Raw genomic sequence first — 51,504 nt, forward strand, 5'->3', positions numbered from 1 at the left:
GTGGGACCGGCTTTAGCCGGGAAGACGTCGGCATTCACACTGCAGAATTGAGGGTGCCCACACCGGCCCCTTCCCGGCTGAAGCCGGTCCCACTATCTGACCGCATGTATATGCCAGTCCGTGATGATCATGCAGGACTGGCTTTAGCCGGTCCCACTAATCCTCCGTATACCCCAGCGATCCACCCTCCCTCTCGCGAAAGTGCCAGAAAAGCACAGTCCTAAAACGTCAATTGGATGACGCATAATACCATAGAAATGTGCCGATCGTCACAAAACGACGGTTTCCCGACATACGGCTACAACTTTTCCGTTGAGTTAGGTCATACCTGCTGCAGTGCCGATTGGAAATTGGCACGCAGCGTGACCTCAGCCTGTGAACGGAGATAAGTACATGATTTTTAACGTCCAAAATTTTGGCGCCAAGGGAGATGGCGTCTCTGACGACACCGCGGCCATTCAACAAGCGATTGATGCGGCAGCGGCGGCCGGCGGAGGACAAATCTATGTACCCCCCGGGACCTACATCGTGTCGGGCGGTGAAGAACCGTCCGACGGCTGCCTCATGCTCAAAAGTAACGTCTACATGTACGGCGACGGCATGGGCGTCTCGAACATCAAGGTGGCAGACGGTTCCGACACAAAAATCACCGGCGTGATTCGCTCTGCCTACGGCGAAGAGACCCACGATTTCGGGCTGAGCAACCTGACCATCGACGGCAACCGCGACAACACCACCGGCAAGATCGACGGCTGGTTCAACGGTTTCATCCCCGGCCAGGCAGGGTACGATTCCAACGTCACCCTCGACGGCGTGGAAATCAAGGACTGTTCCGGTTACGGCTTCGACCCCCACGAACAGACCGTGAACATGGTCATCAAGAACAGCGTGTCCCATGGCAACGGCCTGGACGGCTTCGTCGCTGACTTCCTGAGCGACAGCACCTTCGAAAACAACGTCGCCTACGACAACGATCGCCACGGTTTCAACGTGGTCACCAGCAGCCACGACTTCACCCTCAGCAACAACGTCGCCTATGGCAACGGCGGTGGCGGCATCGTCGTGCAGCGCGGCAGCGAGAACATCCCTTCGCCGAACAACATCACCATCACCGGCGGTGAGGTCTATGGCAACGGCGCCGAGGGCGTGCTGATCAAGCTTTCGAGCGAGGTCACCATGACCGGTGTCGACATCCACGACAACGCCAGCGCCGGCGTGCGCATCTACGGCAGCAACAACGTCGACGTGATCAACAACACCTTGAGCAACAACTCCCTGGGCGGCGGCGTGCCGGAAATCATCATTCAGTCCTACGACGACACCAACGGCGTTTCCGGCAAGTATTTCAACGGCAGCGACAACACCGTTCAGGGCAACACCATCAACGGCAGCGCGCTGTCCACCTATGGCGTGGCCGAGCGCAACGAAGACGGCACCGACCGCAACGCCATCATCGGCAATACCATCAGCCACACCACCAAGGGCGACACGCTGCTGTACGGCGATGGCAGCTACGTCAGCGCCACCGTACCTGTCGTGGCGGTGCAAGGCACCGATGGCAACGACACCCTGCTGGGCAGCGACGCCAACGAGATCTTCTACGCCGGCGCGGGCAATGACACCGTGAACGGCGGCGGCGGCAGCGACATCCTCATCGGCGGTGCCGGCGTCGACAAGCTGACCGGCGGCGCAGGCGCGGACATCTTCCGCTTCACCAGCGAAACCGACAGCTATCGCACCGCTACAACCAGCTTCGACGACACCATCACCGACTTCGACCCGACCCAGGACAAAATCGACCTCGCCGGCCTGGGCTTCACCGGGCTGGGCAACGGCCGTGGCGGCACCTTGCAGGTGAGCTACAGCGCCAGCAACGACCGCACCTACATCAAGGATTACGATGCCGATGCCAATGGCAATCGCTTCGAGCTGATCCTGGCCGGCAATCTGGTCAGCGCACTGACCGCCGACAACTTCATCTTCAACCGCACCCTCACCGGCACCGTCGGCAACGACTCGCTGCAGGGCACTGACGGGGCCGACACGCTGTTGGGCCTTGCCGGCAATGACAGCCTGGCAGGCGGCGGCGGTGACGATCGCCTCGACGGCGGCGCCGGGCAGGACACCCTGAGTGGTGGCGCTGGCGCTGACACCTTCGTGTTCTCCAGCCGCATGGACAGCTATCGCAACTACAACGCCGATGGCGCGAATCTGGGCGACGTGATCACTGATTTCGACGTCACCTCTGACAAGATCGACCTTTCCAAGCTGGGCTTCACCGGCCTCGCCGACGGCATGAACAATACCGTCTACGCGGTGCTCAACGACGCGGGCGACAAGACCTACATCAAGTCGCTGAACGCCGATGCCGAGGGCAACCGCTTCGAAGTCGCGCTGGTGGGCAACTACCTCGACAAGCTGACCAGCGCCAACTTCGTGTTCGCCACCGCACCGACGGTGAATCAGGCGCCGGTCGTGGCCAACCCGCTGCTGGACCAAAACGCTACCGAGAACACACCGTTCAGCTACGTCGTCCCCGGCACCAGCTTCACCGATCCGGACAACGACAACCTCAGCTACACCGCCACCCTGGCCGACGGCACTGCCCTGCCAGCGTGGCTAAGCTTCGATGCCGTGACCCGCACGTTCAGCGGCACCCCGGGCACCACCGCGTCGGGCACCTACGCAATCAAGATCACCGCGAGCGACGCCAGCAACGCCACTGTCAGCGACAGCTTCACCCTCGCCGTCCAGGACGTGCCAGTGACGCCGGGCGAGATCAACGGCACGCCGGGCAATGACACCCTCACCGGCACCACCGGCAACGATCAACTCTTCGGCGGCGCGGGCAACGACACCCTGAATGGCGGCGACGGCAACGACGTCCTCATCGGTGGCGCCGGTGCCGACAAACTCACCGGTGGGGCGGGTTCGGACGTGTTCCGCTTCACGTCCACCCAGGACAGCTACCGCACGGCGACCACCAGCGCCAGCGACCAGATCCTCGATTTCGATGTGGCTGCCGACAAGATCGACGTCTCGGCCCTGGGCTACAGCGGGCTGGGCAACGGCCTCAACGGCACGCTGCAAGTGACCTATAACGCCAACACCAACCGCACCTACGTCAAAGACAACGTCGCGGACGCCAGCGGCAACCGTTTCGAGCTGTCCCTGGCGGGTAATCTGGCCGGCAGCCTCAACGCCAGCCATTTCGTCTTCACCAATCAAAACGTGCCTATCAACGTCGCGCCGGTGGTGGTGATTCCGCTGCTGGACCAGAACGCGACGGAAAACTCGCCATTTACCTACGCGGTCACCAGCAACAGCTTCTCCGACGGTAACAACGACACGCTGACTTACACCGCGACCCTGGCCGATGGCAGCGCCCTTCCCGACTGGCTCACCTTCGACAGCACCCGCCTGACCTTCAGCGGCACGCCCACCAGCACCGCCTCCGGCAATTACACACTGCTGATCAAAGCGACTGATCCGTCGGGCGCGTCAGTCAGTGACAGCTTTGCCCTGGCCGTGGCCGATGCGCCGGCCAGCACCATCACCGGCACCGACAATGGCGAAGCGATCGCGGGCACCGCAGGCGCCGACCTGATCCTCGGGCTGGGCGGCAACGACACCATTCGCGCCGGCGCAGGCCCGGACATCATCGACGGCGGCGCAGGTCGCGACTCGCTTTACGGCGGCGAAGGTGCCGACACCTTCCGCTACACCAGCGTCCAGGACAGCTACCGTGACTACACCACTGGCGGAGTGACGGCCACCGACACGATCTACGACTTCACCCACGGCGTGGACAAGATCGACGTGTCGACCCTGGGCTTCCTCGGCCTGGGCGACGGCAGCAACGGCACGCTGTACCTGAGCCTGAACGCGGCCGGCGACAAGACGTACATCAAATCCAGCGTGCCTGACGCCGACGGCCATCGCTTCGAGATCGCCCTGAGCGGTAACTACCTGAACACCCTCACCGCAGACGACTTCGTGTTCGGCTCGCGGGCCGACCAGGACATCCTGTTCCTGCCGACCCTAGGCCAGTCCAACGCCCGTCTGTTGCGCATGACCGAAGACGACAGCCAGTCCGGCACCACCATGCTGGTGGACGGCCTGAGCAAGTACACCACCTACGACGTGCGCAGCCAGTTCAACGACGCCGACGGCAATGGCATCGACATCGCAGTGGGCGGCAGCACGGTCAACGGTATGTCGACCCTCGGCGCCGAAGAGCTGAAGTTGTGCTGGTGGCTGACCGACACCGACCAACCGGGCCCGGCCCTGTTGCGCGCGGTGGCGCTTTTGAACGACCAGCTCACCGAGCTGAAAGCGGTCGACAACGTGACCATGGGCATCATCTGGGGTCAAGGCGAGGAAGCGGCGCAGGAAATCGCCCGCGCCTCGGACAAGGAGGCCGCCGCGGCGGCGTACAAGGCGGCGACCTTATCGGTCTTCGATTACCTGCACGCTCAGTTCGGCAACTTCAACGTGTACATGATGGAAACCGGTCACTACGACCAGGACGCCGCCCGCGCCCGTGGCTTCTCGGAAGAGAAGATCGCCGGCATCGTCGAGGGCGTGGGCTATGTGCGCGCCACCCAGGAAGCGATTGCCGCCCAGCGTGACGACGTGAAGATTGCAGTCGACTACACCGACCTGCCGTTGCGCCACGAGGTCGACCCGCTGGTCTATCCCGATGACGTCTGGCACTTGCACGAAGAGTCTGCCGAGATCGTCGGCCAGCGTCTGGCCGACTACATTGCCGATGATCTGGGCTTCAAAGGCGACCCCAGCGACAACAATAGCGTGCAGGCGATTTTCGACGGGGTGCAGAACGAAGGCGGCCTGATCTTCGGTACCGACCAGGCCGACACCCTGGTGGGCTCGTCCGGCAATGACACCCTGGACGGTGACCTCGGCGCCGACAGCATGAGCGGTGGCGATGGCAATGATATTTACATCGTCGACAACGCCTTCGACAGCATCACCGAAAGCAGCGACTCGCCGTCGCAGATCGACACCGTGCAGGCGTCGGTCAGCTGGACCCTCGGCGCTAATCTGGAAAACCTGGTGCTCACCGGTGTTTCAGCCATCGACGGCAACGGCAACGAGCTGCGCAACTTCATCACCGGCAACGCGGCGGCCAACGTGATCGACGGCGCAGGCGGTGCCGACAGCATGAGCGGCGGCAACGGCAACGACACGTACTACGTCGACGACAGCGGCGACAGCGTGATCGAAACCAACGCCGATCGCGTCACCGGCGGCATCGACAGCGTGCACAGCACCCTGGCGACGTTCACCTTGGGCAATAACGTCGAAAACCTGTACATCGACAGCATTGACGCGGCCAACGGCATCGGTAACGCCCTGGACAACGTGCTGTTCGCAGGCAGCGGCGATAACGTGATGGACGGGCGCGGCGGCAACGACACGGTGTCCTACTACGGCGCGCAGGCCGGCATCACCGCCACCCTGTCGACCTCGGCGCAGCAGAACACCGTGGCCTCAGGCCTGGACACGCTGAAGAGCATCGAGAACCTGATCGGCAGCGCCTTCGACGACAGCCTGACCGGCAACAGCGGCGCCAACGTGCTCAACGGCGGTGCCGGCAATGACACGCTGATCGGCGGCTCGGGCAATGACCGTTTGATCGGCGGCGCTGGCACTGACTCGCTCACCGGCGGCACCGGGGCGGACACCTACGTGTTCGACTCCATCGCCGACATGGGCGTCGGTGCATTGCGTGACGTGATCAACGGCTTCAAGAGTGCCGAGGGCGACCTGCTCGACTTCAGCGCCCTGGACGCCAATCCGCAGACCACGGGGATCGACGCGTTTACTTTCATCGGCAGCAATGCCTTTGACAGCAATGACGCGACCGGGCAGATACGCTTCGCTGACGGGATCCTCTACGGCAGCATCAACGCCGATGCGACCCCGGATTTCGAAATCCAGCTGGTCGGCGTCAAGGAGCTGCACGTCACTGACCTCGTTGCCTGAGTAATCGCGTAAACACAAAAACGGCCTCCGCAATGGAGGCCGTTTTTTTGCACGACCGGTACGCCCGCGTAGACCCCGAAACACACCCAGGTTGCGCACCTACAGGTTTTGCGGACACCGCGACTATCCGGTTGGGCGAAGATCAATGGTAGGAGCGTGGCTTGTCCCGCGATCGGCTGCGCAGCAGTCGTAAAGCCTGACGCCTCGGTTTTACCGCGATACCGCGACTACCGGATTACTGCCGCTTCGCGCCAGATCGCGGGGCAAGCCACGCTCCTACGGGTTATTCATTCAACGCGAATCTTCGGCTGGATAGCCATCCACTGTAGGAGCGCGCTTGCCCGCGAAGACGTCGGTATAGACGACAAATATGCGTCGGATGTACCGCCCACTCGCCAGCAAGTCCGATGTACCACCTCTTCGCCAGCAAGCCGGCTCCCACAGGTTATCTGTCCCGCGCGAATCTCCGGCTGGATAGCCATCCACTGTAGGAGCGCGCTTGCCCGCGAAGACGTCGGTACAGGCGATAAAAACGCGTCGGATGTACCGCCGATTCGCCAGCGAGCCGGCTCCCACAGGTTATCTGTCCCGCGCGAATCTTCGGCTGGATAGCGATCCACTGTAGGAGCGCGCTTGCCCGCGAAGACGTCGGTACAGACGATAAAAACGCGTCCGATGTACCACCTCTTCGCCAGCAAGCCGGCTCCCACAGTAAGCCCCGGCAACACCCAAAATCAGAGGCAGACGCAAACCCGCAGGGGCCGGGTTGTTGTGACGGCTACATTTGCGGCGATCGAGTCGACCTGTACGATTTTCAGGCCACGCGGCGTCGAATGAATCGAAACCCCGGCCGCTCATCCGTCACAGGTGTCGATCATCGACTGACCTGCAACTCGATGGAATTTTAGCGAACTGCCTCCCTCTGACCTACATATCAAGAAAAGTCAGCAGGCTAGTCATGACCTCTTTACAGCTACTTTCCGAGCGTTCTGCCACGGCGCATCTATCCAACGGCGCCCACTACTCGCTGTACTCCCGTCTCCTGCGCGGCCAGGTGGAAGCCGAGCGGGACAACGCTCGTGATTTTCTCCAGGAGCAACTGGAGATCGCGAAAACGCTGCCGTCAAACCTGCCTGCTGACCTCAACGAACTGTCGACCTGGGTGGCCAGTAACAGTCATTCCGTGGCCGAGCAATATCGCGTCTATCTGGAGGAACGCCGCGCCGGCGGGCCTCGGAAGTTCTTCACCAACAAAGCCCACGCGCTGTATTTCCTGCAAAGCGTCGCGCCGAGCAAGCTGGTAGATGGGGCCTGGCTGTACGGCACGGTGAAGTATGCCAACGACTGGCGCTACCACGGCCTGATCCGCACCTACCTCGAAGAACTGGGAGACGGCGAGCCTGCACTCAACCACGTCGTGCTGTACCGCAATCTGCTCACCGAACACGATTGCGCGCCCATCGCGCAGCTGGACGATTCGCTGTATTTGCAGGGCGCCATTCAGCTGGGTCTCGGCCACTTGAGCGATGAGTTCTTGCCGGAAATCCTCGGCTACAACCTGGGTTATGAGCAACTGCCGCTGCATCTGCTGATCACTTCGTTCGAGCTGAGTGAACTGGGCATCGACCCCTATTACTTCACCCTGCACGTGACCATCGACAACGCCAGTTCGGGCCACGCCTACAAGGCGGTCCAGGCCGTGCTGGATCTGTTGCCGAACGACGACAGCAAGGGTGAATTTATCGAGCGTCTGCGCGCGGGCTATCTGCTCAATGATCTGGGCATAGGCTCGACCGATATCGTCCGCGCCTTCGATCTGGAAGAAGAAGTGGTCTCGATGCTGGAGACCAAAAGCACCTTCGGTCAGCACATGCATTCTGATTACTGCCGCCTTGAGGGTCGCACGATCAATGACTGGCTCGCCACGCCCGGCCAGAGTCGTCAGTTGCTGAGTGCGCTGGAAGATCGCGGCTGGATCAAGCGCAATCAAGACCCGCAGGACAGCCGATTCTGGCAACTGATCGACGGCCCCGGCGCGGTGATGTTTGGCGTATTCAGTGGCTATGAAATGCAACTGCTGAAAGACTGGATCGCCGGTGACTGGCAAGCCTCCGAGCAGAGCAACCCTTTCCGCACGCGCTTCCGTCGCCGCCCCGTGGCGACCACCGACACCGAACAGTCGCCGCGCAGCGCCCCCTCCCTGCCATTCGAAAAACTGGTTGAGCTCATCGCTCCCGATTCCCATCCAACGCCCGAAGGCCTGGCGGCCACCCGAATCTATGCTCGCCAACTGGCGCAAGGAAGCCTGACACGATGAACCCGCAGACGTTGCTCGATCCCGCACTCGACACGCCCGAAATGTCCGAAATGTCCGAAATGTCCGACAAAGACCACGACCTGGCCCTGCTGCAACTGGGCCAGCGCCTCCAGGACGGAGGCTATCGCTTCATGACGGTCACACCGTTGACCCATCAGCGGGTCAATGCGCGTGAGCAGAATCGCACGGCGCGCAGCCTGCGCGACGTCTTCGGCTGGAGCCGCCCGTTCGAAACCGGGCTGCTGGATGAGGTCGATCTCGAGACGCTGCTTGGCGCCGGTGTGCTGCGTGCCCACGCCGGCATGTGGGTCAGTGACGTGCGCTGGTCGAGCCTGGATGACGTGCTGTTCGTCCACTCCGCCTTCCCCACCGTGGCCCACGATTCTGTGTTCTTCGGCCCCGATACCTATCGCTTTGCCCAAGCCATTGAAGATCATCTGCGCAGTTCGACGCACCCCATCCGTACCGCCGTCGACATTGGCTGCGGAAGTGGCGTCGGGGCGATTTTGATCGGCCGTGCACGACGGGACGCCAGTGTGCTGGCCGTGGACATCAACCCCACTGCCCTGCGCTTTACCGCAGTGAATGCTTCGCTGGCCAAGACCGAAAATGTGGTCGCCTACCACAGCGACATTCTGGCGGGCACCACGGGCGAGTTCGATTTGATCGTCGCCAACCCGCCGTACATGAAAGACAGTCAGGAGCGCGCCTACCGCCACGGTGGCGATCAGCTCGGTTCGGAGCTCTCGGTGCGCATTCTGGCGCAAGCCATCGAGCGACTGGCCCCGGGCGGCAGCGTGTTGCTGTATACCGGCGCGCCCTCGGTCGATGGCGTCGACCTGTTCCTTGAGCAGGCACGCAAACGGGTCGATCGCCCTGATCTCGCCTGGTCTTATCGCGAGATGGACCCTGACGTATTCGGTGAAGAGCTTGAAACCGAGACCTATCAGGAAGCTGACCGCATCGCTGCGGTGGTGCTGACGGTGACGCGGATCCAGTGATGTATCCGACGACGCCGGACGGTCGCTATTTCGTCGTCAAGGGCCAATTGTGGCGCTGCAGCAACCCGGCCCTCGGCGAAGAAGAACGGCAGCAGTGGGTCAACGCACTGATGAAGGCGCGGCAGGCCGTCAAGGCCGCCAATCGCGTCGAGGATTCCGCCGCGCTCAAGGCGGCTCGCGCTTCGGTTAATGCGGCGAAGATTGCACTGGGTGAGCGCGGTCCGGTGTGGTGGTCGGACGGAGCAGCGGATTTCAATCGCTGCAAGGTTTTGAATACGCCCTATCGGGAGTGGTTTGAGTCCCTGCCACAGTGAGTGGCAACTCATTAAAGACCTGCGAAAGATGACCGGATAGCGGCGCAAACTTAATTTCCCTGAACGATTTACGCGACAAGTACGTCGGAACAAGTACGGGCACTTCAGCCCCGTCAAGGACAGAAGAGGAACTTCACTATGGCAAATCTAATCCAGACTTCCGCACTCGCATTGTTGATGGCCATCGGCAGCCAAGGCGCTTTCGCTGCCCAGGATAATGACGACTTTGTTGAAGATGCATCCGCCAAAGGCGTGGCTGAAGTTGAAGCCGGCAAACTTGCCCTGGAAAAAGGCACTTCGGCCGACGTCAAAGCGTTCGCGGAGATGATGGTTAAAGATCACACCGCCGCCAATGCCAAGCTGAAAGGCATTGCTGACACCAAGAAGCTGGAAGTGTCTGACAACGCCATGCTGATGGACAAAGCCAAGGCGATGATCCTCGAGCTGCGCAGCTCGAAGTCGTTTGATCAGGCGTATGCGAACAACCAGGTTGTCGCCCATGAAAAAACCATCGAGCTGTTCAAGAAAGAAGCCGCTGAAGGCAAAGACGCTGATCTGAAAGCGTTCGCGACCGCGACGCTGCCGAAGCTGGAAGAGCACCTGACCCGTGCCAAGGCCCTGGCCAAAGCACACGGCGGTGACGCGGCCAAGTAATTCGGATGATGCCTGTAATGGGCTGATGCGAATCTTTAGTTGATGAAGGCAGGGTTTAAACACCCTGCCTTTTTCATGTTTGTCAGTGTTTCATTACGCGACCCGCCCCTGTCCCTAGTAACGCGAGGCCCGACATGAGCAATGCAACCCGTAATCAAATGGCCGTTGTGCTGAATCAACTTAACGAACTTCGCAGCACCGTGAATGAACTGTTCCGCCTTGAGCTTTCCGAAGTCACCGAGCTGACCGGCCACCAGACGGTGGACGACAAACAGAGCATCGCCCAATGCTTCGCCACCCTGGAGGCTTCCATCGTCGACATGGAGCAGACCCTGGCGATGCTGGCGGAAGCGACCGAGCAGCGTGGGGCTGTTTAGCCACGCCACCACCAAGGCCTGAACAGTGATTTTGCAGTGTCTCCACTGACGCCTTCCCGGCTAAAGCCGGTCCCACTATCAGACCGCGCCTCACCTGTGGGACCGGCTTTCAGAACACGCTTCACCTGTGGGACCGGCTTTAGCCGGGAAGAGGCCCGAGCAGGCGCCATCTTATTGCAGTGTCTTCTGCGACGCTTTCCCGGCTAAAGCCGGTCCTACCAGGGGAGCGCAATCATTTAGTGGGACCGGCTTTAGCCGGGAAGAGGCCCATTCAGACGCCATCATTGTTGAGGGTGTAAGAAGAGGTTCGACCGGGTCTCGGAACTCCGCCCTCGCCGCGAACTCTGCGTTTAACAGACACATGCACCAAGGGTGAGGGATTTCCATGAGCGCCGGACTGGACGAATACAACCGCAAGCGCGATTTCGACGCCACGCCGGAGCCTTCAGGCAACACGAAGAAAAAACGCGCTTCGACCAAAAAAGCAGCCCATGCCTTGCAGTTCTGCATCCAGAAGCATGACGCCTCCCGTTTGCATTACGACTTCAGGCTCGAAATCGATGGCACCCTGAAAAGCTGGGCCGTGCCCAAAGGCCCTTCGCTGGACCCCAAGGCCAAGCGTCTGGCGGTTCACGTCGAAGATCACCCGGTCGAGTACGCGACCTTCGAGGGCAGCATTCCCGAAGGGCATTACGGTGCGGGCGACGTCATCGTCTGGGACCGCGGCGTGTGGACACCCCTCTCCGACCCTGCCGAAGCCTACGCCAAGGGCAAGCTTAAATTTGCCCTCCAGGGTGAGAAGCTCGGCGGCGTATGGAACCTGGTCAAGACTCACATTCCCGGCAAGCAGGAGCAGTGGTTTCTGATCAAGCATCAGGACGAGTTCGCCCGCTCCGAAAGCGACTATGACGTGGTCAAGGAGTCGCCCGACAGTGTGCTCAGCGAGCGCACCCTGATTCCCAAAAAGCGCGGGAGCAAAACGGCGGCAACGTCCAAGTCTGCAACGTCCAGCACGGCAGAGCCCAAGCCTGACAAGCCCAAGCCCGTAGAAAAAGTCCCTGCCCCTCGGAAGCATTCCGCCAAGGCGCAACTGGTGGGCGCCGAGCCCGCAGAGCTGCCGGACCTCATCAAGCCGGAACTGGCCACGCTGGTGGAGTCGGCGCCGGAGGGCGACTGGCGCTACGAGATCAAATTCGATGGCTATCGGGTCATGGCGCGGGTCGCCGACGGCAAGGTCCAGCTGTTCACCCGCAATGGCCATGACTGGACCCACAAACTGCCGCACCAGGCTGAAGCCATCGCCGGGCTGGGCCTTGAGTCGGCCTGGCTCGACGGCGAAATGGTCGTCGCCAACGACGAAGGTGTGCCCGATTTCCAGGCCCTGCAAAATGCCTTTGAGGCCGGACGCAGCGCCAACATCATCTATTACCTGTTCGACATGCCTTTCCTGAACGGCATGGACCTGCGCGAAGTGCCGGTGGAACAGCGACGCGCCGCGCTGTCCAGGGTGCTCGAACGGACCGACGACGAGACCCTCAGGTACTCCGAGGACTTCGCGGAAGTGCCGGAAGTCCTGCTCAACAGCGCCTGCCAGATGAAGATGGAGGGCCTGATCGGCAAGCGCGCCGGCAGCCCTTATGCGTCGCGCCGCAGCGGTGACTGGATCAAGCTCAAGTGCAAACGCCGCCAGGAATTCGTCGTCGTCGGCTACACCGATCCCAAGGGCGCGCGCAGCAAATTCGGCGCATTGCTGCTGGGATTGCATGACACCGACAGTGGCGAGCTGAGGTACGCCGGCAAGGTCGGCACCGGGTTTAATGAAACGACATTGGGCACGATTTACGAGCAACTGACGCCGCTTCACGCCAGGCAGGCTGCCGTGGTCAATCCGCCCACCGGTTTTGAAGCCAAGGGCGTGCACTGGCTCAAACCGGTGCTGCTGGCGGAAGTCGCCTTTGCAGAACTCACCAAAGAGGGATCGGTGCGGCACGCGGTGTTCCATGGCCTGCGCACCGACAAGCCAGCTGAATCGATCACCGAGGAGCTTCCGGCTCCGGCACCTTCTGCCAATCAAAAGTCAAAGCCAGCACAGAAACCAATAGAGCCAGAAGAGCCAGAAGAGGCACCCAAACCCTCGGCCACGCGCAAACGCGCAACAGCATCAAAGGCAGTCAAGCCTGAACAAAGCCGGCCGGGATCGTCAGGCCCAACCGATGCCACAACGGGAAAGATCCGTCTGACTCACCCCGAGCGATTGATCGACCCCACCAGCGGCGCCACCAAGCGCGACCTCGCCGATTACTACATCCGCATTTCCGACTGGCTTCTGCCACAACTCGCCCAACGCCCGGTGGCCCTGGTGCGTGCGCCGGAAGGCATTGGCGGCGAGCTGTTCTTCCAGAAAAACGCCGACCGCCTCGCGATCCCCGGCATCGAGACCATGGGCAAGGAATACACCGGCCACCCCGTGATGCTGATCAACAATATCGAAGCGTTGATCGGTGCCGTGCAGATGAGCGCCATGGAGCTGCACACCTGGAACGCCGTCGCCAAGGACCTTGAGCGGCCGGACCGTTTCATTCTCGACCTTGACCCTGATCCGGCGCTGCCCTGGAAAACCATGGTGGAAGCCACGCAGCTCACCCTCGCCGTGCTGGATGAACTGGGGCTCACATCGTTCCTGAAAACCAGCGGCGGCAAAGGGATTCACGTGGTTGTGCCGCTCACGCCGAAAGCGGACTGGGACGCCGTGAAGGATTTCAGCCACGCCATCGTCAAGCACATCGCCAGGCTGCTGCCGGACCGGTTTTCGGCGGTGTCGGGGCCGAAGAACCGCATTGGCAAGATCTTCATCGATTACCTGCGCAACGGCCTGGGCGCCACCACCATCTGCGCGTATTCGGTGCGCACCCGGGAAGGCCTGCCGGTGTCAGTGCCGATTTATCGCGAAGAGCTGCTGGAGATCAAAGGCGCCAACGCCTGGGACATCAACACCGTCCACGAGCGCCTGGCGGAACTGGACAGCGACCCGTGGGCTGACCTGGGCAAAACCCGGCAGACCATTACCGCAGACATGCGCAGACGGGTCGGGCTGAAATAACCCATTCTGGCGCGGACTTCCTTGTGGGACCGGCTTCAGCCGGGAACGCGTCAGTGGCCACACCGCAAAAATAGTGGTGTGCACACGGGCCTCTTCCCGGCTAAAGCCGGTCCCACAGAAGCACCGCGATGACGCAGTGGGACTGGCTTCAGCCGGTCCCACCGAAGCACCGCAGGCACCGCTAATCCCCCACCCTTGCAAAGTCCTGAACTAAACCCCTCGCTGCCTGCTCCGCTACTTAGTTGCCCCTAATTAACCGCGGAGAAAAATCACAATGAGAGCACTCACCTACCACGGCGCCCATGATGTGAAAGTGGACACCGTCCCCGATCCGGTCATCGAACAAGCGGACGACATCATTCTGCGCGTGACTGCCACGGCGATCTGCGGCTCCGACCTGCACCTGTACCGCGGCAAGATCCCCACCGTCGAACATGGCGATATCTTCGGCCACGAATTCATGGGCATCGTTGAAGACACCGGCTCCGCCGTGACTGCCGTGCAGCGAGGCGACCGGGTGGTGATCCCCTTCGTCATTGCCTGCGGCGAATGTTTTTTCTGCAACATGGACCTGTACGCCGCCTGCGAAACCACCAACACCGGTCGCGGCGCGATCATGAACAAGAAGGCCATTCCACCAGGGGCCGCGCTGTTCGGCTTCAGCCACTTGTACGGCGGCATCCCCGGCGGACAGGCCGAATACGTCCGCGTACCCAAGGCCAACACCGGCCCGTTCAAAGTCCCCGGCACGCTGTCGGATGAAAAGGTGCTGTTCCTCTCCGACATCCTGCCCACCGGCTACCAGGCGGTGCTCAACACCGGCATTGGCCAGGGTTCGAGCATCGCCATTTACGGCGCGGGTCCTGTGGGGTTGATGGCGGCCGCCGTTGCGCGGATGCTCGGCGCCGATCAGATCTTCATGGTCGACCATCATGCCTACCGGCTGGCCTACGCCCAGGCCACCTACGGCGTGATCCCGATCAACTTCGATGAAGACGACGACCCCGCTGACACCATCATTCGGCAGACCAAGGGCATGCGCGGCGTCGACGGCGTGGTCGATGCGGTAGGGTTCGAAGCCAAGGGCAGCACCACCGAAACCATTCTGACCAACCTGAAAATCGAAGGCAGCAGTGGCAAGGCCTTGCGCCAGTGCATTGCCGCGGTGCGCCGTGGCGGCGTGGTCAGCGTGCCGGGTGTGTACGCCGGTTTCATCCACGGCTTCCTGTTCGGCGATGCGTTCGACAAGGGCCTGACCTTCAAAATGGGCCAGACCCACGTGCAGCGCTACCTGCCGGAATTGCTCGAACGCATTGAAGCCGGCCGTCTCGCGCCCGAAGCGATCATCAGCCACCGCATGTCCCTGGAGAAAGCCGCCGAGGGTTACAAGATTTTCGACAAGAAACAGGAAGACTGCCGCAAGGTCATCCTGACTCCGGGCAGCCCTGAAATCCCTCTCACCGCATCCGTCACTGAAACGGAAACGGTCACCGGCATCCCTGCCATGTGATCCCCCTACAACGAGGCCAATGAAATGGAAACGCTGTTCTCGATCGCTATGGCGGTCATCATCCTGCTGATAGACGTGTGGGCCATCGCCAGCGTGTGGCGGACCAGCCGATCGGTCGGCACGAAGATCGGCTGGTCGGTGCTGATCTTCATCTTCCCGGTGATCGGCGTTGCCATCTGGGGCATCGCCGGGCCGCGGGGGATCGCCGAAGCGCCCACATCCAGGGAGCACAGCAAAGGCTGAAAAGATGAAGGGCTGCACAGGCAGCCCTTTTTTTTGCCGCGAAGCGGTTCGGCGCGCGTGCTGATCGCAACGCAACCGCCCCTCTACGATCAGTTACAGAATCGGCTTGCCGCCGGTCACGCCATAACGAGTCCCGGAGATATAACTGCTTTCGTCGGAGCCCAGCAGGACATAGATCGGTGCCACTTCAACCGGTTGGCCAGGACGGCCCAACGGCGTTTCTTCGCCAAAGCTTTTCACGTCTTCGTCGGTCATGGTCGACACAATCAGCGGCGTCCAGATCGGGCCGGGCGCGACGCTGTTCACGCGGATGCCACGCTCACCGAGCAATTGCGCAAGCCCGGCGGTGAAGTTGGCAATGGCGCCTTTGGTGGCTGCATACGGCAGCAGCGTCGGCTTCGGCGAGTCGGAATTGACCGAACTGGTGTTGATGATCGAACTGCCCGCCGCCATGTGCGGCACCGCCGCCTTGCAGATGCGAAACATCGCAGTGACGTTGATATCGAAGGTTTTCACCCACTCCTCGTCGGAGATTTCCTCAAGGGCCTTGTGGGACATCTGGAACGCAGCGTTATTGACCAGCACGTCGATGCGGCCGAACTTTTTCACCGTCTCATCGACGATGGCCAGGCACTGCGCCTTCTCGGCCAGATCGCCCGGCAGCAGCAGGCACTGACGGCCCGCCTCCTCCACCCAGCGAGCGGTTTCCTTGGCGTCTTCGTGTTCATCAAGGTACGAAATCGCCACGTCAGCGCCTTCACGGGCGTAGGCAATCGCCACTGCGCGGCCAATGCCGCTGTCGCCGCCGGTGATCAACGCAATCTTGTTGCTCATGCGGCCGGAGCCCTTGTAGCTCGTCTCGCCGCAATCCGGGTAGGGATCCATTCTGCTCTGATCGCCGGGCACTGTTTGCTGCTGAGGCTTGAACGGCGGTTTCGGGTAATCAGTCATGGGGCTCTCCTTGAAATAGTCCAACGCAAACGGTCAGCGTCAAGGGTGGACTGAGGGCGCGAGGCATGAGTTCGGAGTTTTTTTGACAGCCGTGCCAGGCGGCTTCATCGGGCATCGATGCGATCTCGATTCTTTCCACATCCGCAATACTGTATTGCCAAATGTTAGCTAGCTAACGGAATTCACCACTGCTACTTTCAATCGCGTTGAATCCGCCGATTTGACAACCCCCCCGGAGCCGCCTTCGCGTCAGAGATAACGTGAAGGCGGCTTGCTTTTTTATGCCGCCCCCCTGGTGCGTACGCATGATGTCTTGATCGGCCAGGCTGCTCACCCGGCCCGCCGCAACACTGTCAAGCCTCCCATTTCCCTCCCGAGTCGGACATCATGACCGCCGGCCGTTTCCCGGCCTGTCATCCCTACACTCGGAGAAGACCATCCCATGGCAAACCACGACATCACCTTCACGCCGGATCCTGACGCCGATTCCATCTCCTCGGACGTCGCCGGCTTCGGCGGCCTGCTGGTTTCCACGCAGATTCCGACACGCGCCGACGGCAGCCTGGAACTGGGCGGTATCGTCGAGCAGAGCGAATGCACGCTGCAGGCGCTTAAGGTGGCGCTGGAACGGGCCGGCAGTTCCATGGACCGCGTGCTGCACCTGACCATCTACCTCACCGACATGGCCGACCGTGCCGCGTTCAACGAAGTCTACACACGCTTCTTCGCCAAACCCTGGCCCGTGCGCGCCGCGGTTGGCGTCGCCGCACTGGCCGTCGAAGGCATGCGCGTAGAAGTCACGGCGATGGCCGCCAGGGCCTGATCACGCGGGTTTCCTGAAGCCCCTCTCATCCAGGCACGCGCCATCGGGCAGCAGACGGGTGCCGGTCAGGCGTTTCGCCGCTACAATGCGCGCCTTGACCGTGACCGTGCCGAATAAAAAATATGTCTCTGCCCAAACATCACCTGGAATTGCTCAGCCCTGCCCGCGACGTGGCCATTGCCCGCGAGGCCATTCTGCATGGCGCTGACGCGATCTACATCGGCGGCCCCAGCTTCGGTGCGCGCCACAACGCGGCCAACGAGGTCAGCGAAATCGCCCAACTGGTCGAGTTCGCCCGCCGTTACCACGCCCGCGTCTTCACCACCATCAACACCATCCTTCACGACAACGAGCTGGAGCCGGCGCGCAAGCTGATCCATCAGCTCTACGACGCAGGCGTCGACGCGCTGATCGTGCAGGACCTCGGCGTGATGGAGCTGGACATTCCGCCCATCGAGCTGCACGCCAGCACCCAGACCGACATCCGCACGCTGGAGCGCGCACGCTTCCTCGATCAGGCCGGCTTCTCGCAGCTGGTGCTGGCCCGTGAGCTGAACCTGCAGGAAATCCGCGCCATTGCCGACGAAACCGATGCGGCCATCGAGTTCTTCATTCATGGCGCGCTGTGTGTGGCCTTCTCCGGTCAGTGCAATATTTCCCACGCACACACCGGGCGCAGTGCCAACCGTGGCGACTGCTCCCAGGCCTGCCGCCTGCCCTATACGCTGAAAGACGACCAGGGTCGCGTTGTCGCCTACGAAAAACACCTGCTGTCGATGAAAGACAACAACCAGAGCGCCAACCTGCGCGCGCTGGTGGACGCCGGCGTGCGTTCGTTCAAGATCGAAGGTCGCTACAAGGACATGGGCTATGTGAAGAACATCACGGCCTATTACCGCCAGCGTCTGGACGACATCCTGGAAGACCGACCGGACCTGGCCCGCGCCTCCAGCGGCCGCACCGCGCACTTCTTCCTGCCGGACCCGGACAAGACCTTCCACCGGGGCAGCACCGACTACTTCGTCACCGATCGCAAAATCGACATCGGCGCGTTCGATTCGCCGACCTTCACCGGCCTGTTGGTCGGCGTGGTCGAGAAAGTCGGCAAGCGTGACTTGCAGGTGGTGACCCATGAGCCGCTGTCCAACGGCGACGGCCTCAACGTGCTGGTCAAGCGCGAAGTGGTGGGTTTCCGCGCCAATATCGCCGAGCCCAAGGGCGAGTTCGAAGAAGACGGCGAGAAGCGCTACCGCTACCGTGTCGAGCCGAACGAGATGCCGAAAGGCCTGCAACTGCGGCCCAACCATCCGCTCAGCCGCAACCTCGATCACAACTGGCAGCAGGCCTTGCAAAAGACCTCGGCCGAACGCCGCATCGGCCTGTCATGGGTGGCGCGTCTGCGTGAAGAGCGTCTGGAGCTGGTCGCTACCAGCGAAGAAGGCATCAGCGCCCGCGTCGAGCTGAACGGGCCTTTTGGCGTCGCCAATAAACCGGAGCAGGCGCTGGAGCAACTGCACGATCTGCTCGGCCAACTTGGCACCACCGAATACCACGCGACCGCCATCGAGCTGGACGCGCCGCAAGCGTTTTTCATTCCGAACTCGCAACTCAAGGCCTTGCGCCGCGAGGTCATCGAGACCTTGACTGCCGCTCGCATCCAGGCGCACCCACGCGGTGCCCGCAAGCCAGAAACGTCGCCGCCGCCGGTTTACCCTGAGGCGCACCTGTCGTTCCTGGCCAACGTCTACAACGAGAAGGCGCGGCACTTCTATCACCGTCACGGCGTGCAGTTGATCGACGCCGCGTATGAAGCCCATGAAGAAAAGGGCGAAGTGCCGGTGATGATCACCAAACACTGTCTGCGCTTCTCCTTCAACCTGTGCCCCAAGCAGGCCAAGGGCGTGACGGGCGTGCGCACCAAGGTGGCGCCGATGCAACTGGTGCATGGCGATGAAGTGCTGACGTTGAAATTCGATTGCAAGCCGTGCGAGATGCACGTGATCGGCAAGATCAAGGGCCATATTCTGGGTCTGCCGCATCCGGGCAGCGGCGTTCAGGTGGTGGGGCATATCAGCCCTGCGGATCTGCTGAAGACCATCCCGCGCGCGCCGCACTGATCTTGTCTGTATCTGGGCTATAAGGTTGCACTGATCGCGCTGCACCTTCCGGGGCGCAGCGCGGTAAGTCAGCGCCGGGCGACTTCGTGCTTGATGCAGCCTTCGTAATACACCTGTTTGACGCCTTCCGGCCGCAGCCTCGACGGGCTGTCGTAGGTCTGTTCGGTGATGCCCAGCGCGCTCATGCGCATCCATTGCTGGGCAAAGTGCTGGGCCTGCATTTTCTTGCGGGCGCCGTACAGCGTCAGACCGGACAGTTTGTATTGCTGAGCGGTGCCGGCCATCCCCGCGCCCCAAGTGCAAAGGTCGCGTTCGTTCTTGCTGGGACTGCGGGCCAAGGCCTGGGAAGTCACCGTTATGAGCACGCAGAAGGTCAGTAGAGTCTTGAGAAATGACATGCGATTCCTTGCCTAAGTGACTGATCAGGCGTGGATTCTGACGAGATGGTCGACTCAACGGGGCCAGCATATTGCCTTCTTTGTCGTTCAGCCGACCAATGACACCTGCGCCGCTCTGTTCCATGATGCGGCGTCACATTTGAGTAACGAAAGCCTGCGCCGCCTGCTACCGTGTAGCGGTTACGTATGAACCTTATCGACCGATCCCCGGTCGATAGATGCACCTCTGGTTCCGTCGACCTCTGCCGTACCCGACCGAACCCGCTTATTTCCAGAAGGACCGTCCATGATTCCAATTCAACGCATCGCCTGGCTCAAGGCCTGGGGCGCCCATGGCTTTACCGCCACCGGCGTGGTGCTCGCTTTTCTCGCGACCATTGCTCTGTTCGATAATCAACCCAAGGCGTGCCTGCTCTGGCTGGGCTTTGCCCTGATTGTCGATGGCGTGGACGGCTCCCTGGCGCGCAAGCTGAACGTGCAGTCTGTGCTGCCGCACTTCGACGGCTCCGTGCTCGACCTGGTGATCGATTACCTGACCTACGTCTTCATCCCCGCCCTGTTCATCTACCGCTACATCCCCCTGCCGGAATACACCCTGCTGCTGACCACCTCGATCATTCTGGTGTCGTCGCTGTTCTGTTTCTGCAACGTCGAGATGAAAAGCAAGGACAACTACTTTCAGGGCTTCCCCGCCGCCTGGAACGTCGTCGCCCTGTGCGTGTACATCCTTTCCCCGGCACCGTGGCTGACCTTCATCACGGTGATCTGCCTGGCGCTGCTGACCGTCACCCGCATGAAGTTCCTGCACCCGTTCCGCGTCCGCCGCTTCATGCCCCTTAACATCGCGGTCACTGCCGTGTGGTTCTTCTGCAGCTTCCTGCTGGTGATGAACCATCCGTACAACGGATCGGTCGCCTTGTTCGTGTGGCTGGCCATGTCGGCGTACTTCCTGGGGATCTGCATCTGGCGCACGTCGATGGAATGGATCGACAAAGCCCGCGTCTGATTCGTCCGGCGACTTTCTCCGACGCACAAAAAAGCAGCCCCCCTTTGGAGGGCTGCTTTTTTTTGCACGGCATTTGGACCGGGCGTTTTTAATGCTTCCCGGACCAGGGTTTACAGGCTGTAGTTCAACGGCAGCTGGGTGGTGGACTTGATCTGCTCCATAGCGAAGCTGGAACTCATGTCGGTGATGCCGGACAACTGGATCAGCTTTTTGTAAACGGCGTCGTAGCCGGCGATGTCCGGCACCACGATCCGCAGCATGTAGTCGGTGTCGCCAGCCATGCGATAGCACTCCACAACTTCGGGCAGCGTCCCAATCAGATCATGGAAGCGCCCCAGCCACTGGGCGTTGTGCTGGTTGGTGCGAATGGCGGCGAAGACCGTCACGGCGACGTTCAACTGCCCGGGGTCGAGCAATGCCACCCGACCACGAATCATGCCCTGCTCTTCGAGCTTCTGTACGCGACGCCAGCAGGCGGTGCTGCCGAGACCAACGCTGTCGGCGATTTCGGCGATCGGGCGGGTGCAGTCGTTTTGCAGAATGCTCAGGATGGCCTGGTCGAATTTGTCCATGGAATGCGCAGTAGCCTCAGTGACGTCATATGCCGGTAAGCGATAAAGATAGGCCAAAAAGCGCCGGGCCGAAAATAGTATTCCGATATCCGTGCGTTTATCGGAATAACTTTCTATCTGGAGCGCCAATCTCCGTCGAGGAATCAATTTTTTTTCAGTCTGACGCTAGTAGTATTTTCTGCACGACGGACAGCGCAGAAACCCCCATGAAAACACTCCCTTGTTATTTCGATTACGCCGCCACCACACCGGTCGATGACCGCGTCATCCAGGCCATGGTCACCTGCCTGGGCCGCGAAGGCACCTTCGGCAACCCGGCCTCCAGCTCCCACGCATACGGCAATCAAGCCCGCCAGTCCGTTGAGTTGGCGCGCCGTCAGGTCGCAGAGCTGGTGGGCTGCAGTGCCGACGATCTGGTCTGGACCTCGGGCGCTACCGAATCCAACAATCTGGCAATCAAGGGCATCGCGCTCAACCCGAGCAACGGCGCACGCCGCCACCTCATCACCAGCACCATCGAACACAAAGCCGTGATCGACACCGTGCGCCAGCTTGAGCAGGCCGGTTTCCCGGTGACCTGGCTCGAGCCCGACAACCGCGGCCTGATTCACCCGGATGCCGTACGCCAGGCACTGCGTGACGACACGCTGCTGGTGTCGCTGATGCTGGTCAACAACGAGCTGGGCACCGTCACCGACATCGCCGCGATCGGCAAACTGGTTCGTGAACACGGCGCTCTGTTCCACGTCGACGCCGCCCAGGGTGCTGGCAAACTGGCGATAGACCTGAGCGCATTGGCAGTAGACCTGATGTCCTTCTCCGCGCACAAAACCTATGGCCCGAAAGGCATCGGCGCCTTGTACGTCGGCGAACGCGCACGGCCGCTGCTCGAAGCACAGATGCACGGCGGCGGCCACGAACAGGGTTATCGCTCCGGCACCCTCGCCACCCACCAGATCGTCGGCATGGGGGCGGCTTACGCCCTCGCCAGCGCTGAGATGGACGAGGAAGTTGCACGCATCAGTGCCTTGTCGGCGCAACTGCGCGAAGGTCTGCTCAACCTGAACGGCGTGAGCCTGAATGGCGATCCAGCCCAGCGCGTCCCCCACACCCTCAACGTCTGCATCGACAGCCCGGGCTTCAACGTTGCCAGCCTTGCCAGCGAACTGGCGGTTTCATCGACCTCGGCGTGTAACTCGGCGAGCAGCAGCGTTTCTCACGTGTTACTGGGTTTGGGATTGAGTCAGGCCCAGGCCGGCAGCAGCTTGCGGCTGAGCTTGGGCCGGTACACCGAGGTGAGTGATGTGGAAAAGGCGATTGCGGTGATTGCCGGAAAGGTCAGTGCGCCGTCGACGACGTTCTGGTGAGAGCATGATTGGGAGGTTCCCTCGTTGGGAGCTTCCCGCGGCTCACAGCTTCCCCGCCAACGCACACGCCTCTCGATCCGCCTTCGCATTCGCCCCGAAATCCTCCGCCAGCAAATCCACCAGCCCCCGCACCGAGGGCAGCAACCCTCGGCGAGACGGGAACACCGCATGGATCAACCCGCTTGGCGGCCGAAACCCCGGCAGTAACTCGACCAGCCGCCCCTCATGCAACGAATGCCGAACCATGATCTCCGGCAGCTGCACCACCCCCACACCCTCAACGGCCGCGCGGTGCAACGCGTCCAGATCAGAGGTCACAAAGCGCGGCTGATGGGGAACCTCGATCCGCTCATCGCCCGGGCCGATCAGCGCCCATCGGTGCTCACGGTTCGCCGGCGCCAGATCCATGCTCGGCAGACCCACCAGCTCCTGCGGCGTACGAACTGTCCTGCCCTCCAGCAATGAGGGGCGAGCCACCAGCCGCTGATGACTCTCGCCCAACACCTTCATCACCAGATTCTCGTCGTCCAGCGGCGGAAAACGCACCCTCAGAGCGATGTCATACCCCTCCCCCAATACATCCACCCGACGGTTGCTGCTCTCCACCTGAATCTGCACTTTCGGGTGCAGCACCAAAAACCTGGCGATGGTGTCGCTCACCCCCATGGCCCCCAGCGCCGGCGGGCAACTGATGCGCACGATCCCCTGGGGTTCGGACCTCGACTGCTCGACGACTTTCTCCGCAGCATCGGCCTCGACCAGCATTGCCACGCAGTGACGGTAATAATCCAGCCCGACCTCGGTCACCGTGAACTTGCGCGTGGTGCGCTGGATCAGACGTACCCCGAGCCGATCTTCCAGTTGAGCGATGCGACGGCTGAGCTTGGTCTTCGGCACTTCGATCTTGCGCGCGGCGGCGGCGAACCCCTTGTTCTCTACCACCTGCACGAAGTAGTACAAATCGTTGAAGTCGTACACGGTATGCCGCTCGCCTGGCCGAAAGGGGCTGCGATTGTGGCAGGTTGCCAATGGACTGTCCTGCGCAGCGCTTGTCGGGCCAAGGCGCACCACGTTCATCGTCCCATCGACCCTTGACCTTGCCGGAAGGGCAAGGTTGATCCTTACTGGCAATCGATTTACCGGAGTGACCACGATGCCCAGTCCCGCAACATTCGATCTGCCTATCGGCGGCATGACCTGCGCAAGCTGCGCAGGTCGGGTCGAGCGCGCATTGCGCAAAGTGCCCGGTGTCCAGGTCGCCACGGTCAACCTCGCCAACGAACGTGCCCACGTCGAAGTCAGCGGGCAGATCGACCCTGCCTTACTGCTGGCCGCCGTCGACAAGGCCGGCTACAGCGCCAGCCTTGAGCAGGATTCAGCCGCGCAGCAAGCCGATCAGCGCAAACGCCACGACACCGCGCGCTGGCAGTTGGTACTCGCCGTCGTGCTGGCGCTGCCGCTGGTGGTGCCGATGCTGCTGCAACCGTTCGGCATCCACGGGATGCTCTCGCCGTGGCTGCAATTCGCCCTGGCGACCCCCGTGCAATTCCTGCTCGGCGCGCGCTTTTACGTGGCGGCCTGGAAAGCCGTGCGTGCCGGTGCCGGCAATATGGACCTGCTCGTCGCCTTGGGCACCAGCGCCGGTTACGGTCTGAGCGTCTATCAATGGCAGAGCGCCGGGCCCGGTACCGCGCCGCACCTGTACTTCGAGGCGTCGGCGGTGGTGATTGCGCTGGTCCTGCTCGGTAAATACCTGGAGAGCAGCGCCAAGCGCCAGACCGCCAGCGCGATTCGGGCGCTGGAGGCATTGCGCCCTGAGCGGGCGATGAAGCGGGTGGACGGGCAGGAAGTGGACGTCGCCATCAGCACGTTGAGCATCGGCGATCAGGTGGTCGTGAAACCCGGCCAGCGCTTCCCGGTGGATGGCGAGGTGATCGAAGGCCAGAGCCATGCCGACGAAGCCTTGATCAGCGGCGAGAGCCTGCCGGTGCCCAAGCAGCCAGGCGACAAGGTCACCGGCGGCGCGATCAATGGCGAGGGCCGTCTGCTGATCAGCACTCAAGCGCTGGGCGCGGAAACCGTGCTGGCGCGCATCATTCGGCTGGTGGAGGACGCGCAGTCAGCCAAGGCGCCGATCCAGAAGCTGGTCGACAAGGTCAGTCAGGTGTTCGTGCCGGTAGTCTTGCTGGTGGCGGTTGCCACGCTCGCCGGCTGGTTGATGGCGGGCGCGTCACTGGAGGTCGCGCTGATCAACGCCGTCACCGTGCTGGTCATCGCCTGCCCCTGTGCGCTGGGGCTGGCCACGCCGACCGCTATCATGGCCGGCACCGGCGTGGCTGCACGTCACGGCATTTTGATCAAGGACGCTGAAGCCCTGGAGCGCGCCCATGAAGTCACCACGGTGGTCTTCGACAAGACCGGCACGCTGACCTCCGGCGCGCCGCGCATTGCTCACATGGCCGCGCTCGAGGGTGATGAAAACACCTTGCTGCAATGGGCCGGTGCGCTGCAGCGTGGAAGTGAACACCCGTTGGCCAAAGCGGTGCTGGACATGACCACAGAGCGCGGTCTGAGCCTGGAGGCCGTTGGCAACAGCCGCGCGCTGGCCGGACGCGGAATCGCCGGGACCCTGCAAGGCCGCGAGCTGGCGCTGGGTAATCGTCGGCTGCTGCAAGAAAGCGGCTTGCAGGAAGAAAGCGGCTTGAGCGGGGACGTCCTGCAGGAGCGTGCTCAGGCCTGGGAAGCTGAAGGCCGCACGCTGTCCTGGCTGATCGAATTGAGCCCGCAGCGTCAGGTGCTCGGCCTGTTTGCCTTCGGCGACACGCTCAAGCCCGGCGCCTTTGAGGCCATCGCGCAACTGAGCGCCCGGCACATCAGCAGTCACCTGCTGACGGGTGACAATCGCGGCAGCGCCAGGGTCGTCGCGCAGGCGCTGGGCATCAGCGATGTGCACGCCGAGGTGTTGCCCGCCGATAAAGCCGCGACCGTCGTGGCACTGAAAAAAACCGGCGTGGTGGCGATGGTCGGTGACGGCATCAACGACGCCCCTGCGCTGGCCGCTGCCGACATTGGCATTGCCATGGGCGGCGGCACGGACGTTGCCATGCACGCCGCCGGCATCACCCTGATGCGCGGCGACCCGCGGTTGATCCCCGCCGCCCTCGACATCAGCCGCAAGACCTACGCGAAGATCCGGCAAAACCTGTTCTGGGCCTTCGTTTACAACCTGATCGGCATACCGCTGGCTGCGTTCGGCGTGCTCAACCCGGTGCTGGCAGGCGCGGCCATGGCCTTGTCCAGCGTCAGCGTCGTGAGCAACGCCCTGCTGTTGAAAATCTGGACACCTGAAGACGAAACCAAACACGACCCCAAAGCCAAGGCCAACGACAAGAGAGACGCCTCATGAACATCGGACAAGCCGCCAAACGCAGCGGCCTCAGCGCCAAGATGATTCGCTACTACGAATCCATCGGCCTGCTGCCGGCCGCTACCCGCACCGACAGCGGCTATCGCCTGTACGGTCCGGACGCGCTGCACACCCTGGCGTTCATCAAACGCTCGCGAGACCTGGGGTTTTCCCTGGAAGAGGTCGGCAAACTGCTGACCCTCTGGCAAGACCGTGGCCGCGCCAGCGCCGACGTCAAGGCGCTGGCCCACAAGCACATCGTCGAACTCAATCAGAAGATCGAGGAACTGGCCGGGCTGCGCGACACCCTGCAGGACCTGGTCAGCCACTGCCACGGCGACCGCCGGCCGGACTGCCCGATTCTGGCGGACCTGGCGTCGAACGGAGTTCGCCTGAATGGGTAACGCCCGCGCCCCTGCCTGCCGCACCGCCGCTCAGGAAAAATCCCATGCAGAATGAAGACGTCGCCGCGTTCTGCCTGAGTCTTCCGGGTGCTCGGGAGGATTACAAATGGGGCGGTGTCAGGGTTTTCTCCATCGCGGAGACCAAGATGTTCGCGGTGATGGGCCTGGCCGGTAACGACCTGTCGTTCAAGGTCGGCGCCGAGCTGTTCCTCGGCTACGTCGACCGTCCGGGCGTACGCCCTGCGCCGTACCTGGCCCGCGCCCACTGGGTCACCCTCACCTACCCGTTCGCCATGGGCGAAGACGAGCTGAAAGAGTTGCTGACCCGCTCCCACCAATTAGTGGTCGGCAAGCTGTCGAAGCGTCGGCAAGTGGCGCTCAAGCTGTGAACGCGTCCAATCAGCCGCGTAAGTGAGTGTTTAAAACAGGTGGCGGGAGATCAGACTGCCGCCGAACAGCAGCCGGTCCATCCAGAACAATTCGTGCAGAAGCACTATCAGCCAGAACACCAACTGGTACGAAAACTTGCGGGTCTTGTGGCGAAACACTTGCTGGGCCAGCAGCGCACCCGGCCAGCCGCCGAGCAGCTCAGTGGCGTGCAGCAGCTTTTCGGGGGTGCGCTGGCCGTCGTGCCGCGCCTGCTTCTTGTCGTAGCCGTACAAGGCAAAGGCGATGACGCTCATCAGCCCGTAGATCGCCGCCGGCAGCCAACTGCCGCCGCTTGTCCAGTAGGTAACGACGCCGTAGCCCGGCAAGCCGCAAAGCAACAGCAGCGCCAGCAGCTTGAGTTTCAGAAAGCGCACGACCGGTGTGCCAGCGGCCCGCCGACCCGGGTTTTGCGGTTCAGAGCGTTGAGTCATCGGAAGATCAGCCCTGCACGCTGGACCAGTCGATCCAGCCGAATTGCCAGGTCGCCAGAATCAGCAAACCAAAGGCGATGCGGTACCAGGCGAACACGTCGTAGCTGTGGGTGGCGATGAACTTCAGCAGGCCGCGCACGGCGATCATGGCGAAGATGAACGCGGCGATGAAGCCGATGGCGAACACCGGCAGGTCGTCTGGCTGGAACAGGTGGCGGTATTTGTACCCCGAGTACACCGACGCCGCGATCATGGTCGGCATCGCCAGAAAGAACGAAAATTCGGTGGCAGTCTTGCGTGACAGGCCGAACAGCAGCCCGCCAATGATGGTCGAGCCCGACCGCGACGTGCCGGGAATCATCGCCAGGCATTGCGCGAAGCCGACCTTCAACGCATCCACCCAAGTCATCTCATCCACGGTCTCGGCGTGAACCACATGCTCGCGGCGCTCGGCCCAGAGCATGATGAAGCCGCCCACCACCAGCGCCACGGCGACAGTGATCGGGTTAAACAGGTATTGATGGATCAGATCGGCAAACAGTACCCCGAGCACCATGGCCGGCAGCACGCCAACGATCAGGTTGGCGGTGAAACGCCGTGCTTCGGGCCGCGTAGGCAAACCGGTGACGACGTCGAGGATTTTGCGGCGAAATTCCCACATCACCGCCAGGATCGCGCCCAGTTGAATAATGATATTGAACGCCATCGCGCGTTCGCCGCCAAAACCGATCAGATCCGCAACGATGATCTGATGGCCCGTGCTGGAAATCGGCAAAAACTCCGTCAGCCCTTCTACAACCCCAAGTATCAGCGCCTGTGCAGCGGTCCAAAGATCCATCATTCCCCCGGATGGAGCCTGCTCATGGCAAGGCTCTCTTGATATGTATTACAAACTGTTGCGCGCACGATAAACGGTCGCGCGTAAAAAAAGCATGAACGCAGGCTGTCTGGATCGGGCTTGAGCGCGGCGATGCTAGCAGACCTTTCTGACGAACGCGCTAGCATGAATACTGGCGCGAAGGGTTTGACGTTTACCCTGTTGTCGTTACATTTCCTCTATGAACGCAGCTTGCTGCCCGGACAGTTTTTCTACTGCCTTTTCAGACGCTTCCGATGCATCATCGCGTCCCACCTCGAGCGTTAAAGCGCCTACAATCGCCGACCCGTTTCTTCACCGTTTCCTCAGGAGTTGCCATGTCAGGGCTTGAACTGTTCGCCGCTGCACTCGGTGTCATTGCCGTCTGGCTGACAGTCAAACAGAACCCGTGGTGCTGGCCGATCGGACTGATCATGGTGCTGCTCTACACCTGGATCTTCTTTGACGTGAAGCTCTATTCCGACATGCTGCTCCAGGTCGTCTACGCCGGGCTGCAAGTGTATGGCTGGTGGCAATGGACCCGACGGGGCGCGGCGGAAAGCGGCCGCATCGTCACCTCGCTGGGCAACGGCAGCCTGCTGCTCAGTCTGGTGGCCGGCGCGGTGGTCAGCTTTGTGCTAGGCGCGGCCATGGCCCATTTCACCGATGCCGCTCAACCCTGGCTGGACGCCGCACTGACCGGTTACAGCCTGGTGGCGCAGGTCTGGATGGCGCAGAAACGCGTGCAGTGCTGGCCGCTGTGGATCCTGCTCGATGTGATCTTCGTCGGCCTGTTTCTCTACAAGGCGCTGTACCTCACCGCCGGCCTGTACGCGCTGTTCACCCTGCTCGCCGTGCAAGGCTGGCGCGACTGGCGCGCCGACCCTGCGCTGGCGCGTTGATCGGCATGAAAGTGCTGGTACTGACAGGGCCTGAGTCCAGCGGCAAGAGCTGGCTGGCGGAAGAGATTCAGCGGCAGTTCGGGGGCGTGCTGGTGGGCGAATACGTACGCCAGTACATCGATGAGGTGCAGCGGGACACCGTTTACGCAGACATCAATCTCATCGCCCATCAGCAACTGGCCCGGGAAGACGCCGCCCGTGCGATCAAGCCGGCGCTGCTGATCCTCGACACCCATTTGCTCAGCAACATCCTCTGGAGCCGTACGCTGTTCAACGACTGCCCGGCATGGCTCGAAACCGCCCTTGCCGAGCGCCAGTACGATCTGCACCTGTTGCTGTCGCCGGAAGGTGTCGAGTGGGTGGGCGACGGTCAGCGCTGCCAGCCGAACCTGGGCGAACGCCAGGCATTCTTCGACGCCAGCCGGCAATGGCTGGTGGCCCATGGGCAGCCTTTCGAGGTGATTGGCGGGAGCTGGAGCGATCGCAGCGAGCGCGCATTGCAGCGGGTCGCCCGGTTGTTGAACGACTGAATGCCTGCACCCCGGACGTGCGCGCAGGCGGCTGAATCGGCCCGGTGCCTGGTCAACGAATCTGGTGTTTGTGCAGCAAGCGATAGAACGTCGGTCGAGAAATACCGAGCACTTTGGCTGCCACGCTGAGGTTGTCACTGTGACGGGTCAACACATCGCACAGCGCTTGCCGCTCCGCCCGGGACTTGTATTCATCCAGGGTGGCCATGCTGGAGCTGATTTCTTCTTCGCCCAGCAGCCCGAGGTCGAACGCTTCGACCTGCCGCCCTTCTGCCAGCACCAGCCCGCGACGCACCCGGTTTTCCAACTCCCGAACGTTGCCGGGCCAGTCGTGCTTGCCCATCGCGACCAGTGCGTCCTGACTGAAATTGCGCGCCCGACGGCCGGTTTCCCGGCTGTAGAACTGGGCGAAATGATTGGCCAGCAAGGCCAGATCACCGTGCCGCTCGCGCAAAGGCACGGTGCCCACCTGTAACACGTTGAGCCGGTAATACAGGTCTTCGCGAAAACGCTTCAGGCGAATCGCCGCTTCCAGGTCGACATGGGTGGCGGACAGCACGCGCACATCGACCGGGACCCGCTCGCCCGCCACTTCAATGTGCCGTTCCTGCAGGAACCGCAGCAGATTCGCCTGGACCTCCAGCGGCAGATCGCCGATCTCGTCGAGGAACAGGGTGCCGCCATTGGCCTGCTCGATGCGTCCCGTCTTTCGCTGGCGTGTGGCATCTGCCGGGCCCGCTGCGCCGAACAATTCTTCCTGCAGCAGCGGCTCCGGCATCGCCCCGCAATTGATCGAAATGAAGGGTTGGTCGCGTCGCTGGGACTGCGCATGCAGCGTGCGCGCGATCAATTCCTTGCCCGTCCCGCCTTCGCCGCGGATCAGCACCGGCGATTCGGTGGGCGCCAGCTTGCTCAGCAGTCGCCGCAACTCGCGCATTGGCCGACTTTCCCCAAGCAGTTGCTGGCCCAGGTTGTCTGCGTAAGGGGCGCCTTTGCCGTAAAGGGAACTGCTGGCGTAGCTGACGCCTTTGGCACGCAGGCGCGCCATGCCGTAGGCGCGCCCCAGCGTGACCTGCACCCGGGCCACGTCGAAGGGCAAGGTATGGAAATCGAAGAACCACTCACAGACGAAGTCACCGATCTGCTCGCGGCGCAGGTCCTCACTGGTCAGCACGGCGATCCATTCGGTGTTGCTTCGGGAGATAAGGGACTTGACCACTTCAGGGTGTTCGAAGTGCTCGGGCAGCAGGCGGATAAGGCCGACGTCACAGGGACGCAACGCCGCCTCTTCAAGGGTGCAGCTGTCGACATCCCAACCGGCGATGCGCAAGCCGGGAATCAACTGCAGACATTCCTCGCACGGTTCGACGATCAGCAAACGGCGTATGGAGGCCAGATCATGCATGTAAGTTTCCTAAGCGCCGGGGTCGCGTAATGATCCATGGAGAAACGTTCTTATAAACAGGGCCTTGTGAAGGCCGATTGACACCATAGCAAGATTATTGACACACCCTTGGACCGATTCTCTATAAGACTAAGATCGAAACGTGCTTAGCGCGTTGGTGAGCGACCAAGCGACCTCGGACGTGAAAACGCGGGCATTGCAGGAGTTTGGCCCAGGCGCGCCAAGGACGCGCGGTTGAAACGGCGCTTAAAATAAATCAAGAAATTTCAGGAATGGGTGTGACTCAGCCCAGGGGGACGGTCATCAGTACAAGTAGCAACACCAGGACACCGAGCGAAACGCCCGCCGCCGGTGCGAAATGGATACGGGCACTTTGAGGACAGTCCATGAACGCCCCCTTGCGCTTCAACGATGCTTTGCTGATTGCCGGTCACGCCTTTGAACCCTTCCAGTGCGTGGCCTGGGCCCCACAGGATGGCAACGGCGAACTGAGCCTGACCGTCGTCGACCGCACCAGCACCCGCATTGGCCGCAAACAGATTCCCAGCAGCGCCTACTCCGATCCGAAACAACTGGCGCAGTTTCTCGAACAGGCCCGTGCCGAGATCAGCGGCGACGGCTACAGCCTGGAACCATGGACCATGCCCGCCTGAACGGCTGGCATTGATACGCCGGCCGACAAAGCGCTGTCAGCATTCATCGATGTGGCGGTAGTCGGCGTTTAGCAGCACGGCGATATCCCGGGCGCGGCCCAGTCGGATGGGCCCACGCTCGATATCAATCAGCAGCACGGGACCACTGAACAAGGGAAGCGGCTGCGAAGGTTGTGCTGATAGCGCCGGCATGTCCTTGACGCGCCCGTCCGTAAGGATCAGTACCCGTTGCTGTTCCGCCGGGCAGCGCTTCTGCCGTTTCGCAGACCAGTCGGCCGCTTGATCGATCGCATCAAACAGCGGCGTGCCGCCTCCGGCACCCAGTCCATCAAGCCAAGGCTGCAACCCGGCGCTGGCCTTCAGGCCCTGTTGCTGCCAGCGCGCGCCGCTGCCGCTGGCGGTGAGCAACGCCAGTCGGGCGCGCTGCCGATACGCATCATCGAACACCCCCGCCAACAACCCCTTTGCCTGACTCAACGCCTGATTGCGCCGGGTCGATGCCGACGCGTCGACGATCACCAGCCAGAGCTGCTCCGGCCGGCGACTGCGTGGCTGATGGAGCAGATCGCTGCGCACCCGAGGGCGCCCGCGCAACAAGGTCGGCAGCCAGGCAATCGCGCCCTCCGCGCCGGGGCGGGCAGCGCCGTTTCGGCCGCCGCCCAGTGTGCCCGGTCGCGGGCTGGCATTCGCCCCCTTCGACGGCCGGGGGCGAATGCCTAGGGCTTTTTTGGCCAGTGGGGCACTTCTTTGCGGTCGCCCTCCTGCACGCTGCGGGCGGGCATCTCACCCCAACTGCCCTCGCCGGTTTCTGGCGCGTCATGCTGCGGCTGAGCATCGTTGTTTGGTTTCGGCGGGTTTTGCTCTGAAGACGCAGGCGGTTGAGGTGGGGACTGATGCGGCGGTTGCGGTTCGCGACGACGATGGCGCAAGGCGAAATCTGCCACGGCGTCGATGTCCGCCTCGGTGATATGCGCAGCACCACGCCACGCGGCATGGGCACGCGCCGCCCGCAACCAGACCAGATCCGCGCGCAACCCGTCGACCCCGGCGGCAAAACAGCGCTCGGTGATGAGGCCCAGACTGACGTCATCCAGCTCGATGTCGGGCAACAGCCCTCGTGCGGTTTCGCAACGGGCCTTCAACGCCTGCTGTTGCGGGGCCCATTGCTGACCGAACGCCTCAGGCGCGGCGTCGAAATCCAGCCGACGGCGGATGATCTGCCCGCGCTGTTCGGGCAATGTCTGCCCGCTCAACGCCACGTTCAGGCCAAAACGATCGAGCAGTTGCGGGCGCAGTTCGCCTTCTTCCGGGTTCATGGTGCCAATCAGCACAAAGCGCGCCGCATGGCGGTGGGAGATGCCGTCGCGCTCCACCAGATTGACGCCGCTGGCGGCCACATCCAGGAGCAGATCGACCAGATGGTCCGGCAGCAGATTGACCTCGTCGACGTACAGCACGCCGCCGTCCGCCTTGGCCAGAACCCCAGGGGAGAAAGCCGCGCGGCCCTCGCCCAGTGCCGCGTCAAGGTCCAGCGTGCCGACCAGCCGTTCTTCCGTGGCACCCAGCGGCAGCGTGACGAACTGACCGCTGGCCAACAGGTCCGCCAGCCCTCGGGCCAGGGTCGATTTGGCCATGCCACGCGGCCCCTCGATCAACACACCGCCGATTTTCGGGTCGATGGCGGTCAGGCACAGGGCGAGCTTCAAGTCATCGGCACCGACCACGGCGGCCAGGGGGAAATGGGGGGTGTCGGTCATGTTCTATTCTCTTCAAGCCGCAGGTCAGTCATGTCGTTCAAGCCGGTCAGGCGCCTTTGCAGACTGCCCGGCAGGCGCTCTTCCAGGCTCATGACTCTTCGATGTCCAGCAACAGATTCTCCAGCGCCTCGCGGTACTCGCCCGGTTCCTGCCACAAGCCGCGCTGTTGCGCTTCAAGCATGCGCTCGGTCATGTCCCGCAACGCGTCGGGGTTGTGCTGCTGGATGAAATCGCGGGTCGAGGGGTCCATCAGATAGGCATCGGCCAGCAGCGCGTATTGGTGATCGTCGATCAGCTCGGTGGTGGCGTCGAAGGCGAACAGAAAATCAACCGTCGCCGCCATCTCGAACGCGCCTTTGTAGCCGTGGCGCTTGACCCCTTCAATCCACTTCGGATTGGCCGCCCGGGAGCGCACCACGCGGTTGAGTTCTTCCTTCAGCGTACGGATCTTCGGCAGATCGGGCTGGCTGTGGTCGCCGTGATAACTGGCGACCTTCCCGCCGGACAGGCTTTCCACCGCCGCCAGCATCCCGCCCTGGAACTGGTAGTAATCGTTGGAATCCAGCAGGTCGTGTTCGCGATTGTCCTGGTTCTGCAGCACCGCCTGGACCTGCCCCAGCCGCTTGGCAAAACCGTCACGGGCCGGCGTGCCTTCGTCGCTGCCGCCGTAGGCATAGCCGCCCCAGTTCAGATAGACCTCGGCGAGGTCTTCGCGGCTCTGCCACAAGCGCCCGTCAATAGCGTTCTGCACCCCCGCGCCATAGGCGCCCGGTTTGGCACCGAAGATGCGCCAGCCAGCCTGCTTCGCCGCTTGCTCGGCATCCAGCCCGTCGCGCAGCAGTTGCTCGCGCTCCTGGCGCACGCGGGCGGCCAGCGGGTTCATGTCGTCTGGCTCGTCCAGCGCGGCGACGGCCTGCACCGCGGCATCGAACAGGCGGATCAGGTTGGCAAACGCATCGCGGAAGAAACCGGAGACACGAAGGGTGACATCGACACGAGGCCGATCGAGCAGGCTCAGAGGCAGGATCTCGAAATCATCGACGCGCTGGCTGCCCGTCGCCCACACCGGACGCACGCCCATCAGCGCCATGGCCTGGGCGATGTCATCACCGCCGGTGCGCATGGTCGCCGTGCCCCAGACCGAAAGCCCGAGTTGACGTAAATAATCACCATGATCCTGTAAGTGCCTCTCCAGCAACAGGTTTGCGGACTGGAAGCCAATGCGCCAAGCGGTCATGGTCGGAAGATTGCGGACGTCCACGGAGAAGAAATTGCGCCCGGTGGGCAGCACGTCCAGCCGTCCGCGACTGGGGGCGCCGCTTGGCCCGGCAGGGACGAATCGGCCACTCAAAGCGCCAAGGAGGTTTGTCATCTCGGCAGGGCCGCACGCGTCAAGACGCGGAATCACAACCTCACGTAGCGACTGAGCAATCTCGTCCAAGCTATTGTTTTCGAATGGCTTTTCATTCGTAAGACCGGCTGCGATCTGTTCGATCATTTGCGCTGCCAGCAGCTCCAGCCGCTCGCGGGTATCGCCCGTCGTGCGCCACGGTTCAGCGCTGACTTCATGTAATACCTGAGGTTTAGCGCCGGCCCACGGCGCACCCAAATCACAATCCAGCGGGTCGAAATCCAGCGCCAGCGCCTGACTCAACGCCCGCAGGAGACTGGCCTGACCACCGCGACCATCGCCGCGAGGCACACGCACCATCGCCAACAGCGTGTCGATGCGCAGCCGGCCCGTGGGCGACTCGCCGAACACGTGCAGGCCATCGCGGATCTGCGATTCCTTCAGGTCACACAGATAAGTGTCCAGACGCGGCAGCCACACGGCGGCGTCGGCCTCGCTGTTCGCAGCCCCGTCCATGGCCAGTTCGCGGTCGATATGGGTTTCGCGCACCAGCCTGAGAATGTCTTTCTGCAGCTCCCGGGCACGGCGTGGGTCGAGCAGCTGGGCTTCGTAATACTCGTCCGCCAGCAGTTCGAGATCGCGCAACGGACCGTAGGTTTCGGCGCGGGTCAGCGGCGGCATCAAGTGGTCGATAATCACCGCCTGGGTGCGGCGCTTGGCCTGGGCGCCCTCGCCCGGGTCATTGACGATGAACGGGTAGATATTCGGCATCGGCCCCAGGATCGCGTCCGGCCAGCAGTGCTCGGACAGGCCGACGCCTTTGCCCGGCAGCCACTCCAGATTGCCGTGTTTGCCAACGTGGATGACAGCGTGGGCGCCATAGCGTTTGCGCAGCCAGAAGTAGAACGCCAGATAACCGTGGGGCGGGACCAGATCGGGGTCGTGATACACCGCGCTGTGGTCCACGTTGTAGCCCCGTGCGGGTTGAATGCCGACGAAGGTCATGCCGAAACGCAGGCCGGCGATCATCATCCGCCCGTCCCGGCACATGGGGTCGGTGTCCGGGGCGCCCCATCGCGCGATGACGGCATCGCGATTGGCTTGCGGCAAAACCTGAAACGCGGCCATGTACTCGTCCATGGCCATGCTCTGATGGCACGGCCGTTGATCGAGGCTGTCCGGGTCGTTGGTAACGCCGCCGAGCAAGGCGTGAATCAGTGCGGTGCCGGTCTCGGGCAAGTCCTCGACCGGATAACCTTCGGCCTGCATGGCCTTGAGGATGTTCAGCGCGGCCGCCGGCGTGTCGAGGCCGACGCCGTTGCCGATGCGCCCGTCACGGGTCGGGTAGTTGGCGAGAATCAGCGCCACCCGCTTGTCGGTTTTGGCAGTACGGGCCAGCAGCACCCAGCGCCGGGCCAGTTCGGCGACGAAATCCATGCGCCCCGGCTGGGCGCGGTAGCAGACCACGTCGGACTGGCTGCGCTCGCTGTGCCAGGCCAGGTCCTTGAAGCTGATCGGCCGGCTGATGATGCGCCCGTCCAGTTCCGGCAACGCGATGTGCATGGCCAGATCGCGAGATCCCAGGCCTTGGGCGCTGGCCTGCCAGGCGGGTTCGTTGTCCTGGGCACAGATGGCTTGAATGACCGGGATGTCCCGGCGGAACGGCCGTACATCCGGCGCGTCCGGGCTGGATTGGGCGAAGCCGGTGGTGTTGAGAATGACCTCGCAGTCCACCTCGTCGAGCCAGTCCTGGATCGCGCTCATGCAGCCGGCTTCCTTGAGGCTGGCGACGGCAATCGGCAACGGGTTCAGGCCCTGGGCCGACAAGCGCTCGCAGAACACATCGATGAACCCGGTGTTCGCCGCTTGCAGGTGGGAGCGATAGAACAGCACGGCAGCGACCGGCTGATCCGCGCGCCAGTCGGCCTGCCACCGGGCCAGGTCGGCGTTGGCGTTCTGCGGGTGGTAAATCACGGTGCGCGGCAGGGTCTGCGGCTCGACCCACGGGTAGTCGCCGCCCAGCCAGCGCGTGGCGATGAAGTTGAACAGCGACTGCGCGTTGTGCTTGCCGCCCTGACGCAGGTAATGCCAGAGCCGCTCGCGGTCTTCGACGGATTCCGTGCTGTGCGCGCTCAGCTCGGGGTCCGGCCGATCGCAGCCGGGGACCAAAATCAGCTTCACCCCTTTCGCCGCCAGTTCCACCAGCCGCTCGACGCCGTAACGCCAGTAGCCGATACCGCCGTGCAGGGAAATCAGAATGACTTTGGCGTGGCGCAGCACCTCGTCGACGTACAGATCCACCGATGCATGGTTTTGCACCTGCATCGGATTGGCCAGGCGCAGACTCGGGTAGTCGTCGGGCAGTTGCCGCGCAGTTTCGGCCAGCAGCGCCAGATTTGAGTCGGCGCTGCACAGGATCACCAGCTCGGCGGGCGTCTGGCCCAGGTCAGCAATGCTGTCGTCGGGAACGAAGCCGCCGGGCTGTGTACGCAGCAGGTGCATGGTTAGCCTTTGATCCCAGAGACCGCGGCGCGCAATTGCGCTTCGAGCACGCCAGCGTCCAGTTCCTGGCCGATCAGCACCAAATGGGTTTCACGGGCTTCGTCTGTCTTCCAGGCGCGGTCGAAATGCTTGTCGAAACGCGTGCCGACGCCCTGCACCAGCAGGCGCATGGGTTTGCCGGGAATGGCGGCGAAGCCTTTGACGCGAAGGATGCCGTGCTGCACGACGGCCTGGGTCAGGGCATCGAGCAACAGCGATTCGTCAGCCTGGGGCAGCGTGATGGAAATCGAGTCGAAGGCGTCGTGGTCGTGATCATCATGATCATCGCCTTCATGGTGATCGTGGTGGGTCTTGCGGCCATCGATGTGCAGCTCGGATTCGGCGCCCAGGCCCAGCAATACGCTGATCGGCAGCTGGCCCCTGTTCGCTTCGACGATTTTTACTGCCGGCGGCAGTTCTTCCGAGACTTCCGCGCGCACGGCGGCCAGAGCGTCGGCGTCGAGCATGTCGGCCTTGTTCAGCACGACCAGATCGGCACTCGCCAGTTGGTCGGCGAACAGCTCGTGCAGCGGCGATTCGTGGTCCAGGTTCGGGTCGAGCTTGCGCTGGGCGTCGACCTGATCCGGGAACGCGGCGAAGGTGCCGGCGAGTACGGCCGGGCTGTCGACCACGGTGATCACGGCGTCAACGGTGCAGGCGTTGCGGATTTCCGGCCACTGGAAGGCTTGCACCAGCGGCTTCGGCAGGGCCAGACCCGAGGTTTCGATGAGGATGTGATCGAGGTCGCCGCGACGGGCCACCAGTTCCTGCATCACCGGGAAGAACTCTTCCTGAACGGTGCAGCACAGGCAGCCGTTGGCCAGCTCGTACACGCGACCGACGGCCTCTTCTTCGGTGCAGCCGATGGTGCATTGCTTGAGGATGTCGCCATCGATGCCCAGCTCGCCGAATTCGTTGACGATGACGGCGATGCGTCGGCCTTCGGCGTTGTCGAGCATGTGCCGCAGCAAGGTGGTTTTACCCGAGCCGAGAAAGCCGGTGACGATGGTGACGGGAAGTTTGGCCAGTGTTTTCATCGGTTGCCCTCAGGCATGCGGCAGGGCAACGAGGACGAAAACAGCGCAGGGCCGGCGGAAGCAGGCGCGCGGTTCGATTCGCCACCGGATCACCCCGCCCGGTTGTAGTGGAATTCCTCGGCCGCTTGCAGGCGGCCCGATTCGAGGCAGGTCTCCTGGCTCACGGCGGCCGGTCGCTGACAGGCATCGTCAGGCGACTGACACTCATCGCGCCTTCCCGCTCGCGCAGTGGCTGTGCAATGAAGCTGTCCGTTTACAGTTGCGGGGGCAGCTGCGGCTTGAAACCGCATTCCCTTCTTAGCGCCGGTGGCTTTCATAAAAGCGGCCGGCGAACCTCAAGTGCGCAAGGCTACGCAGTGACCGCAGGCCGGTCAATCGTGCTGTTGCAGTGATTGCCGCGCCGATTGACGCACCGAAAGCCCCTTCGATTGACGATCCTTACAGCGCATGGTCTCCTACACACCTTGTTACGGGTGCCCTTCACAGGGTGAAACGGGAAACCGGTGCGTGCAGACCTTCGGGTGTGTATCAGTCCGGTGCTGCCCCCGCAACGGTAAGCGAGTGAAGAATCAGATCCACTGTGTCGGCAACGACATGGGAAGGGGATTCTTGAAGGCACGACGCCTGTAACGGCTGTTGCATGTGCCCCTCGCGAGCCCGGAGACCGGCCCGACAACGCACCATAACAACCCGCGGTGGGCGGGCGCTGTTGATCGCTGCCGGCCTTCGCCTGCGGTGTCTTCGCGCCTTTCCGTCCGCTGAATCCACTTCAGAGGGAAGCGCCATGTCCATCAGCACACCCCACCAGACGTCCGGCACCACCATCACGACGGTTGTTACCGCCACCCTGAGCCAGCGCCTTGTCGCCGCGGTCAGCGCGATGTTTCTCGGCGCATTTCTGGTGTACTTCGCCGGTTTCTCCCATATCGATGCGGTGCACAACGCGGCACACGACACCCGTCACAGCTCCGCCTTCCCTTGCCACTGAGACCTGCCGCCATGTTCAAGCGAATCGCGCAAACGGCCGGGTTCACCGGACTGCTCGCCGCCCTGTTGTTGACCCTGCTGCAAAGCTTCTGGGTCGCACCTTTGATTCTGAAGGGAGAGACCTACGAGAAAGCACCCGCCGCCGAAATGCATGAGCATGCCGAGGGCGCCATGGCCGGTCACGTCCATGACGAAGAGGCGTGGGAGCCCGAAAACGGCTGGCAGCGCGTGCTGTCGACGGCGGGCGGCAATCTGGTGGTAGCAGTCGGTTTCGCTTTGATGCTCGCGGCGCTCTACACCCTGCGTACGCCGAAGAGTGCCCGCGAAGGCGTGCTGTGGGGATTGGCAGGCTACGCAGTGTTCGTGCTGGCGCCGACCCTCGGCCTGCCGCCCGAACTGCCCGGTACCGTCGCGGCGGACCTCACGCAGCGGCAGATCTGGTGGGTTGGCACCGCCGCTTCCACGGCTGTGGCCCTGGCGCTGATAGTGTTTGCCCAACACTGGCTGCTGAAGGTCGTGGGCGCAGTGATCCTGGTGGTGCCGCACATGGTCGGCGCGCCACAACCGGCGGTGCATTCGGCGCTGGCGCCGGAAGCCCTCGAAGCGCAATTCAAGATCGCGTCGCTGCTGACCAACGCTGTGTTCTGGGTTGCCCTGGGCTGGATCAGCGCCTGGCTGTTTCGTCGCAGTGATGCACCCGCGACGCGACCCGGTCTGAACCCCGCCCTGTGAATGATGTGCGCGATCAACCGCTGTGGGTGGTCGGCCTGGGCTGCCAGCGCGGCTGTTCGGCGCTGGAGCTTCGGCAATTGATCGAAGACAGTTTGCCGGAGTGTCGGCTTGAACCGCAGGACATTGCCGCCCTTGCCTCGATCGACGGCAAGTCGGATGAAGCGGGGTTAAGGGAACTGGGTCATGGGCTGGGCCTGTCGATCGGGTTTTTCAGTGCGGCTGAACTGGCAGGTTACGAGACCCAGCTCAGCCATCGATCGGAGATCGCTTTCGAGCGCACCGGTTGCTACGGCGTGGCTGAAAGTGCGGCATTGGCAATGGCGACCCGTTTGACCGGCTCGCCGGCGACACTGATCATCCCCCGCCGAAAAAGCCCCCACGCGACATTTGCGCTGGCGAGTGCACAGCGTGCCAACACGTGATGAGCCGTGGACGCGGGCTTTTAGTGGGACCGGCTTTAGCCGGGAAGGCGTCAGGCGTCACACTGCAAATGTGAGGGTGTACCTGCAGGCCCCTTCCCGGCTAAAGCCGTTCCCACGAAAGCAAAACACGAGCTCAAATGAATTCCAATCAGGACACCCCATGACTGTTTTTTTCATTGGCGCCGGGCCCGGCGATCCGGACCTGATCACTGTCAAAGGCCAGCGACTGATCCGCATGTGCCCGGTGATCATCTACGCCGGCTCTCTGGTACCTGAAGCGGTGCTGGCGGGCCATCAGGCGGTTCAGGTGACCAACAGCGCTTCTTTGCACCTGGAGCAGATCATCGAGCTGATGAAATCCGCTCATGCACAGGGCCACGATGTGGCGCGGGTGCATTCCGGCGATCCGAGCCTGTATGGCGCCATTGGCGAGCAGATCCGCTGCCTGCGCGCGTTGCAGATACCTTTCGAAATCATCCCCGGCGTCACCGCCACCGCTGCGTGCGCCGCGTTGCTGGGCACGGAGCTGACGCTGCCGGGCATTTCCCAGAGTGTCATTCTGACCCGCTACGCCGACAAAACCGACATGCCCGAAGGCGAAGCCCTCGGCGATCTGGCCCGGCATCAAGCGACCATGGCGATCCATCTGGGGGTCAACAACCTCGGCAAGATCGTCGCCGAGCTAACCCCGCATTACGGCGCTGATTGCCCGATTGCCGTGGTGCATCGCGCCAGCTGGCCGGATCAGGACTGGGTCGCCGGCACACTGGAGGACATTGAGGAGAAGGTACGGACCAAGAGATTCCGCCGCACCGCGCTGATTCTGGTGGGTCGGGTGCTGGGCAACGACGTATTCAGCGAATCGTCGCTGTATCGCGCGGGTCATGCCCATCTCTACAGGCCCTAGCCGAACGATGCACTCGAAACCAACCCGATCTGCCTTTGATTCTGGCCGAAGGCCGTAGGAGCGCGCTTGGTCTGGGCCGCATCCGGACGAATGCGGTGGGTCAATCACTAGAGAATGGTCTGGAAAATTGCTTCGCGGGCAAGCGCGCTCCTTTAGTGACCATTACCACCGTCACTCACCACGGCCCACAAAAAAGCCCCGAACTCGTCGGGGCTTGCGTGCAACGCGGTCACTTCTCAGTAATACGCGTTTTCTTTCTGGGTGTGGTCGGTCACGTCACGCACACCGGTCAGCTCGGGAATGCGCTCCAGCAGGGTGCGCTCGATGCCTTCCTTCAGCGTCACATCGGCCTGACCGCAACCCTGGCAACCACCGCCGAACTGCAGAATGGCGATATTCGCCGCGTCTTCTTCAACGACATCGATCAAGGTGACCTGGCCGCCGTGACTGGCAAGGCCCGGGTTGATCTCGGTCTGCAGGTAGTAATTGATGCGTTCGTTGATCGGGCTGTCGGCTTTGACCATCGGCACTTTGGCGTTCGGCGCCTTGATGGTCAGTTGGCCGCCCATGCGATCAGTGGCGTAATCGACGACGGCGTCATCCAGAAACGCTTCGCTGAATGCGTCGATCCAGGCGGTGAAACTTTTCAGGCCGATGGCCGTGTCTTCAGCTTTTTCTTCGCCCGGCTTGCAGTAGGCAATGCAGGTTTCAGCGTATTGGGTGCCAGGCTGGGTAATAAACACGCGGATGCCGATGCCGGGCGTGTTCTGCTTCTCGAGCAGATCGGCCAGGTAATCGTGGGCGGCATCAGTAATCGTAATAGCGGTCATGAAAATTCCTCGCAGACGTGGGGCGCAGTTTACGCCAATCAACTGCGCCTGACAAAGCCCTAGTGTTTTAGTCGGGTAAGTGACCCGACCGCCACCTGGCGCCTGTCAGGACAGCGCCGCCTCCTTGCCCGCCCTTCTCTGGTCCAGCCAGCCTTTCATGCGCCGGTATAGCCCCTTCTCGATCCACTCATAACTGAGCCAGGCGCCCAGCGCGATGACCGGCACACAGACGGCGAACACCAGATACGGGTTGACGCCGTAACGCTCGCTGACCAGCCAGCCTGCATACAGCACCAGCACGTGGAGCAAGTACACCGAATACGAGCAGTCGCCCATGGTCTTGAGCAGCCTGTAGTTGCGCAGATAGGGTTCGAGGGAGATGCAGGCGACCACGATCACCGCACTTGGCAGGCCCCAATTGATGATGCGCGGCGCCGGTTGCAAGTGGTCGATGGCGAACAGCGCAGCGCCGATGGCAATTAAAGGCAGCCACAGCCGTTCGCTGATCCAGCCCCGGCGATACATCACGCCCACGAAAATGCCGAGCAGGAATTCATACACGATGTCGTTGGCATAAAACCGGCTGACCAGCCCGGAACGACCGAGCACGTCAGTGACGGCAAACAGTGCCGCCGCCAGGATCAGCGGGCGCAGACGTTGCTGAAACAGAAAGACCATCGAGAACAGCACGTAGAACAGCATCTCGTAGTTCAGCGTCCAGCCCACATTGAGGGTGGGGTACAGGCCGTAGCCCCCCGGATTTTCCGAAGGGATGAACAATAGCGACAGGACGAAGCTTTGCCAGTCGACAACTTGATGAGGGAGCAGCGGCTGAGCAACGACCACCAGCAGGCCCATCACTAGGGTGTACAGCCAATACGCCGGGACGATGCGGATAACCCGGTTGAGCATGAAGCGGCCGGCGGGGATGTCTTTGTCCACCGTCGACAGGTAGATGACCAGACCGCTGATGACGAAAAAGACGTCGACGCCGACAGCGCCTTTCTCAGTGAAAAAACGGCCAACCGGCCCACTCGGATGGAAGTCGAAAAAAATCTGCATGAAGTGGTGACATACCACAGCCCACGCGGCGAGTGCCCGCAGGGCCTGAACCGAAATCAACATCTGCAACCTCTTGCTTCGTCTGGATTGACCTCCGGCCTGGCGCACTGAAAAGGGCCAGTTTCGGAGAACGACTCCCAGGGTCGGACTTCGTGAGTTGCGAAAAGGTTCGGCGCCACTGACGGGCTGCATAATGGCTGCGCGCCATGTCTGACAAGGGTTTCAGCGTTTCAGACAGCGTATGCGGGGCTGACACCTGAATCGGCGTTTCGCAAAACCTGTAGAGCCGGCTTGCTGGCGAACCCGTCCGGCCGCTCGCTGCGGTGTTGGATGAAATGCCGCTTTCGCCGGCTAGCCGGCTGCTACAGGTCGATAACGGTGTTCGCTCAAGCCATGCAGCCAGAATGCGCCCCGATCAGAAAGAATCACTCGCGCAACATGAACGGAATTCATGTAAATCCCGGAATGATTTAAATCCGCGCAGGTTTGCTATTATTTCGCACTTTTCAGCGCCACCTTATTTCGTACTTCTTCATCCGGGTAACCTCATGTCAGATCGCAGCGCGCGTCTTCAAGCACTCCAGCATGCTCTTCAACAGCGAATCCTGATCCTCGATGGCGGCATGGGCACGATGATCCAGAGCTATCGGCTGGAGGAAGAAGACTACCGCGGCAAGCGTTTTGCCGACTGGCCGAGCGACGTCAAGGGCAACAACGACCTGTTGATCCTGACCCGACCTGATGTGATTGGCGCGATCGAGAAGGAATACCTCGACGCCGGCGCCGACATCCTCGAAACCAACACCTTCAACGCCACCCAGGTGTCCCAGGCCGACTACGGCATGGAAGCGCTGGTCTACGAACTGAACGTGGAAGGCGCGCGCCTGGCCCGCCAGGTTGCCGACGCCAAGACCCTGGAAACCCCCGACAAGCCGCGTTTTGTCGCCGGCGTCCTCGGCCCGACCAGCCGCACCTGCTCGCTGTCGCCGGACGTCAACAACCCCGGCTACCGCAACGTGACCTTCGACGAACTGGTGGAGAACTACACCGAGGCCACCAAAGGCCTGATCGAAGGCGGTGCGGACATGATCCTCATCGAAACCATCTTCGACACCCTCAACGCCAAAGCGGCGATCTTCGCCGTTCAGGGTGTATTCGACGAGCTGGGCTTCGAGCTGCCGATCATGATCTCCGGCACCATCACCGACGCCTCCGGCCGCACCCTCTCCGGCCAGACCACCGAAGCGTTCTGGAACTCGGTGCGCCACGCCAAGCCGATTTCCGTGGGTCTGAACTGTGCGCTGGGCGCCAGCGAGCTGCGGCCGTACCTGGAAGAGCTGTCGAACAAGGCCGAAACCCACGTGTCGGCGCACCCCAACGCCGGCCTGCCCAACGAATTCGGTGAGTACGACGAAGCCCCGGCAGAAATGGCCAAAGTCGTCGAAGAGTTCGCCCAGAGCGGATTCCTCAACATCGTCGGCGGTTGCTGCGGCACCACCCCGGCGCACATCAAGGCCATTGCCAACGCTGTCGCGCCCTATGCGCCGCGTCCGATTCCGGAGATTCCCAAGGCCTGCCGCCTGTCCGGTCTGGAGCCGTTCACCATTGATCGCAGCTCGCTGTTCGTCAACGTCGGCGAGCGCACCAACATCACCGGTTCTGCCCGTTTCGCCCGCCTGATCCGCGAAGACAACTACACCGAAGCCCTTGAAGTCGCCCTGCAGCAGGTCGAAGCCGGCGCCCAGGTGATTGATATCAACATGGACGAGGGCATGCTGGACTCGAAGAAGGCCATGGTGACCTTCCTCAACCTGATCGCCGGCGAGCCCGACATCTCCCGCGTGCCGATCATGATCGACTCCTCGAAATGGGAAGTCATCGAAGCCGGGCTCAAGTGCATCCAGGGCAAGGGCATCGTCAACTCGATCAGCATGAAAGAAGGCGTCGAACAGTTCATCCATCACGCCAGGCTGTGCAAGCGCTACGGCGCAGCGGTGGTGGTGATGGCCTTCGATGAAGCCGGTCAGGCCGACACCGAAGCGCGCAAGAAAGAAATCTGCAAGCGCTCCTACGACATCCTGGTGAACGAAGTCGGCTTCCCGCCCGAAGACATCATTTTCGACCCGAACATCTTCGCCATTGCCACCGGCATCGAAGAGCACAACAACTACGCCGTCGACTTCATCAATGCCTGCGCCTACATCCGCGACGAGCTGCCCCATGCACTGACGTCGGGCGGCGTGTCCAACGTCTCGTTCTCGTTCCGTGGCAACAACCCGGTGCGCGAGGCGATCCACTCGGTGTTCCTGCTGTACGCGATCCGCAACGGCCTGACCATGGGCATCGTCAACGCCGGCCAGCTGGAGATCTACGACCAGATCCCGGCCGAACTGCGCGACGCGGTGGAAGACGTAGTGCTCAACCGCAACCCGGAAGGCACCGACGCGCTGCTGGCCATCGCCGACAAGTACAAGGGCGACGGCTCGGTCAAGGAAGCGGAAACCGAAGAGTGGCGCGGCTGGGAGGTCAACGAGCGCCTCAAGCACGCGCTGGTCAAGGGCATCACCACGCACATCGTTGAAGACACCGAGCTGTCGCGCCAGTCGTTCAAGCGCCCGATCGAGGTCATCGAAGGCCCGCTGATGGCCGGCATGAACGTGGTCGGCGACCTGTTCGGCTCGGGCAAGATGTTCCTGCCGCAAGTGGTTAAGTCCGCTCGCGTGATGAAACAGGCCGTGGCGCACCTGATTCCCTTCATTGAAGAAGAGAAAGGCGACAAGCCCGAGGCCAAAGGCAAGATTCTCATGGCGACGGTCAAGGGCGACGTCCACGACATCGGCAAGAACATCGTCGGTGTGGTGTTGGGCTGCAACGGCTACGACATCGTCGACCTCGGCGTGATGGTGCCGGCGGAGAAAATCCTGCAGGTCGCCCGCGAGCAGAAGTGCGACATCATCGGGCTGTCGGGTCTGATCACGCCGTCCCTGGACGAGATGGTCCACGTCGCCCGCGAGATGCAGCGTCAGGACTTCCACCTGCCGTTGATGATCGGCGGCGCAACCACCTCCAAAGCCCACACGGCGGTGAAGATCGAGCCCAAGTACAGCAACGACGCGGTGATCTACGTCACCGACGCCTCCCGCGCCGTGGGCGTGGCGACCCAGTTGCTGTCCAAGGAGCTGAAAGCCGGCTTCATCGAGAAGACCCGCGCCGAATACGTCGAAGTGCGTGAGCGCACCTCCGCCCGCAGCGCCCGCACCGAGCGCCTGAGCTATGGCGCGGCCATCGCCAAGAAGCCGCAGTTCGACTGGGCCGGCTACCAGCCGGTGAAGCCCACGTTCACCGGGGTCAAGGTGCTGGAAGACATCGACCTGAACGTGCTGGTGGATTACATCGACTGGACGCCGTTCTTTATCTCCTGGGACCTGGCCGGTAAATACCCGCGCATCCTCACCGACGAAGTGGTGGGCGAAGCGGCCACCTCGCTGTTCAAGGACGCCCAGGAACTGCTGCGCAAACTGATCGACGAAAAGTTGATCCGCAGCCGCGCCGTCTTTGGCTTCTGGCCGGCCAATCAGGTCGATCACGACGACATTCAATTGCTCGACGACAACGGCGCGCCACTGGCCAGGCTGCATCACCTGCGCCAGCAGATCATCAAGACCGACGGCAAGCCGAACTTCTCCCTGGCCGACTTTGTCGCGCCCCAGGGCAGCGGCGTGACCGATTACGTGGGCGGCTTCATCACCACCGCCGGCATTGGCGCTGAAGAGGTATCGAAGGCGTATCAGGACAAGGGCGACGACTACAACGCGATCATGGTCAAGGCGCTGGCGGACCGGCTGGCCGAGGCCTGCGCAGAATGGCTGCACCAGCAGGTGCGGAAAGAATATTGGGGCTATGCCCGCGACGAGCAGTTGGGCAACGACGAGCTGATCAAGGAGCAGTACACCGGCATCCGCCCTGCTCCCGGCTACCCGGCCTGCCCGGACCACACCGAGAAAGGCGTGTTGTTCGACCTCCTCGACCCGGCCCAGGGCGACGGGAAACCGGGCGTCAGCGGCGTGTTCCTCACCGAGCACTACGCGATGTTCCCGGCGGCGGCGGTCAGCGGCTGGTACTTCGCCCACCCGCAAGCGCAGTACTTCGCCGTGGGCAAGGTCGACAAGGATCAGGTCGAAAGTTACACGGCGCGTAAGCAGCAGGATTTGAGCGTGACCGAACGCTGGCTGGCGCCGAATCTGGGGTATGACGAGTAGGACCCAGGCAAAGGGCTCGGGACCGGGCGGATCCGAGCCAGGACCGGGGAGAGATTGATTGACGGTGAAACGCTGTCAGTCAATCAGTCCCCGATTGATCGCTACCGGTTACGCTGCTGCAGGTACTCAACGACGGCCTGCTGATCGCCGGCAAACTCGATCCGCACGTCTTTGCTGTCGCGCTGGTAGGCGTACATCGGGTCGTAGTATTCGCTCAACATCCCGCTGATCCAGCCCCGGTGCAGATCCACCGAACCGCTGCGCGCCTGTTCGGCCAAGGCACTGTCCATGATTGCCGCCAGGCGCTGATAACGCTCCCCGCCCAGGCGCCGAACGATACTCGACAGGCTCTGCTGCAAACGCTCGGCGTAGGCCGCGAAGCCTGTTTCAACGCCCTGCACGGCAATGAACTCGGCACACAGGTCGGTCACGTAATCCTTCAGAATCCGCTCGACGCGGCTCTCGAAACTGTCCTCCAGCCAGACCAGCGGCGCCTCCTGCATGGTCCGGTACAACTCGACGGGCACCGCACGACTGCCGACGATCCGCCCTTCGTCCTCCAGCACAAACTGATTGAGCTGACGGGAGCGTTTTTTCAGAATGTCCACGGCCAGCAGATTTTCGAAATCGATCTGCCCCGGCTGCGGCGTCGCGTGTTTGCCAAAGCTGGAACCGCGATGATTGGCATGCCCTTCCAGATCCAGGCCATTGTCGAGCTGCTGCAGCACCTCGGTCTTGCCGCTGCCGGTCAGGCCGCCGATCAGCACGAAATCGCACTCGGCCACGGCCTGCTCGGTCACCTCGATCAAAAAGCTGCGCATCGCCTTGTAGCCACCGATAACCCGGGGGTAATCGATGCCGGCCTCGCTCTTGAGCCACTGCTGGGTGATCTGCGAACGCAGCCCGCCGCGAAAGCAATACAGAAAGCCCTCGGGATGGTTGCGCGCAAAATCAGCCCAGGCTTCGATCCGCGCCTGTTTCAAGTCGCCGGACACCAGCGTGTGACCGAGCTCGATGGCGGCCTGTTGCCCGTCCTGTTTGTAGCTGGTGCCGACCTTCTGCCGTTCGACGTCATTCATCAGCGGCAGATTGATCACGCCGGGGAACGCGCCCTTGGTGAATTCCACCGGAGCGCGCACGTCCATCATCGGCACGTCGCCAAGGAAAATCTCGCGCAGGTCGGCGCTGTTGTCGCGCATCAGAACACCTCGACCGCGAGTGGCTGTCGCTCGATCAATTCGCCGATCGGCGCAAGACTCAGACCCAGTTCACCGGCCAGGGCGAGGAACGCCGCTTCTTCAGCGGGCGCGACGGCAATCAGCAGGCCGCCGCTGGTTTGCGGGTCGCACAGCAGCAACTTCTGCGCCTCGGTCAGGGCGCCAATGCGCTCGCCATAGCTGTCGTAATTGCGATGGGTGCCGCCGGGGATGCAACCCTGCTCGATGTAGAAATCGACGCTGCCCAGACGCGGCACGGCGGCAGCGTTCAACCGTGCGGTGACCTGACTGCCGTCGGCCATCTCAACCAGATGCCCGAGCAGGCCGAAGCCTGTGACGTCGGTCATGGCCGTGACGCCGGCCAGCCGGGAGAAACGGCTGCCGGGCTTGTTCAGCGTGCACATCACATCGCGCGCCAGACCGATGTCTTCGTCGCGCAGCAGACCTTTTTTCTCGGCGGTGGTGAGGATGCCGATGCCTAGGGGCTTGGTCAGGAAGAGCTTGCAGCCCACGGTGGCGGTGTCGTTGCGCTTCATGAAGCGCTTTTCCACCAGCCCCGTGACGGCCAGGCCGAAAATCGGCTCGGGCGCGTCGATGGAGTGACCTCCCGCCAGAGGGATGCCCGCTGCATCGCATACCGCGCGCCCGCCACGGATGACTTCCCGGGCGATTTCCGGGGCCAGCACGTTGACCGGCCAGCCGAGAATGGCGATGGCCATCAACGGATCGCCGCCCATGGCGTAGACGTCGCTGATGGCGTTGGTCGCGGCGATGCGGCCGAAGTCGAAAGGGTCGTCGACGATGGGCATGAAGAAATCGGTGGTGGACACGACGCCCTTTTCGTCGTCGATGGCATAGACCGCCGCGTCATCGCGCGAGGCATTGCCGACCCACAGGCGCGGGTCGAGGTTCTGCGCGCCGCTGCCGGCGAGGATGGTTTCCAGCACCTTGGGCGAAATCTTGCAGCCGCAGCCGGCGCCGTGGCTGTATTGGGTAAGACGAATCGGGTCGGTCATGGGAAGCCCCTGAGTTTCAAGGCGCCGAAGTCTAACAGAGGCGCCAGCGGGTTGAAGGGTTGCTGGATGGCTGGCTGTCGGGGCTGATACTTCACCATCAGGTTCACGCGCACTTTGTGGGACCGGCTTTAGCCGGGAAGGCGTCAGATGCCACACCGCAGAACTCATGATGTCTGCACCGGCCTCTTCCCGGCTGAAGCCGGTCCCACTAATCGCGCTCATCGTAGGACCGGCTTTAGCCGGGAAAGCGTCAAGTGCCGCACTGCAAAACTGATGGCTCTCCTCAGCCCTTCGCCATGCGCCGTGCCGTCAGCACCTGCGCCAGCATCAGCGCGCCGACGCACAAGAGCGCTTCCCGCAGGCCAACCACATGGGCAGCGAAGCCGATCAAGGCCGGTCCCAGCAAAATCCCGCAGTAGCCGATCCCGGTAATCACTGCGATCGCGAGGCCTGCCGGCATCCCGGTCTGTGCACCGACCACCGAGCAATACACCGGAAACGTATTGGACAACCCCAGCCCGATCAGCGCGAAGCCCAGGAGGAAAAGTGGCCACGGCTCCAGCAGGATTGCCATGGCAAACCCGACCATCACCAGCAGCCCACCGCCGATCAACAGGTTCACCGCACCCAGACGCTTCCTCAGCCAGTCCCCGGAGAACCGCCCGGCGGCCATGGTCAGCGAGAACACCGCGTAAGCGCCGCCGGCCACCGACAAATCGATCTGGTGCATGCGGTTCAGGAACACTGCGCTCCAGTCCAGTACCGCGCCCTCCACCAGCAGAGCGATGAAGCAGAGAATGCCGACAATGACGACCTTGGTGGTCGGCCAGGCGAACGGCGCCGAGGGATCATCCGCGCCATGGGGCACCAGGTAGCGCGCGTGCCAGAGCAGCATCCCGGCAATCAACGTCACCACCACGGCCACCGCCAGCAACGGCGACGCGCCCAGCCACAGCAGCAAGGTCATCAACAGCGCACTGCTGATGCCGCCGAGGCTGAACAGCCCGTGAAACCCCGACATCATCGGCCGCCCGTGATCGCGCTCGACCATCAGGCCCTGCACGTTCATCGCCACATCAATGCTGCCCAGTCCAGCGCCGAACACCGCCAGGGCCACTGCCAGCGCCGGAAGTGAGGCCAGCGTGGCGAGCAACGGCAGCATGCAGCAGATCAGCGCCCCGCCGATCAATGAGACAAAGCGGCAGCCTTTGCGCGTGGTCAGCATGCCCGCCAGCGGCATCGCCAGCATCGAACCGAAGCCGAAGCACAACAGCAGCAGGCCGAGCTGGGCCTCTTCAAGACCGGCGCGGTCGCGGGCGAAAGGTACCAACGGCGCCCACGCGCCCAGCGACATGCCGGACAGCAAGAACGTCAGGCGATAACTCCACAGGTGAATGAAGACGGGGGCACGAACGGATTGAGCGATGGACACAAGCAACGACCTGAACGGGTCTGCGCGCGCGGCAGACGGTGAATAAAAAAGCGATCCCTCACTGAACGCATTCCTTCGCAGGACCGGCTTCAGCCGGGAAGAGGCCAATGTGAACATCTTCATCTTGAGGTGTAACCACTGACGCCTTCCCGGCTAAAGCCGGTCCCACAATTGGAGTC

The 51,504-nt window shown here is 62.4% G+C and carries 39 protein-coding genes, 2 pseudogenes and 2 riboswitches; of the genes and pseudogenes, 24 read left to right on the top strand and 17 right to left on the bottom strand.

Features of this window, described 5'->3' with window-relative positions; all coding sequences use genetic code 11:
• The first annotated feature begins 393 nt into the window (after positions 1-393).
• The 9 genes from BMY98_RS16595 (at position 394) to BMY98_RS16635 (ending at position 15,525) form a co-directional block, all read left to right on the top strand.
• Positions 394-6,009, top strand: coding sequence for a putative Ig domain-containing protein (locus BMY98_RS16595; RefSeq protein WP_074890984.1), 5,616 nt, complete (start codon positions 394-396; stop codon positions 6,007-6,009).
• 958 nt (positions 6,010-6,967) lie between these two features.
• A complete protein-coding gene (locus tag BMY98_RS16600) occupies positions 6,968-8,326 on the top strand; it encodes an iron-containing redox enzyme family protein (RefSeq protein ID WP_074890985.1) in 1,359 nt (452 codons plus the stop codon).
• A gap of 41 nt (positions 8,327-8,367) precedes the next feature.
• Positions 8,368-9,327: a methyltransferase gene (locus BMY98_RS16605; RefSeq protein ID WP_074891103.1), complete on the top strand. Its 960-nt coding sequence runs from the start codon at positions 8,368-8,370 to the stop codon at positions 9,325-9,327.
• Positions 9,327-9,641, top strand: coding sequence for a hypothetical protein (locus tag BMY98_RS16610; protein ID WP_074890987.1), 315 nt, complete (start codon positions 9,327-9,329; stop codon positions 9,639-9,641). The genes BMY98_RS16605 and BMY98_RS16610 overlap by 1 nt, the downstream gene beginning before the upstream one ends.
• Positions 9,642-9,779: 138 nt before the next feature.
• Positions 9,780-10,295 carry a DUF4142 domain-containing protein gene (locus BMY98_RS16615; RefSeq protein ID WP_074890988.1) on the top strand — a complete coding sequence of 172 codons (516 nt, stop codon included), beginning with the start codon at positions 9,780-9,782 and terminating at the stop codon, positions 10,293-10,295.
• Positions 10,296-10,429: 134 nt separating this feature from the next.
• The gene (locus tag BMY98_RS16620; protein WP_074890990.1) at positions 10,430-10,672 is read left to right on the top strand and encodes a hypothetical protein; all 243 of its coding nucleotides are present in this window, start codon (positions 10,430-10,432) and stop codon (positions 10,670-10,672) included.
• 385 nt (positions 10,673-11,057) lie between these two features.
• A complete protein-coding gene (gene ligD, locus BMY98_RS16625) occupies positions 11,058-13,772 on the top strand; it encodes a DNA ligase D (protein WP_074890991.1) in 2,715 nt (904 codons plus the stop codon).
• A gap of 274 nt (positions 13,773-14,046) precedes the next feature.
• Complete coding sequence (locus BMY98_RS16630; RefSeq protein ID WP_074890993.1) at positions 14,047-15,282, top strand: zinc-dependent alcohol dehydrogenase; 1,236 nt, start codon at positions 14,047-14,049, stop codon at positions 15,280-15,282.
• Positions 15,283-15,306: 24 nt separating this feature from the next.
• Positions 15,307-15,525 carry a PLD nuclease N-terminal domain-containing protein gene (locus BMY98_RS16635; protein ID WP_074890995.1) on the top strand — a complete coding sequence of 73 codons (219 nt, stop codon included), beginning with the start codon at positions 15,307-15,309 and terminating at the stop codon, positions 15,523-15,525.
• A gap of 93 nt (positions 15,526-15,618) precedes the next feature.
• On the opposite strand, the gene BMY98_RS16640 is transcribed toward BMY98_RS16635, so the two are convergent.
• Positions 15,619-16,476 carry an SDR family oxidoreductase gene (locus BMY98_RS16640; RefSeq protein WP_074890997.1) on the bottom strand — a complete coding sequence of 286 codons (858 nt, stop codon included), beginning with the start codon at positions 16,474-16,476 and terminating at the stop codon, positions 15,619-15,621.
• A 442-nt stretch (positions 16,477-16,918) separates the two neighbouring features.
• On the opposite strand from BMY98_RS16640, the gene BMY98_RS16645 reads away from it, so the two are divergent.
• A complete protein-coding gene (locus BMY98_RS16645) occupies positions 16,919-17,299 on the top strand; it encodes a RidA family protein (RefSeq protein ID WP_074890999.1) in 381 nt (126 codons plus the stop codon).
• Between the two features lie 122 nt (positions 17,300-17,421).
• Positions 17,422-19,416, top strand: a complete 1,995-nt coding sequence (locus tag BMY98_RS16650) for a peptidase U32 family protein (RefSeq protein WP_074891001.1) — start codon at positions 17,422-17,424, stop codon at positions 19,414-19,416.
• Positions 19,417-19,484: 68 nt separating this feature from the next.
• Here the strand turns inward: BMY98_RS16650 and BMY98_RS16655 are convergent, their stop codons facing one another.
• On the bottom strand, positions 19,485-19,814 hold the full coding sequence (locus BMY98_RS16655) for a hypothetical protein (RefSeq protein ID WP_074891003.1): 330 nt from the start codon (positions 19,812-19,814) through the stop codon (positions 19,485-19,487).
• Between the two features lie 286 nt (positions 19,815-20,100).
• Between BMY98_RS16655 and pcsA the strand changes: the two genes are divergently transcribed.
• On the top strand, positions 20,101-20,820 hold the full coding sequence (gene pcsA / locus BMY98_RS16660; protein WP_065988791.1) for a phosphatidylcholine synthase: 720 nt from the start codon (positions 20,101-20,103) through the stop codon (positions 20,818-20,820).
• Between the two features lie 110 nt (positions 20,821-20,930).
• Here the strand turns inward: pcsA and BMY98_RS16665 are convergent, their stop codons facing one another.
• A complete protein-coding gene (locus BMY98_RS16665) occupies positions 20,931-21,392 on the bottom strand; it encodes an Lrp/AsnC family transcriptional regulator (RefSeq protein ID WP_074891004.1) in 462 nt (153 codons plus the stop codon).
• A 206-nt stretch (positions 21,393-21,598) separates the two neighbouring features.
• Here BMY98_RS16665 and BMY98_RS16670 point away from each other — a divergent pair, with 206 nt between their 5' ends.
• The gene (locus tag BMY98_RS16670) at positions 21,599-22,759 is read left to right on the top strand and encodes an aminotransferase class V-fold PLP-dependent enzyme (protein WP_074891006.1); all 1,161 of its coding nucleotides are present in this window, start codon (positions 21,599-21,601) and stop codon (positions 22,757-22,759) included.
• A 42-nt stretch (positions 22,760-22,801) separates the two neighbouring features.
• Here the strand turns inward: BMY98_RS16670 and BMY98_RS16675 are convergent, their stop codons facing one another.
• Complete coding sequence (locus BMY98_RS16675; RefSeq protein WP_074891008.1) at positions 22,802-23,737, bottom strand: LysR substrate-binding domain-containing protein; 936 nt, start codon at positions 23,735-23,737, stop codon at positions 22,802-22,804.
• 175 nt (positions 23,738-23,912) lie between these two features.
• Between BMY98_RS16675 and BMY98_RS16680 the strand changes: the two genes are divergently transcribed.
• From BMY98_RS16680 to BMY98_RS16690, 3 genes are read left to right on the top strand one after another with little or no spacing between them, the layout of a single operon-like run.
• On the top strand, positions 23,913-26,165 hold the full coding sequence (locus tag BMY98_RS16680) for a heavy metal translocating P-type ATPase (protein WP_074891009.1): 2,253 nt from the start codon (positions 23,913-23,915) through the stop codon (positions 26,163-26,165).
• Positions 26,162-26,569 (top strand): Cu(I)-responsive transcriptional regulator, encoded by a 408-nt coding sequence (cueR, locus tag BMY98_RS16685; protein WP_074891011.1) that lies wholly within the window; start codon positions 26,162-26,164, stop codon positions 26,567-26,569. Before BMY98_RS16680 ends, cueR begins: the two co-directional genes overlap by 4 nt.
• Before the next feature lie 44 nt (positions 26,570-26,613).
• Positions 26,614-26,958, top strand: coding sequence for an MmcQ/YjbR family DNA-binding protein (locus tag BMY98_RS16690; protein ID WP_074891013.1), 345 nt, complete (start codon positions 26,614-26,616; stop codon positions 26,956-26,958).
• A gap of 30 nt (positions 26,959-26,988) precedes the next feature.
• Here the strand turns inward: BMY98_RS16690 and BMY98_RS16695 are convergent, their stop codons facing one another.
• Positions 26,989-27,429 carry a DUF1294 domain-containing protein gene (locus BMY98_RS16695; RefSeq protein WP_074891015.1) on the bottom strand — a complete coding sequence of 147 codons (441 nt, stop codon included), beginning with the start codon at positions 27,427-27,429 and terminating at the stop codon, positions 26,989-26,991.
• A gap of 7 nt (positions 27,430-27,436) precedes the next feature.
• Entirely contained in the window at positions 27,437-28,267 is an 831-nt protein-coding gene (locus BMY98_RS16700; RefSeq protein ID WP_074891105.1) for an undecaprenyl-diphosphate phosphatase, read from the bottom strand.
• A gap of 356 nt (positions 28,268-28,623) precedes the next feature.
• On the opposite strand from BMY98_RS16700, the gene pnuC reads away from it, so the two are divergent.
• Together pnuC and BMY98_RS16710 are read left to right on the top strand one after the other, a co-directional pair.
• Positions 28,624-29,187, top strand: coding sequence for a nicotinamide riboside transporter PnuC (gene pnuC, locus BMY98_RS16705; protein WP_074891017.1), 564 nt, complete (start codon positions 28,624-28,626; stop codon positions 29,185-29,187).
• Between the two features lie 5 nt (positions 29,188-29,192).
• Positions 29,193-29,717, top strand: coding sequence for an AAA family ATPase (locus tag BMY98_RS16710; protein ID WP_074891019.1), 525 nt, complete (start codon positions 29,193-29,195; stop codon positions 29,715-29,717).
• Between the two features lie 52 nt (positions 29,718-29,769).
• Here BMY98_RS16710 and BMY98_RS16715 read toward each other — a convergent pair.
• Positions 29,770-30,678 (bottom strand): annotated as a pseudogene (locus BMY98_RS16715) (sigma-54 interaction domain-containing protein); the annotation flags it as partial.
• 72 nt (positions 30,679-30,750) lie between these two features.
• Positions 30,751-31,122, bottom strand: a pseudogene (locus tag BMY98_RS28135) (VpsR-related response regulator); the annotation flags it as partial.
• Positions 31,123-31,508: 386 nt separating this feature from the next.
• Between BMY98_RS28135 and BMY98_RS16720 the strand changes: the two are divergent.
• Positions 31,509-31,775 carry a hypothetical protein gene (locus tag BMY98_RS16720; RefSeq protein WP_074891022.1) on the top strand — a complete coding sequence of 89 codons (267 nt, stop codon included), beginning with the start codon at positions 31,509-31,511 and terminating at the stop codon, positions 31,773-31,775.
• Positions 31,776-31,811: 36 nt separating this feature from the next.
• On the opposite strand, the gene BMY98_RS16725 is transcribed toward BMY98_RS16720, so the two are convergent.
• The 4 genes from BMY98_RS16725 to cobW form a co-directional block, all read right to left on the bottom strand.
• The gene (locus BMY98_RS16725; RefSeq protein WP_074891024.1) at positions 31,812-32,438 is read right to left on the bottom strand and encodes a vWA domain-containing protein; all 627 of its coding nucleotides are present in this window, start codon (positions 32,436-32,438) and stop codon (positions 31,812-31,814) included.
• A 53-nt stretch (positions 32,439-32,491) separates the two neighbouring features.
• A complete protein-coding gene (locus tag BMY98_RS16730) occupies positions 32,492-33,532 on the bottom strand; it encodes a magnesium chelatase ATPase subunit I (RefSeq protein WP_074891025.1) in 1,041 nt (346 codons plus the stop codon).
• 88 nt (positions 33,533-33,620) lie between these two features.
• Positions 33,621-37,385, bottom strand: coding sequence for a cobaltochelatase subunit CobN (gene cobN, locus BMY98_RS16735; RefSeq protein ID WP_074891027.1), 3,765 nt, complete (start codon positions 37,383-37,385; stop codon positions 33,621-33,623).
• A 2-nt stretch (positions 37,386-37,387) separates the two neighbouring features.
• A complete protein-coding gene (gene cobW, locus BMY98_RS16740) occupies positions 37,388-38,461 on the bottom strand; it encodes a cobalamin biosynthesis protein CobW (RefSeq protein ID WP_074891029.1) in 1,074 nt (357 codons plus the stop codon).
• A 128-nt stretch (positions 38,462-38,589) separates the two neighbouring features.
• Positions 38,590-38,814, bottom strand: a riboswitch (cobalamin riboswitch).
• A gap of 101 nt (positions 38,815-38,915) precedes the next feature.
• Positions 38,916-39,148: riboswitch (cobalamin riboswitch) on the top strand.
• Positions 39,149-39,245: 97 nt separating this feature from the next.
• Between cobW and BMY98_RS16745 the strand changes: the two genes are divergently transcribed.
• From BMY98_RS16745 to cobM, 4 genes are all read left to right on the top strand, one after another.
• Positions 39,246-39,449 (top strand): CbtB domain-containing protein, encoded by a 204-nt coding sequence (locus tag BMY98_RS16745; protein WP_074891031.1) that lies wholly within the window; start codon positions 39,246-39,248, stop codon positions 39,447-39,449.
• An 11-nt stretch (positions 39,450-39,460) separates the two neighbouring features.
• Positions 39,461-40,180, top strand: coding sequence for a CbtA family protein (locus BMY98_RS16750; RefSeq protein WP_074891033.1), 720 nt, complete (start codon positions 39,461-39,463; stop codon positions 40,178-40,180).
• Positions 40,177-40,602, top strand: a complete 426-nt coding sequence (locus tag BMY98_RS16755; protein WP_074891034.1) for a cobalamin biosynthesis protein — start codon at positions 40,177-40,179, stop codon at positions 40,600-40,602. The genes BMY98_RS16750 and BMY98_RS16755 overlap by 4 nt, the downstream gene beginning before the upstream one ends.
• Before the next feature lie 160 nt (positions 40,603-40,762).
• Entirely contained in the window at positions 40,763-41,509 is a 747-nt protein-coding gene (gene cobM / locus BMY98_RS16760; RefSeq protein WP_074891036.1) for a precorrin-4 C(11)-methyltransferase, read from the top strand.
• Positions 41,510-41,745: 236 nt separating this feature from the next.
• Here cobM and nfuA read toward each other — a convergent pair whose 3' ends face one another.
• Together nfuA and BMY98_RS16770 are read right to left on the bottom strand one after the other, a co-directional pair.
• The gene (gene nfuA, locus BMY98_RS16765) at positions 41,746-42,339 is read right to left on the bottom strand and encodes a Fe-S biogenesis protein NfuA (protein WP_074891038.1); all 594 of its coding nucleotides are present in this window, start codon (positions 42,337-42,339) and stop codon (positions 41,746-41,748) included.
• Positions 42,340-42,444: 105 nt separating this feature from the next.
• Positions 42,445-43,464: an acyltransferase family protein gene (locus tag BMY98_RS16770; protein ID WP_074891039.1), complete on the bottom strand. Its 1,020-nt coding sequence runs from the start codon at positions 43,462-43,464 to the stop codon at positions 42,445-42,447.
• Positions 43,465-43,949: 485 nt separating this feature from the next.
• Here BMY98_RS16770 and metH point away from each other — a divergent pair, with 485 nt between their 5' ends.
• Positions 43,950-47,660 carry a methionine synthase gene (metH, locus tag BMY98_RS16775; RefSeq protein WP_074891041.1) on the top strand — a complete coding sequence of 1,237 codons (3,711 nt, stop codon included), beginning with the start codon at positions 43,950-43,952 and terminating at the stop codon, positions 47,658-47,660.
• A gap of 101 nt (positions 47,661-47,761) precedes the next feature.
• On the opposite strand, the gene mnmH is transcribed toward metH, so the two are convergent.
• From mnmH to BMY98_RS16790, 3 genes are all read right to left on the bottom strand, one after another.
• The gene (gene mnmH, locus BMY98_RS16780) at positions 47,762-48,859 is read right to left on the bottom strand and encodes a tRNA 2-selenouridine(34) synthase MnmH (RefSeq protein ID WP_074891043.1); all 1,098 of its coding nucleotides are present in this window, start codon (positions 48,857-48,859) and stop codon (positions 47,762-47,764) included.
• Positions 48,859-49,893, bottom strand: coding sequence for a selenide, water dikinase SelD (selD, locus tag BMY98_RS16785; RefSeq protein WP_074891045.1), 1,035 nt, complete (start codon positions 49,891-49,893; stop codon positions 48,859-48,861). The genes mnmH and selD overlap by 1 nt, the downstream gene beginning before the upstream one ends.
• A gap of 283 nt (positions 49,894-50,176) precedes the next feature.
• Positions 50,177-51,325: an MFS transporter gene (locus BMY98_RS16790; protein WP_245760081.1), complete on the bottom strand. Its 1,149-nt coding sequence runs from the start codon at positions 51,323-51,325 to the stop codon at positions 50,177-50,179.
• Between the last annotated feature and the right edge of the window lie 179 nt (positions 51,326-51,504).

Origin of the sequence: Pseudomonas graminis (genome assembly GCF_900111735.1) — a bacterium.
In the GTDB taxonomy this organism is placed as follows: Bacteria; Pseudomonadota; Gammaproteobacteria; order Pseudomonadales; family Pseudomonadaceae; genus Aquipseudomonas; species Aquipseudomonas graminis.

Coding starts and splice junctions, on each gene's coding strand:
- cueR (WP_074891011.1), top strand. CDS start 26,162: ATGAACATCGGACAAGCCGCCAAACGCAGCGGCCTCAGCGCCAAGATG.
- BMY98_RS16595 (WP_074890984.1), top strand. CDS start 394: ATGATTTTTAACGTCCAAAATTTTGGCGCCAAGGGAGATGGCGTCTCT.
- cobM (WP_074891036.1), top strand. CDS start 40,763: ATGACTGTTTTTTTCATTGGCGCCGGGCCCGGCGATCCGGACCTGATC.
- BMY98_RS16720 (WP_074891022.1), top strand. CDS start 31,509: ATGAACGCCCCCTTGCGCTTCAACGATGCTTTGCTGATTGCCGGTCAC.
- nfuA (WP_074891038.1), bottom strand. CDS start 42,339: ATGACCGCTATTACGATTACTGATGCCGCCCACGATTACCTGGCCGAT.
- selD (WP_074891045.1), bottom strand. CDS start 49,893: ATGACCGACCCGATTCGTCTTACCCAATACAGCCACGGCGCCGGCTGC.
- pcsA (WP_065988791.1), top strand. CDS start 20,101: ATGATTCCAATTCAACGCATCGCCTGGCTCAAGGCCTGGGGCGCCCAT.
- BMY98_RS16635 (WP_074890995.1), top strand. CDS start 15,307: ATGGAAACGCTGTTCTCGATCGCTATGGCGGTCATCATCCTGCTGATA.
- mnmH (WP_074891043.1), bottom strand. CDS start 48,859: ATGCGCGACAACAGCGCCGACCTGCGCGAGATTTTCCTTGGCGACGTG.
- BMY98_RS16645 (WP_074890999.1), top strand. CDS start 16,919: ATGGCAAACCACGACATCACCTTCACGCCGGATCCTGACGCCGATTCC.
- BMY98_RS16640 (WP_074890997.1), bottom strand. CDS start 16,476: ATGACTGATTACCCGAAACCGCCGTTCAAGCCTCAGCAGCAAACAGTG.
- BMY98_RS16670 (WP_074891006.1), top strand. CDS start 21,599: ATGAAAACACTCCCTTGTTATTTCGATTACGCCGCCACCACACCGGTC.
- BMY98_RS16600 (WP_074890985.1), top strand. CDS start 6,968: ATGACCTCTTTACAGCTACTTTCCGAGCGTTCTGCCACGGCGCATCTA.
- BMY98_RS16615 (WP_074890988.1), top strand. CDS start 9,780: ATGGCAAATCTAATCCAGACTTCCGCACTCGCATTGTTGATGGCCATC.
- ligD (WP_074890991.1), top strand. CDS start 11,058: ATGAGCGCCGGACTGGACGAATACAACCGCAAGCGCGATTTCGACGCC.
- BMY98_RS16620 (WP_074890990.1), top strand. CDS start 10,430: ATGAGCAATGCAACCCGTAATCAAATGGCCGTTGTGCTGAATCAACTT.
- BMY98_RS16680 (WP_074891009.1), top strand. CDS start 23,913: ATGCCCAGTCCCGCAACATTCGATCTGCCTATCGGCGGCATGACCTGC.
- BMY98_RS16730 (WP_074891025.1), bottom strand. CDS start 33,532: ATGACCGACACCCCCCATTTCCCCCTGGCCGCCGTGGTCGGTGCCGAT.
- BMY98_RS16630 (WP_074890993.1), top strand. CDS start 14,047: ATGAGAGCACTCACCTACCACGGCGCCCATGATGTGAAAGTGGACACC.
- BMY98_RS16770 (WP_074891039.1), bottom strand. CDS start 43,464: ATGTTGATTTCGGTTCAGGCCCTGCGGGCACTCGCCGCGTGGGCTGTG.
- BMY98_RS16650 (WP_074891001.1), top strand. CDS start 17,422: ATGTCTCTGCCCAAACATCACCTGGAATTGCTCAGCCCTGCCCGCGAC.
- BMY98_RS16695 (WP_074891015.1), bottom strand. CDS start 27,429: ATGACTCAACGCTCTGAACCGCAAAACCCGGGTCGGCGGGCCGCTGGC.
- BMY98_RS16745 (WP_074891031.1), top strand. CDS start 39,246: ATGTCCATCAGCACACCCCACCAGACGTCCGGCACCACCATCACGACG.
- BMY98_RS16605 (WP_074891103.1), top strand. CDS start 8,368: ATGTCCGAAATGTCCGAAATGTCCGACAAAGACCACGACCTGGCCCTG.
- cobN (WP_074891027.1), bottom strand. CDS start 37,385: ATGCACCTGCTGCGTACACAGCCCGGCGGCTTCGTTCCCGACGACAGC.
- metH (WP_074891041.1), top strand. CDS start 43,950: ATGTCAGATCGCAGCGCGCGTCTTCAAGCACTCCAGCATGCTCTTCAA.
- BMY98_RS16690 (WP_074891013.1), top strand. CDS start 26,614: ATGCAGAATGAAGACGTCGCCGCGTTCTGCCTGAGTCTTCCGGGTGCT.
- BMY98_RS16700 (WP_074891105.1), bottom strand. CDS start 28,267: ATGGATCTTTGGACCGCTGCACAGGCGCTGATACTTGGGGTTGTAGAA.
- BMY98_RS16665 (WP_074891004.1), bottom strand. CDS start 21,392: ATGGACAAATTCGACCAGGCCATCCTGAGCATTCTGCAAAACGACTGC.
- pnuC (WP_074891017.1), top strand. CDS start 28,624: ATGTCAGGGCTTGAACTGTTCGCCGCTGCACTCGGTGTCATTGCCGTC.
- BMY98_RS16655 (WP_074891003.1), bottom strand. CDS start 19,814: ATGTCATTTCTCAAGACTCTACTGACCTTCTGCGTGCTCATAACGGTG.
- BMY98_RS16710 (WP_074891019.1), top strand. CDS start 29,193: ATGAAAGTGCTGGTACTGACAGGGCCTGAGTCCAGCGGCAAGAGCTGG.
- BMY98_RS16750 (WP_074891033.1), top strand. CDS start 39,461: ATGTTCAAGCGAATCGCGCAAACGGCCGGGTTCACCGGACTGCTCGCC.
- BMY98_RS16610 (WP_074890987.1), top strand. CDS start 9,327: ATGTATCCGACGACGCCGGACGGTCGCTATTTCGTCGTCAAGGGCCAA.
- cobW (WP_074891029.1), bottom strand. CDS start 38,461: ATGAAAACACTGGCCAAACTTCCCGTCACCATCGTCACCGGCTTTCTC.